We start from the raw sequence: 57,671 nt of genomic DNA on the forward strand, positions 1-57,671 counted from the left end.
ACCAGACTCCACCTTAGCCCCGTGGGCCCGGAGCTGGTTATAAGAGACCGCCCCCCCCCCCACCGCCAGGACCCCGCCATGAGCCGACTGTCGCGGATCGTGCCGTCGCGTACCACGCTTGCCTTCGCCGTCTCCGCCGCCCTGCTGGCGCCGCCCCTTCTCGCGCAGGAGACCGCCACCACCCTGGACGCGGTGCAGGTCACCGCGCAGCGCAAGGTCGAGAACATCCAGGACGTGCCGGTGTCCATCACCAGCATCAGCGCCGAGAAACTCGACGTGCTGGGCTCGGGCGGCACCGACATCCGCTTCCTGTCCGCGCGCGTACCCAGTCTCAACATCGAGTCCTCGTACGGCCGCGCGTTCCCGCGCTTCTACATCCGCGGCCTGGGCAACACCGACTTCGACCTCAACGCGTCCCAGCCGGTTTCGCTGGTCTACGACGACGTGGTCCAGGAGAACCCGCTGCTTAAGGGCTTCCCGCTGTTCGACATCGAGCAGGTGGAAGTGCTGCGCGGACCGCAGGGCACCCTGTTCGGCCGCAACACGCCGGCCGGCGTGGTCAAGTTCGATTCGGTGCGGCCGTCGCAGGAACTGGACGGCTACGCGCAGCTGGCCTACGGCAGCGATGCGATGGTCAATTTCGAGGGTGCGGTCGGCGGCGCGCTCGGTGGCAACTGGTCGGCGCGCGCCTCGGCGCTGTACCAGCGCCGCGACGACTGGGTGACCAACACCTATCCCGGCCCCAACGACGGTTTCGAGGGTTACGACGAGTCCGCCGCGCGCGTGCAGTTCCTGTACGAGAGCGATGCGTTCGAAGCACTGTTCAACCTTCACCGGCGCGACCTCAACGGCACCGCGCGCCTGTTCCGCGCCAACATCATCGAGCCGGGCAGCAACCGCTTCGTGCCCGGTTTCGACAAGGACGAGGTGTCGCTGGACGGCGTCAACTTCTCCGACCTGGAAACCTGGGGCGGCAGCGCGCGGCTGCGCTGGGACTTCGGCCAGTTGAGCCTGCATTCGATCACTGGTTACGAGACGCTGGAATCGCTCAACCGCGGCGACATCGACGGCGGCTACGGCGCGGCATTCCTGCCGCCGGGCATGTCCGGCCCGGGCTTCATTCCGTTCGCCTCCGAATCGGCCGACGGCATTCCCGACCACTCGCAGGTCACCCAGGAATTCCGCCTGGAGTCGGACTACGGTGGACGCTTCGACTGGCAGGCTGGCTTCTTCTGGTACCGCGAAGACCTGACCATCGACAGCTTCAACTACGACTCGCTGTCTCCGGGCAACCCGCGGGCCGGCCACGCGGTGCAGGAGCAGGAGAACACGGCCTGGGCGGTGTTCGGCTCGGCCGAGTACGCGGCCACCGACAAGCTGAAGCTGCGCGCCGGCGTGCGCTACACCAAGGACGAGAAGGATTTCTCGGCCACCGTGCTGGAAGGCGCGCCGTTCGGCGCGCCGGTGGGCGGTCCGTACACGGTCGACACCGACGTGGATGACGTCAGCTGGGACGCCAGCGCGGTCTACGAGGTCAACGAGGCGGTGAACCTGTACGGTCGCGTGGCCAAGGGGTTCCGTGCGCCTTCGATCCAGGGCCGCCTGCTGTTCGCGTCGGCGGCCGCGCCCAACGGTGGCGTGTCCACGGCCGACTCGGAGTCGGTGATCTCCTACGAGGCGGGGATCAAGGCCGACCTGTTCGACCGCCGCGCGCGCGTGGGCTTCAACCTGTTCCGCTACGATGTCAGCGACCAGCAGCTGATCGCCGTCGGTGGTGGCGCCAACGTCGCCACGCTGCTCAATGCCGACAAGACCATCGGCCAGGGCATCGAGCTGGACCTGGAGGCGTGGCTGGCCGAGGGGCTCTTGCTGACCTGGGGCAGCAGCTACAACGACACGCGGATCCAGGACGACGACCTCGCCGTGGCCGTCTGCGGCGGCGGCTGCACGGTGACCGATCCGACCACCACGATCGGCGGCGGCACCTACGCGCTGATCGACGGCAACTCCTTGCCGCAGGCACCGGAGTGGATCCACAACCTGACCCTGCGCTGGGGCATCCCGCTGAGCGAAGGCGAGCTGTACTTCTTCACCGACTGGGCCTATCGCAGCGAGGTCAATTTCTTCCTGTACGAATCGCCCGAGTTCCGCGGCCGGTCCTCGCTGGAAGGCGGCCTGCGCGTGGGTTACGGCTGGGGCGACGGCGCCTACGATTTCGCATTGTTCGGACGCAACATCACCGACCAGACCCGGATCGTCGGCGGCATCGACTTCAACAACCTGACCGGCTTCATCAACGAGCCGCGGACCTTCGGCGCGGAGTTCAGGCTCAACTTCTGAGCCACGCCACCGGCCGGCAGGTCACCCTGCCGGCCGGTGGCCACGCTGACGTCGCCCTCTACCGCAGGATCCGCATTCGATGACCCCCACCTTCCGGCCGCGCTGGTTCGTCGCCGGCGACCTCAACGGTTTCTTCGGCCTGGTGGTCGACAACCTGTCGATCCTGGGCTTCATCGCCCTGGCCCTGGTCGGGATCTTCGGATTCCCGGCCGAGGTCGTGTACACGAAGATGTTTCCCGGTACCGCGCTGGGCGTGCTGGTCGGCAACCTGGCCTATACCGCGATGGCGCGCCGGCTGGCGATGCGCACCGGCCGCGACGACGTCACCGCGATGCCGCTGGGCCTGGATGCGCCGACCAGCATCGGCATGGCCTTGCTGGTGCTCGGTCCGGGCTTCCTCGCGTTCCGCCAGCAGGGCATGGACGCGCAGGCCGCGGCGATCGCCACCTGGCAGCTGGGCATGGCCTCGCTGGTGGTGATGGGCCTGCTCAAGCTGGCGCTGTCGTTCTGCGGCGATGCGATCACCCGCTGGGTGCCGCGCGCGGCGCTGCTGGGCTCGATCGGTGGCGCGGCGCTGACCCTGCTCGGCTTCCTGCCGCTGGTCGAGACCTTGCGCTCGCCGGTGGCGGGGCTGGTGACGTTCGGCCTGCTGCTGTACGTGCTGGTGGCGCGCGGCCGCCTGCCGGTGCGCCTGCCCGGCGTGCTGGTGGCGCTGCTGGTCGGCACGACGCTCTACTACGCGCTCGGCCTTGCCGGGCTGGGCATGCCGGGGTTCGCGCTGCCGCAGGGCGTGACCCTGACCTTCGCCCTGCCGGTGCCGACGCTGCATTTCATTGATGGCCTGCCGGCGACCGTACCTTACCTGCCGCTGCTGCTGCCGTTCGGCCTGCTGATGGTGGTGGGCGGGATCAACGTGGCCGAGAGCGCGCGCGCGGCCGGCGACGATTACCGTACCCGCGACGTGCTGCTGGTCGAGGCGCTGTCGACCCTGGTCGCCGGCGTCTGCGGCGGCGTCGCGCAGACCACGCCCTACATCGGGCAACCTGCCTACAAGCACATGGGCGCGCGGCACGGCTATACCTTGCTGGCGGGCGTGTTCGTCGGCCTCGGCGGCGTGTTCGGCTACCTGGCCGGGCTGGTGCAGTGGCTGCCGATCGCGGTGCTGGCGCCGATCATCGTGTACGTGGGCCTGGACATCACCGTGCAGGCCTTCCAGGCCACCGAGCGCCGGCACGCGCCGGCGGTGGCGCTGGCGTTCCTGCCCTCGATCGCCTACCTGCTGGTGATCAAGCTGGGCAACCCGGCATGGATTGCGCCGGAACACCACGCCGCGCTGTACAACGCCGGCGACGGCCATGGCCTGCCGGAACTCGCGGCGATCGTCACCCTGGGCAACGGGTTCATCATCACCGCGATGCTGTGGAGCACCGCGCTGGTGGCCATGATCGACGGCCGCACCCGCCGCGCCGCGGGCGTGCTGCTGCTGGGCGCGGCGTTGACCCTGTTCGGCCTGGTCCATTCGGTGGATCCGCGCGGCGGCATCTACTGGCCGTGGACCCTGGAAGGCCTGCCGAAGCTGATCGCCTGGCAGTTCGCGGGGGCGTACGTGGTGCTGGCCGCACTGCTGGCGCTGCTTTCGCTGCAGAAGGAGCGTCCGGGCTCGGCCTGAGACGGATGCCCGCGTGGCGCAGCACCGGCGCGCATGGCTGGCAGCGGTCCGGCGGTATGCTGTCGTTCCGGACCGACGTGGCGCCTGCATGACCCCGACACCTGCCGCCTCGCCCGTCCTTGAGCCGACCGTGTTCCAGCAGGTGTTGCGGGCACCGTTCTTCAACCTGCCCGATTCGTTGCGCGCGCTGCATTCGATCCGCGGGCGCGGCCAGTACGCCGGCCGGGTCGGCGTCGAGCGCGGCACCCATCCGCTGGCGCGGCTGTGCGCGGCCATCGCCGGGCTGCCGCCGTCGATGGACGATGCGCCGCTGCAGGTGGAGTTCACCGCCGCCGCCAAGGGCGAAACCTGGCGTCGCGATTTCGGCGGTCATCCGATGACGTCGCGGCTGCGCTGCCGCAAGGGCCTGCTCTGCGAACGACTCGGCCCGATCCAGTTCCGCTTCCTGCTGCACACCGCCGATGGCGCGATCTACTGGAACGTGGATGGCGTGCGCCTGCTGGGCCTGCTGCCGCTGCCGGTGGCGCTGTTCGGCCGGGTCCAGTGCCGCGAGCGCGAGCACGAGGGACGCTACGAGTTCCGGGTCGAGGCGACGCTGCCGCTGGTGGGTCCGCTGATCCGCTACGAGGGCTGGCTGGAGCCGGCCTGATCCGGATCCGTGTGTGCAGCGGGTTCCCCGTTCGCTTCACCGTCCAGCAGGAAGGCCAGCTTGCGCTCCCTCGGCAACTGCTTGATCGCCCATTCCGCCCGTGACGCCGCGGCGCGATCCGGATACGGGCGGCTGCCGAGCAGGCGCACCGGCGGATTGGCCCGGGTGTAGCGCGCGCCGGTGCCCGCGGCGTGCGCGCGGTAGCGTGCGTCCACGTCGGGGCTGATCCCGGCATAACAGGCGCCATTGCGGCACAGGAGGAGGTACAGGTACCAGGGGCGGCTTTCGCGCATGGCCGGCATTATCGGCAAGGCCGGCGCTGAATGCCGATCTCACGCGCTCTTGAAACACCCGGGTGCAACCTCATCTGGGTAGCATTGCCGGCCCCGCCGGCCACTCTTTCGAGGGACCTCCGATGCGGATGGACAAGCTCACCTCGCGTTTCCAGCAGGCGCTGGCCGACGCGCAGTCGCTGGCCGTGGGCCGCGACCACAACCTGCTCGAACCGGCGCACGTGCTCACCGCGCTGCTCGACCAGTCCGGTGGCAGCACGCGCCCGCTGCTGGCCCAGGCCGGCGTCAACGTGCCGCTGCTGCGCGAGCGCCTGGGCGAGGCGCTGGAAAAGCTGCCCAAGGTCAGCGGCCAGGCCGGCAACCTGTCGGTCGGCAACGACCTGACCCGCCTGCTCAACCTGACCGACAAGCTGGCCCAGCAGCAGGGCGACCAGTTCATCGCCAGCGAGTGGTTCGTCTTGGCTGCGCTCGAGGATGGCGGCGCGGTCGGGCAGGCGTTGAAGGCCGCCGGTGCCAACAAGGCGAAGCTGGAGGCGGCGATCGCGAAAATCCGTGGAGGCGAGACCGTGCAGTCCGAGAATGCCGAAGACCAGCGCCAGGCGCTGGAGAAGTACACCATCGACCTGACCGCGCGCGCGGAGTCGGGCAAGCTCGACCCGGTGATCGGTCGCGACGAGGAGATCCGCCGCACGATCCAGGTGCTGCAGCGCCGGACCAAGAACAATCCGGTGCTGATCGGCGAGCCGGGCGTGGGCAAGACCGCCATTGTCGAAGGCCTGGCCCAGCGCATCGTCAATGGCGAGGTGCCCGAGGGGCTGCGCGGCAAGCGCGTGCTTTCGCTGGACATGGGCGCGCTGATCGCCGGCGCCAAGTTCCGCGGCGAGTTCGAGGAGCGCCTGAAAGGCGTGCTCAACGACCTGGCCAAGAGCGAAGGCCAGATCATCCTGTTCATCGACGAATTGCACACCATGGTCGGGGCCGGCAAGGCCGATGGCGCGATGGACGCGGGCAACATGCTCAAGCCCGCGCTGGCCCGGGGCGAACTGCACTGCGTCGGCGCCACCACCCTGGACGAGTACCGCCAGTACATCGAGAAGGATGCCGCGCTCGAGCGCCGCTTCCAGAAGGTGTTCGTCGGCGAGCCGAGCGTCGAGGACACCATCGCGATCCTGCGCGGCCTGAAGGAGCGTTACGCGGTGCACCACGGCGTGGAGATCACCGATCCGGCGATCGTCGCGGCCGCGACCCTGTCCAACCGCTACATCGCCGACCGCCAGCTGCCGGACAAGGCCATCGACCTGATGGACGAGGCCGCCTCGCGCATCCGCATGGAGATCGATTCCAAGCCCGAGGAACTGGACCGCCTGGAGCGCCGCCTGATCCAGCTCAAGATCCAGCGCGAGATGCTGAAGAAGGAGAAGGACGAGGCCTCGAAGCAGCGCCTGGCCGACCTGGAAAGCGACATCGACAAGCTCGGCCGCGAGTTCTCAGACCTGGACGAGGTCTGGAAGTCCGAGAAGGCTGCGCTGCAGGGTGCGACCCGGATCAAGGAGCAGATCGAAGCCGCGCGCCTCGAGCTGGAAAGCGCCCAGCGTCGCCAGGACTACGCGAAGATGAGCGAGATCCAGTACGGCACGCTGCCGACGCTGGAAAAGCAGCTGGCCGCCGCCCAGGAAGCCGAGCAGAAGGAATTCAGGCTCGTGCAGGACCGGGTGACCGAGGAGGAGATCGCCGAGGTGGTCTCGCGCTGGACCGGCATCCCGGTCAACCGGATGCTGGAAGGCGAGCGCGAGAAGCTGCTGCGCATGGAGTCCGACCTGGGCCGGCGCGTGGTCGGCCAGGAAGAAGCGATCCGGGTGGTCTCCGACGCGGTGCGGCGTTCGCGCGCCGGACTGTCCGATCCGGACCGGCCGATCGGCTCCTTCCTGTTCCTGGGCCCGACCGGCGTGGGCAAGACCGAACTGTGCAAGGCGCTGGCCGAGTTCCTGTTCGATTCGTCCGAAGCGATGGTCCGCATCGACATGAGCGAGTTCATGGAGAAGCATTCGGTGGCGCGCCTGATCGGAGCGCCCCCGGGTTATGTCGGCTACGAGGAGGGTGGTTACCTGACCGAGGCGGTGCGCCGCCGGCCGTATTCGCTGATCCTGCTCGACGAGGTCGAGAAGGCGCATCCGGACGTGTTCAACATCCTGCTGCAGGTGCTCGACGACGGCCGCCTGACCGATGGCCAGGGCCGCACCGTCGACTTCCGCAACACCGTGATCGTGATGACCTCCAACCTGGGCTCGCACCAGATCCAGGAGCTGTCCGGCGACGGCAGCGCGGAGGCCTACACGCAGATGAAGGCGGCGGTGATGGGCGTGGTCCAGGCGCATTTCCGCCCGGAGTTCATCAACCGGCTCGACGACATCGTCGTATTCCATCCGCTGGACAGGGAGCAGATCACGTCGATCGCGCGGATCCAGCTGCGCGGGCTGGAGAAGCGCCTGGCCGAGCGCGGCCTCAAGCTGGACCTGTCGGAAAAGGCGTTCGAGCTGCTCGGTAATGTCGGTTTCGACCCGGTCTACGGCGCCCGCCCGCTCAAGCGTGCGATCCAGGCCCAGATCGAGAACCCGCTGGCGCAGAAGATCCTGGCCGGCGAGTTCGGTACGGGCGACATGGTGAGGGTCGACGCCGAAGGCGGCCGCCTGGTGTTCGCCAAGGGCTGAGCGCAAACGCGCGCATGGAGCCGGGCTTGCCCGGCTGCCCCCGTCGGTCGGAGCCTCATGGCGGGAAGAAGGGCAGCGGGGCAAGCCCCGCTCTATGGAGTTGCCGGTCCACAACGGTGACGGCCGCCCTGGGGGCGGCCGTCCGGGGAACGCGGCGGCGCATGTACGCCGCGTTGCCAGCTCACTCCAGCAGCGAGCGCAGCATCCACGCGTACTTCTCGTGGATCTGCAGGCGCTGGGTCAGCAGGTCCACGGTGGGGTCGTCGCCGGCGTCGTCGGCGGTCTTGAGCACACCGCGCGCGGTGCGGCACACCGCCTCGTTTCCGGACACCAGTTGCCGGACCATGCCCTTCCAGTCCGGCACGCCGGTGGCGCCTTCCTCCTCGCGGATCGAGGTCAGGCGGATGAACTCGGCGTAGGAGCCGGGCGCGTTGAAGCCCAGCGCGCGGATGCGCTCGGCGACCTCGTCCAGCGCGTTCCACTGTTCGGTGTACTGGACCATGAACATCGCGTGCAGCGAATTGAACATCGAACCGGTGACGTTCCAGTGGAAGTTGTGCGTCTTCAGGTACAGGGTGAAGGCGTCGGACAGGTAGCGCGACAGGCCTTCGGCGATCTCCTTGCGATCGGCGGCGCCAATGCCGATGTCGATCCGCGAGGTCGAGGCCACCGGGTTCAATGCCTTGGCCTTGGCCTTGGCCTTGGCGGTGGGGGTGCTGCTCTTGGCGGACTTGGTCTTGGCCATGGTTCGCTCTCTCCTTGGGGGTGGGTCCACAGGTCAAAGGCGGGACTGTCACAATAGACAGTAGTCCCCATTACGTTATGCAAATTTTCACACGGCACCATAGATGGAATCGATCCCTCCCGAACTGAGCAGGATCCTCGAAGCCGGACGGCACGCGCTCGACCAGGGCATGGGTCGGGATCGCGGGCGCCTGCACGGCCTGTGGTCGCGCTGGCGCGGGAAACCGGCCGACGCTGCGCTGCGCGAACGGTTCGAACAGGCGCTGGCCGCCTCGGCATCCGTGCGCCGGGCGCGTGCAGCCAACGTGCCGCAGGTGACGGTCGACGCAGCGCTGCCGATCGCCGCCGAGGCCGAACGCATCGTCGCGCTGATCCGCGAGCACCCGGTGGTGGTGGTGGCCGGCGAGACCGGTTCGGGCAAGACCACCCAGCTGCCCAAGCTGTGCCTGGCCGCTGGTCGTGGCGTGGCCGGCATGATCGGCTGCACGCAGCCACGCCGGATCGCCGCGCGCGCGGTGGCCACGCGCGTGGCCGAGGAACTGAAGACGCCGCTGGGCGGGCAGGTCGGCTACCAGGTGCGCTTCACCGACAACGTCGGCGAGGACACCCGCATCAAGTTCATGACCGACGGCATCCTGCTGGCCGAGATCGCCTCGGACCGCTGGCTGTCGAACTACGACACGATCATCGTCGACGAGGCGCACGAACGCAGCCTCAACATCGATTTCCTGCTCGGCTATCTCAAGCAGCTGCTGCGCAAGCGTCGCGACCTCAAGATCATCGTCACCTCGGCAACGATCGACACCGCGCGCTTCTCCAGGCACTTCGACGATGCGCCGGTGGTCGAGGTCGCCGGGCGCACCTATCCGGTGGAGGTGCGCTACCGGCCACCGGGCGGCACGGGGGCCGAGCCCATCGTCGCCAGCGCCCGCCAGGAGGCGCCGTCGCCGAAGGGAAGGAAGGATGCCGACGCCGCACGCCGTGGCCGCGAGGATCGCGAGCTCGATCCGCTTTCGTCGATCACCGCCGCGATCGACGAGATCACCGCTGCCGATCCGCGCGGCGACGTGCTGGTGTTCCTGCCCGGCGAGCGCGAGATCCGCGACCTGCACCGCATGCTGGAGAAGCGCCAGTACCGGTCCACCGAAGTGCTGCCGCTGTACGCGCGGCTGTCGGTGCGCGACCAGGACCGGGTGTTCAATCCCGGCCCGCCAAGGCGCATCGTGCTCGCGACCAATGTCGCGGAGACTTCGCTGACCGTGCCGCGGATCCGCTACGTGGTCGACCCGGGCGATGCGCGGATCAAGCGCTACAGCCCGCGTTCCAAGATCGACCGCCTGCACGTGGAGCCGGTCAGCCAGGCCAGCGCGAACCAGCGCAAGGGTCGCTGCGGCCGCGTCTCCGAAGGCGTGTGCTATCGCCTGTACGCGGAAGCGGATTTCCTCGCGCGCCCGGAGTTCACCGATCCGGAGATCCGCCGTTCCAGCCTGGGCGGGGTGATCCTGCGCATGCTCAGCCTGGGCCTGGGCAGGATCGAGGACTTCCCGTTCCTTGAGCCACCGGACGAGCGCGCCATCGCCGACGGCTGGCAGCAGCTGGTCGAGCTGGGCGCGATCGAGGAGGCGGCCGACGGCCAGCGTCGGCTGACGGCGAGCGGCCGGCAGATGGCGCGGTTGCCGGTGGACGTGAAGCTGGCGCGGATGCTGGTCGCCGCGCAGGCGCACGGCTGCCTGCGCGCGATGCTGCCGATCGCCGCCTTCCTGGGCGTGCAGGATCCGCGTGAGCGTCCGCCGGAGGCGCGCGAGGCGGCCGACAACGCGCATGCGCAGTTCGCCGACCCGCGTTCGGAATTCGTCGGCATCCTGCGCCTGTGGCAGGGCTACGACAGCGCGCACGAAGAGCTGACGCAATCGAAATTGCGCGACTGGTGCGGCAAGCGCTTCCTCGGGTTCCTGCGCATGCGCGAATGGCGCGAGCTGCATCGGCAGCTCAAGCTGCTGTGCGTCGAGCTGGGCTGGCGCGAGGAAGCGGCGGAGGCGGCGGTGCTGCCGCTGCTGGCAGGCGCGCCGGCGACGGACGAGCGCGGCGGTGCGTCCGCCCGTCCGACCCGTGGCGAGCTGCATCGCGCGGCGCGGCTGGCGCGCGAAGGCAAGTCCGTCACGCCGGTCGCGGCGCAGGCGCCTGCATCGGTGCCCAAGCACGCTGCTGCCGAGCCGGCTTCGCGCTTCAGCGCCCGCGAGCGCGCTGCCGCCTACCAGTCCCTGCATCGGGCGCTGCTCGCCGGCATGCCGACCCAGGTCGGCCATCGAACTGAGAAAGGCGACTACGAGGCGCCGCGCCAGCGGCGGTTCCAGCTGTTCCCGGCCTCGCCGCTGGCGAAGAAACCCCCGCCGTGGGTGCTGGTGGCCACGCTGCTGGACACGCAGAAGGTGTGGGGCTTGACTGCAGCCGCGATCGAGCCGGACTGGGCCATCGCAGAACTCCCGCACCTGCTGGCGCGCAAGCATTTCGATCCGCGCTGGTCGCGCGCGCAGGGCAATGTCCTGGCCTCCGAGCAGATCAGCCTGTTCGGGCTGGTGCTGGCGCCCAAGCGCCCGGTCCACTACGGCCGCATCGATCCACCCGGCGCGCATGAGCTGTTCGTGCGCCAGGGCCTGGTCACCGGCGAGATCGACACGAAGGCCTCGTTCCTGGCGGCCAACCTCAAGGCCCTGGAACAGGCGCGCGAGGAGGAAGCCAAGCTGCGCCGCGCCGGCCTGGTCGCCGACGAAGGCTGGCAGGCACGCTGGTACCTGGACCGGATTCCGGGCGAGATCCATTCCGCCGCCGGACTCGATGCCTGGTACCGGGCACTGGTGCAGGAACGCAAGTCCTCGCTGCGCTGGACGACGGACGACCTGCTGCCGGGCGAGGGCGGGCAGGAGGACCTGTACCCGAAGTATTTCGCGCTCGGCGATGCGCGGCTGCCGCTGCACTACCGCTTCGAACCGGGCGCGGCCGACGACGGCGTCACCCTGGAGGTGCCGCTGCCCTTGCTCAATGCGCTCGATCCGGCGCGGTTGTCATGGCTGGCGCCGGGCTTCGTCGCCGATCGCGCCGCTGGCCTGATCCGCAGCCTGCCCAAGGCGGCGCGGCGCAACTACGTCCCGGCACCGGATTTCGGGCGCGCGTTCTTCGAAGCCTTCGTCCGGCCTTCCGCCGATGCGATGCCCGGCGAGCTGGCGCGGTTCCTCTCGCGTGCCACGGGCGTGGCGGTGTCGGCGCTGGACTTCGACGAAGCGGCGCTGGAGCCGCACCTGCGCATGAACCTGCGCCTGCGCGAGGCGCCGGACCGTGGCGGTCAGGTGCTGGCCGAATCACGCGACCTCGATGCGCTGCGGGCGACGTTCGGCGAGCGCGCCGGTCGTGCGTTCGCGGCGCGCGCCGGTCGGGCGCTGGCCACTGGCCCGGCCGAGCTGCGCGATTTCCCGGCCGAGCCGATCCCTGACCAGGTGGCGGGCGAGGCGGGCGTGCCGGGTTACCCCGCGCTGGTCGACGAGGGCGAGCATGCGGTGCTGCGCGTGTTCGCCGATCGCGCCCAGGCCCTCGCGGCGCATCCGCGCGGGGTCGAGCGCCTGCTGCGTATTGCCCTGGCCGACAAGGTGCGGCAGGCGCGCAAGCAGCTGCCGGTGTCGCCCAAGCTGGGCCTGCTCTACGCGGCGATCGAGCAGTTCGGCACCGGTCCCGAAGCGAAGGCGCGGGAGAAGGAGCAGCTGCGCGCCGACCTGGTCGAGGCCGCGCTCAATGCGGTGCTGGCCGAGGGGCTGGACGGCATCCGCGATACGAAGGCATTCCAGCGTCGCGCAGAGGCCGCGTCGCGGCAGCTGTTCGGCGAGGCGATTTCGCGCCTGCAACTGGCCGAGCAGGTCCTGGCCACGGTGGCCGAGCTGAAGCCCAAGCTCGAGGCGCCCTTGATGGGCTGGGCGCGCGGCAACCTGGACGATTTGCGTGCGCAGCTCGATGGCCTGGTCCACCCCGGCTTCCTGCGCCGGACGCCGGCCGAGGCGCTGGCCCAATACCCGCGCTGGCTCAAGGCGATGGTGTTGCGCGCCGAACGCGCGCTGCGCGATCCGGCCCGCGACCAGGCACGGATGCTGGAACTCAAGCCGTTCGCCGATGCGCTGGCAGGCGCACGGTCGCGCGGCGAGGGCGACGCGCCCGGCTGGCAGGCGCTGCGCTGGGAACTGGAAGAGCTGCGCGTGTCGCTGTTCGCGCAGGAGCTCGGTTCACGCGGCGGCATCTCGCCGAAGAAGCTCGCGCAGCGGCTGGCGTCGCTGCAGTAGCGGCGGCGGGCACCGGCATGATGCCGGCGCCCGCGTCGGCTTACTTGATCCGTCGCACCTTGGCCGGCGTGTTGTAGCCGTCGATGCGCAGGAACCAGACATTGAGCAGGCCGGGCTTGATCGTCACCGCCGGATCGGTCCGCTTCACGCCTTCAAGGCGTGCCGGTTCCATCTGTTCCCATACCTGGCCGTTGGCCAGCGTGTACTTGTTGCCCTTGGCGAAGCCGCGGAACTCGCCGACGAGGGTGCTCTTGATCGGTTCCTCGGAGCCGAAGTCGAAGAAGCCGCGGTTGGTTTCCTTGACCTCCTTGCGACCTTCCTCGCGCGCTTCCTCGCGGATGCGTTCGATCTCGCTTGCGCTCAGCGCGGCCGCACCGGCGGCGACGGCGGCACCCGCAGGCAACGGTGCGGATGCGGGCGCGGACACAGGCGCCGAAGCGGTGGCCGCGGCGGTCGTGCCGCCTTGCTGGCGCTGGATCCAGTCGTGCAAAGCGGCCAGTTCGGCGGGGCTGAGCTTGTGCAGGCCGGCGGCCTTGAATTCATCCGGCGTCATCTGCTGCTCCATCACCGTCTGGCCCGATGACTGCGCGATGGCGGCGGAGGTGAAGGCGGCAAGGCAAAGCGCGACGAGCAGGACGGACCATATCGGCGAAGAGCGACGTTCCATGCTTGTTCCTCCGAGGTGTTGGCCGCTAGTGTAGACGGCATCCCCACACGCCGGAACGGCCTTGTCCCGCACCGCCATCGACGACCTGCAAGCCCTGTTGCAGGGCCCGCCTGCGGACCTGCTGCCGGCCGCGTTGCGGACGAAGTTTCTGCAGGGTTGGGACGCCAGCGGCACCAGCCACGAACACCGGCTGCCGTGGCCGGTCATCGCCGATACCCTGCACACGCTCGGACAGCTGGGCGCCGACGAATCGGCGCTGTCCGCGGCGCTGCTGTTCGACCTGCCCGGGCTGCGCGGTGTCGTCGCCAAGGCCGTGGCCACCGAGCTTCCGGCGGTCGCGGGCCTGCTCGAAGGCCAGGACGCCGCCGACCAGGTCTGGGCGCTGCATGCCGGGCGCGAGGCCGGCCGCAATGGCGAGGGCCTGCGCAGGCTGCTGCTGGCGATCATCCAGGACCTGCGCGTGGTGCCGATCCTGCTGTCACGGCAGCTGGCGCGGATGCGCGCCGCCGACCGCCTGCCGGAACCGGAGCGGCGCGCGCTGGCCCAGCTCACCCGCGACATCCACGCACCGCTCGCCAACCGGCTGGGTATCTGGCAGCTCAAGTGGGAGCTGGAGGACCTGGCGTTCCGCTTCCTCGAGCCCGACACCTATCGCCACCTCGCGCGCGAACTGGACGAGACCCGCGCCGACCGCGAGCGCTACATCGAGGCGGTGAAGGGGCAGTTGGGCAAGGCGTTGAAGGCGCAGGGCCTGGCTGCCGACATCAGCGGACGCTCCAAGCACATCTACAGCATCTGGCGGAAGATGCAGAAGAAGCACCTGCCGCTGGACAAGCTCTACGACCTGCGCGCGGTGCGGGTGATGGTCGACGACGTCGCCGCCTGTTACGCGGCGCTGGGCGTGGTCCATGCGTTGTGGGCGCCCGTGCCGGGCGAGTTCGACGACTACATCGCCCGGCCCAAGCCCAACGGTTACAGCTCGCTGCACACCGCGGTGGTCGGGCCGGAAGGCCGCACCCTGGAAGTGCAGATCCGCACCCGCGACATGCACGAGCAGGCCGAGCTGGGCGTGGCCGCGCACTGGCGCTACAAGGAAACCGGCGGCAGCGCGGCGGGGAAGGGGGCGGGGCGTGCGTTCGAACGCAAGATCGCCTGGATGCGGCAACTGCTGGAGCAGTCCGGCGAGGGCCGCGACGAAGGCCTGGCCGGTGCGCTGGATGCGGAGCTGGTCGAGGAGCGTGTGTATGCGCTGACCCCGAAGGGCGAAGTAATCGACCTGCCGCAGGGCGCCACGCCGCTGGATTTCGCCTACCACGTGCACACGATGGTCGGGCACCGCTATCGCGGCGCCAAGGTCAATGGCCGGATCGTGCCGCTGGGCCACCACCTTCGCAGCGGCGACCGGGTGGAAATCATGACCGGCAAGGAGCCGGATCCGCGCCGCGACTGGCTGCTGCCGGCCAATGGCTATCTCGCCAGCGGCCGCTCGCGCGACAAGGTGCGCGCCTGGTTCCACAAGCTGGACCGCTCGCGCAACGTGCAGGCCGGGCGCGAGATGCTCGAACGCGAGCTCAAGCGCCTGGGACTCCACCATGCAGACCTAGCACCGGTCGCGAAGAAATTCCATGCCGAATCCGTCGACGACCTGTACATCCAGGTCGCGCTCGGCGATGTCGGTCCGCACCAGGTCGGTCGCGCGCTGCACGAGCTGGAGCGTACGGCGGCGCAGGCCGCTCCGGTGCTGCACACGCGCCCGGCGCCGCGCCAGGCGCGCAACCGGAAGGCCGATGCCGGCTTCACCGTGCAGGGCGTGGGCAACCTGCTGGTGCAGCTGGCGCGCTGCTGCCAGCCGGTGCCCGGCGAGCCGATCGCCGGTTACCTGACCCGCATCCGCGGCGTCACCGTGCACCGCGCCGACTGCGCCTCGTTCACGCGCCTGGCCGCGGCCCAGCCGCAGCGCGTGTTGCCGGTGGAGTGGGGCGCCGCCGGGGGCGGTTACGAGGTCGACGTGGCGGTCAGCGGCGTGGACCGCAAGTGGCTGCTCAAGGACGTCACCACGCTGATCGCGCAGGAGGACGCGCACGTGGCCGACATCCGCAGCGACGTGCGCCCCGACGGTCGCGTGCAGCTGCGGATGCGCCTGCGGGTGTCCGATTACGGCCAGCTTTCGACCCTGCTTGGCAAGCTGGACGGGCTGCCGGGCGTGGAACGCGCCCAGCGCCTGGGTTGAGCCTGCATGAATGGCGGTGATGGGCGCGACGAATCGCGATGCGCGGTGTTTGCCGCCGGCAGGCCGCTGGCATAGTCTTTCCGCATGAACCTAGGCCATTCCGCGCAGGTTGTCGCCCCTGCTTCGCCGTCCACCAGCGAGCCGGTGCCCGACTACGTCCTCGAGCTGGAGCGCGCCGCCGCCTACCTGCCGCGTGAACAGCTGCCGATGCTGAGGGAGGCCTGGCGCGTCGGCGCCGCCGCCCATGCCGGCCAGACCCGCAAGTCGGGCGAGCCCTACATCACCCATCCGGTGGCCGTGGCCGGCGTGCTGGCCGAGCTGGGCCTGGACGTGGAAACCCTGATCGCGGCCATCCTGCACGACACGATCGAAGACACGCCGCTGCGCCGCGAGGAGATCGCCGCGCAGTTCGGCGCCGACGTGGCCGACCTGGTGGATGGCGTCACCAAGCTGGACAAGCTCAAGTTCCGCGACCGCCAGGAGGCCGCGGCGGAGAGCTTCCGGAAGATGCTGCTGGCGATGTCGCGCGACCTGCGCGTGATCATGATCAAACTGGCCGACCGCCTCCACAACATGCGGACGCTCGGTGCGCAGGGCGCCGAAGCACGCACGCGCATCGCGCGGGAGACGCTGGAGATCTACGCGCCGATCGCGCAGCGGCTGGGCATGAGCCTGGTCAAGTCGGAGCTGCAGAACCTCGGTTTCCGCGCGCTGCACCCGTGGCGCCACGCGATCATCGAAAAGCACATCCGCAGCCAGCCCGTGGTACGTCGCGAATCGCTGACCCAGGTCGAGGTGCAGCTGTCGCAGGGCCTGGCCCGCGAGGGCATCGAGCACCGCCTGGTCGGCCGGATCAAGACCCCGTGGAGCATCTACAACAAGATGCAGGGCGAGGGCAAAAGCTTCGACCAGGTGATGGACGTGTTCGGTTTCCGCGTGGTGGTACGCGGCGTGCCGGACTGTTACCACTCGCTGGGCGCGGTGCATGCGCAGTTCAAACCGCTGGACGGGCGTTTCCGCGACTTCATCGCGATTCCCAAGGCCAACGGCTACCAGTCGCTGCACACCGTGCTGTTCGGCCCGTACGGCTCGCCGATCGAAGTGCAGATTCGCACCGAGGAGATGGACCTGATCGCCGAACGCGGGATCGCGGCGCACTGGACCTACAAGCATGGTGGCGACGGTCCCAACAGCGCGCAGAGCCGCGCGCATGCCTGGATCGTGGAGCTGATCGATTCGCAAAGGGCGGCGGGCTCATCGCTGGAATTCCTGGAGAACGTCAAGGTCGACCTGTTCCCGGACGAGGTCTACCTGTTCACGCCCAAGGGGCGGATCCTGTCGCTGCCGCGCAACTCCACGGCGCTGGACTTCGCCTACGCGGTGCATACCGACATCGGCAACCGCGCGGTGGCCGCGCGCGTGGATCGCAAGCTGGTGCCGTTGCGGACCAAGCTGGCCAGCGGGCAGACGGTGGAGGTCATCACCGCCAAATCCGCATTGCCCAAGCCGCAGTGGCTGGAGTTCGTCGTCACCAGCAAGGCGCGTACCGCGATCCGCCACCAGCTCAAGCAGCTCGAGCACGAGGACGCGGTGCAGCTGGGCCATCGCATGCTGGACCGCGCGCTGGAAGCGATGGGCAGCTCGCTGGAGAAATTGCCGCCGCGGCGGCTTGAGTCTTTCCTGCTCGAGCACCGCTTCCCCCGGCTGGAGGCGTTCCTGGCGGACGTGGCACTGGGCAACTGGATGCCCAGCCAGGCCGCGCAGGCGCTGATGGCGTATGCCGAACTGCGGGGCGGCGGCCATTCCAAGCACTCGCAGGAGAAGATCCTGATCAACGGCACCGAGGGTGGCGTGGTCAGCTTCGCCAACTGCTGCCAGCCGATCCCCGGCGACGAGATCATGGGTTACCACACGGCCGGCAAGGGCGTGGTCGTGCACCGGCTCGACTGCCCGAACCTGGCCGAGTTCCGCAAGTCGCCCGAGCGCTGGGTGCCGATCGACTGGGATCCCAATGTGTCCGGCGACTACGACACCTCGCTCATCGTCGATGTGGAAAACCACACGGGCGTGCTGGCGCAGCTGGCCGCCGCGGTGGCGCAGAGCCAGTCCAACATCGAGCGCGTGGATTACCTGGATCGGGACATGAACGCCGCGCAGCTGCGTTTCGCCATCCAGGTCCGCGACCGCAACCACCTGGCGGAAGTGATCCGGCGCCTGCGCCGGCTCAACGTGGTGCAGGGCGTCCGCCGGCAGTAGGCCGGGGTAGCCCGACGCGTTTGCGGCGGTGTGGCTCCCGTTCCCATGCAAAGCCGGGCGAGCCCGCCACTCCGGTGTGCCGCGACGGGGCCGACCTTGCTCCGCCGCTCTTCACGCGAGCCGGTAGAATCGCCGCATCTTCCTTTCCAGGGCATCCGCATGTCGCAGATCATCCAGACCGACAAGGCGCCGGCCGCCATCGGCCCCTATTCGCAGGCCGTGCGCAGCGGCAATACCGTGTACTTCTCCGGCCAGATCCCGCTGGTCCCGGCCACCGGCGAGGTGGTCGCCGGCGACATCACCGCGCAGGCGCGGCAGGTGTTCGACAACCTCAAGGCCGTGGCCGAGGCTGGCGGCGGTTCACTGGACCGGATCGTGCGCCTGGGCCTGTACCTGACCGACCTGACGCAGTTCGCCGCGGTCAACGCGGTCATGCAGGAGTATTTCTCCGCGCCGTTCCCCGCGCGTTCGACGATCGGCGTCTCCGCGCTGCCCAAGGGCGTGGCGTTCGAAGCCGACGCGGTCATGGTGCTCGACTGAGCGTGCGCCGGGCCGGGTTCGCCGCCATTGCGCGGCGAAGGACGCGCGCGTGAGGACGAAGCGCCACGGCGCGCCCTCGCTCGCCGGCGGAGCCACTCCGCTGGCGGCGCTGCGTGGCGTCGGTGCCGGTACCGCGGAAAAACTGGCCGCACGTGGCCTGGTCACGGTGCAGGACCTGTGGCTGCACCTGCCACTGCGCTACGAGGACCGTACCCGGCTGACGCCGATCCGCGACCTGCAGGCGGGAGTGCCGGCGCAGGTCGAAGGCACGGTCGAAGCGGTCGAGCGTGGATTCCGCTACCGGCCGCTGTTGCGGGTGGCGCTGGATGACGGATCCCACGCCACCCTCGTCCTGCGCTTCTTCCACTTCCGCGCGGCCCAGGTGGCGCAGTTCCGCCCTGGCGTGCGGTTGCGCTGCTTCGGCACGCCGCGCCCCGGCCAGCACGGGCTGGAAATCGTCCATCCGAGCTACCGGGTGCTGGGTGACGCCGATGAAGTGGCGCTTGGCGACTCGCTCGATCCGGTGTACCCGGCGGTCGAAGGCGTCGGCCCGTCCACGCTGAAGAAGCTGATCGGCCAGGCGCTCGACCTGCTGCCCGACACTGCCGTGCTCGACCTGTTGCCGGTTTCGCTGCCGGGGGTTTCGGAGACGGTGCTGGCCACCTTGCCGGACATGCGTGAATCGCTGCTGGCGCTGCACCGCCCGCCGGTGGACGCCGACCTCGCCGCGCTCGCCGCAGGCACCCACCCGGCGCAGCGTCGGCTGGCAATCGAGGAACTGCTGGCCCACCACTTGAGCCTGCGCCGCCAGCGGCTGGCGCAGCAGCAGCTCAGCGCCCGTTCGCTTGCCGGCACCGGCACGCTTGCGAGTCGCTTGCGACAAGGCCTGCCGTTCGCGCTCACCGGCGCGCAGCAGCGCGTGTTCGAACAGATCAGCCAGGACCTCGCCACGCCGTCGCCGATGCAGCGCCTGGTCCAGGGCGACGTGGGGTCCGGCAAGACCGTGGTCGCCGCGCTGGCCGCGACGCTGGCGGTGGAGCGCGGCTGCCAGGTCGCGCTGGCCGCCCCGACCGAACTGCTGGCCGAGCAACACCTAGCCAACCTGCGCGCGTGGCTGGAGCCGCTCGGCATCCGCGTGGCCTGGCTGGCGGGCAAGGTCACCGGCAAGGCCCGCGCCGCGGCGCTGGCGGACGTCGCTTCCGGGCAGGCCCAGGTGGTGGTGGGCACGCACGCGCTGATGCAGGAAGGCGTGGCTTTCCACGACCTGGCCCTGGTCATCGTCGACGAGCAGCACCGCTTCGGCGTGCAGCAGCGCTTGGCGCTGCGCGACAAGGGACCGGCCAGCGGACATGTGCCGCACCAGCTGGTGATGACCGCAACCCCTATCCCGCGCACGCTGGCGATGACCGCCTACGCCGACCTCGATGTTTCCGCGATCGACGAGTTGCCCCCGGGCCGGACCCCGGTGCAGACGGTGGCGGTGAGTGCCGAGCGCCGGCCCGAACTGGTCGAGCGCATCCGCGGCGCCTGCGCCGAGGGGCGCCAGGCCTACTGGGTCTGCACGCTGATCGAAGAGCCCGATGACGACGGCAAGCCGGGACAGGACCTGCGCCAGCAGGCGCAGGCCGCCGAGCGCACGTTTGCGCAGCTGTCGCAACAGTTGCCCGGGGTGCGCGTGGGCCTGGTCCATGGGCGGATGAAGGCATCGGAAAAACAGGCGGTGATGCGTGCGTTCAAGGAAGGCGCGCTCGACCTGCTGGTCGCCACCACCGTGATCGAGGTCGGCGTGGATGTCCCCAACGCCTCGCTGATGATCGTGGAGAACGCCGAGCGCCTGGGCCTGGCCCAGCTGCACCAGCTGCGCGGACGGGTCGGTCGAGGCGCGGCCGCATCCAGCTGCGTCCTGCTCTACCAGCCACCGCTTTCACAGATGGCGCGGCAGCGACTGGACGTGCTGCGCCAGACCGGGGACGGGTTCGTTATCGCCGAAAAGGACCTTGAACTGCGCGGCCCGGGTGAACTGCTGGGCACCCGGCAGACCGGCCTGGCGGCCTTCCGCATCGCCGACCTGGCCCGCGACGCGGGCCTGCTCCCGCAGGTGCACGCCCTGGCGGACCGGTTGCTGGCCCATGCGCCCGATGCGGCCGACCGGGTGGTGGCGCGCTGGATCGGTGGCGCGACGCGTTACGCGGCGGCCTGAGCGACCCTGTGGCCGGGGTTTGCCCGGACCGGCGGGAATGGCGACACTGGCCGGCCGTTTACCGATGAGTCCCGCATGAGCGAGAAGATCCCGCTGCTGATCGACACCGATCCTGGCGTCGACGATGCGCTGGCGCTGCTGATGGCGTTCCATTCCGAGGTGCACGAAGTGGTCGGCCTGACCATCGCCGCGGGCAATGTCGGCCTCGGCCACACCGTCCGCAACGCGCTGAAGCTGCGCGAGGTGGCTGGCAGGCAGGACATACCGGTGTTCGCGGGCTGCGATGGGCCGCTGGTCCATGCGCCGCGCGAGGATGCCGCTCACGTCCATGGGCGCGACGGCTTCGGCGACATCGGCTATCCGGATCCGGTCGGTACGGCCGCCAGCGAGCACGCGGCGCTGGCGATCCTGCGCCTGTCGCACGAGCACGCCGGGCGCCTTTTGCTGGTCGCGCTCGGGCCGCTGACCAACCTGGCCCTGGCCCTGCGCCTGGATCCGACCCTGCCGCAGCGCGTAGCCCGGCTGGTGGTGATGGGCGGGGCGGTCACCGCCCACGGCAACATCACCCCGGTGGCCGAGTTCAACGTGGGCTTCGATCCCGAGTCCGCGCACGTGGTCCTGTCCGGCTTCCCGAAGTACGACCTGGCCGACTGGGAGGCGACCATCGCCCATGGCCTCCACCATCGCCGGACCGAGGAGTGGCTGGCGGCGGACTCGCCGCGGGCCCGCTTCTACGACGCGATCTCGCGCCAGACCCGGCTGTGGTCGGAAGACCGGCGCGGGGAGTTCTGGTTCTCGGCCGATGCCCTGGCCATGGCCTGGGCGCTGGAGCCGGACGGGGCGCTGGAGCAGGTCGAGCGGCCCGTGGCCGTGGAGACCGAGGGCCGCCTGGCGCGGGGCATGACCGCCGTGGACTGGAACCGCCAGACCGGCGCCGCCGACAATGCGCGGATCCTGCTGCGGTACGACCAGGCCCGTTTCGAGGCTCGCGTCCAGGCCGCGCTCGCCGCGGCCTGATCCGGAATATTCCCGGCCTTGCGCCAAGGGTGGCCCGGCGACTACAATGCCGGGCTCTGTTCCGTTACCAGACTACGGTGTACGCCATGAAGGCCGGCATCCATCCCGATTACCGCGACGTTGTGTTCTTCGACGTCACGTCCGATTTCAAGATCCTCACCCGCTCGACCCTGGCCGCAGGCGCCAAGGAGACCGTGAAGTGGGAAGACGGCAACGAATACCCGTTGGTGAAGATCGAAATCTCCTCGGCCTCGCACCCGTTCTACACGGGCAAGCACAAGGTCATGGACACCAGCGGTCGCATCGACAAGTTCCAGCGCCGTTACGCGCGCTGAGTTCCGTCTGATCGCGTTGCCCATGCGGGCAGCGCGATGAAGCGATTGCAGTGAGGCAGAAACGGCCGCGCCCGCGCGGCCGTTTTGTCGTGCGTGGCATCCTGCGGCGCATATACGACTTCCGTCCGAGGGATTCTGGACGGTGGGGTATGCGATAATTCCGGGGATTCGCGGCTGCGGCCGCGGACTCCCTCGCAACCGTACCGGGCGCCTCCACGCAAGGTGCGATGCCTACCCCACAGAGGAGCGCACACCGTGTCCAATCTCGACCAGGTCACGTTGAATGCCGGCGACAAGTCGGTAGCCCTGCCGGTGCTCAAGCCGACGCTGGGCAACGACTGCATCGACATTTCCAAGTTGACCAAGGAAACCGGCCTTTTCACCTACGATTCCGGTTTCACCGCTACGGCGAGCTGCAAGTCGGCCATCACCTACATCGACGGCGACAACGGCGTCCTGCTGTATCGCGGTTACCCGATCGAGCAGTTGGCCAAGCATTCCAGCTTCCTGGAAGTGGCCTACCTGCTGATGAACGGCGAACTGCCGACCCCGGTCGAGTTCCAGAAGTTCGAGCACGAGATCACGCATCACACGATGATGCACGAGTCCCTGAAGAACTTCCTGCAGGGCTTCAACTACGACGCGCATCCGATGGCCATGCTGGCCGGCACGGTGGCTTCGCTGTCGGCGTTCTACCACGACACCCTGGACCTCAACGATCCGGAGCAGCGCCGGCTGGCCGCGATCCGCCTGATCGCCAAGGTGCCGACCCTGGCTGCCGCCGCCTATCGCTATTCGATCGGCTGGCCGTCGCGCTATCCGCGCAACAACCTCGACTACGTCAACCGCTTCCTGCACATGATGTTCGAGGTGCCCAGCGAACCGCTGGAGATGAACCCGGTCGTGGCCAAGGCGCTGGACCTGCTGTTCATCCTGCACGCCGACCACGAGCAGAACGCCTCGACCTCCACGGTACGCCTGGTCGGTTCGACCGGAGCCAATCCGTATGCCTGCATCGCCGCGGGCATCACCGCGTTGTGGGGTCCCGCACATGGCGGCGCCAACGAGGCGGTGCTGAAGATGCTGGAAGAGATCGGCACCCCGGACAAGGTCGAATCGGCGATCGCCAAGGCCAAGGACAAGGAGTCGGGCTTCCGCCTGATGGGCTTCGGCCACCGCGTCTACAAGAACTTCGATCCGCGCGCCAAGATCATCCGCGAGATGACCCACAAGGTGCTGGGCGAGCTCGGCGTGGACGATCCGCTCCTGGAAGTGGCGATGAAGCTGGAAGAGGCGGCGCTGAAGGACGAGTACTTCATCCAGCGCAAGCTGTACCCGAACGTCGATTTCTACAGCGGCATCATCTACAAGGCGCTGAAGATCCCGACCGAGATGTTCACGGTCATGTTCGCCATCGGCCGCACTGCCGGCTGGGTGGCGCACTGGCTGGAGCAGCAGGTCGACCCGGAAGCCAAGATCGGCCGTCCGCGCCAGATCTACACCGGCTACGACGTGCGCGACTACAAGGGCATGGACCAGCGCTGATCGCAGCGGTCGGTTGTCGAGGAACGCCCCGCCCGCGCGGGGCGTTTTCTTTTGAGGGATCCGGTGCATCTGCGGTTGCGTGGCCGCAGGCAAGGTCAAGGGGCGCGACCGGGGCGCGCTGCAAGGCGGCGAGGCTAGGGAAGCGAGTCCTCGTATCCGGCAATCTCGTCGTCGGCCAGCAACTGCCGCAGCTGCGCCAGCGAGGCCCGCCGCATCGGGCGCTCGTCCACCGCCGACAGCGGTGCCTGTCGCAGGGCGTGCAAGGGCAGGACGGTGATATCGAAGGCGAGGTCTTCGGCGCTGAACAGCCACACCGGCAGGTCGGCACGGCGTTCCCGGTCCAGGCGCAGCTGGCGCTCGCGTGCTTGCGCCGGTATCCCGTGCTCGTCGAGGAAGCGGGCCACAGCCTCGGCATCGTCGGTGTAGGCGTGCAGCAGCACCGGCGAGGTCGCGTCAGCGGTACCGTCGAGTACCGGGCCGACCAGCCGTGGCTCGAATGGCGCCAGGAATTCCAGCGCCCGCACCGCGGCCTCCCGTCGCTGGCGCAAGGCAGTGGCCTGCGTATCGCCGAGGAAAATCCGCTGGTACTCGCGCAGCGCATCCTCGATCTCGCGATTGCGTGGCAGCGACGCGTCGTCATGGATGCCCAGTCGGGCCGCCGCTTTGAGCTTGGCCTGGTGGAAATCGCGGATGCCGCCTTCGGCCATCAGCCGGGCTGCTTCGTGGGCCAGGCGATGGCGGCGCTCGCGGGTGCGGGTCTGCGCATGCTGGGGCGCACGGTGCATGGCGGTGTCCCTGGCCGTTTGAGGCGACTGTAGCGCACGCCGGCACCGGCGGGTGACGGATCGCTCGCGCCGCCCCGCCACTCCTCCCGGGATCGGTCAGAAGATGTCGAACGCTTCCTCGTCGCTCTGTTCGGGCCCGAGGAAGTCGAGGCTGTTGCGCATGCGTTCCAGGTCCTCGACCTTGACGAACTCGACCAGGCCGCCGCCCTCGGTGGACATGTGCCCGGCGCCATCCACGTAGACCTTGACCATGCCGGCCGGTGGCTCGTTGGCGGCGATCGGCTGGTCCTTGAGCGCCACGCGCATGTAGTCGATCCAGATCGGCAGTGCGGCCTTGCCGCCGTATTCGCGATAGCCCAGCGAGCGGAAGTCGTCACGGCCGACCCAGACCGTGGTCGCAAGCGGGCCGCCGAAACCGGAGAACCAGGCGTCGCGATGGTCGTTGGTCGATCCGGTCTTGCCGCCCACGTCCTCGCGCTCCAGCACCTTGGCGGCCGTGCCCGTGCCCCGCTGGACCACGTCGCGCATCATCGACACCAGCTGGTAGGCGGTGCGTTCGTCGATCGCGCGCGGCGCGACCTTGCCGTCCGGCGCCGGTATCGCGGGCGTCGCAGGAGCCTCCTTCGCTTCCGCGACCGGTGCGGGCGCCTGGCCGGGTGCGGTGGCGGGCGCGACGGCACCGAAATTGAAGCCGTCGACGACCTGCGGCACGGTCGCGGCGCCGTTCGTGCCCATCCCGCCACCACAACCGCGGCAGGCCTGCGCGGGCGATTGCTTGAACAGCACCTGCCCGTTGCGGTCACGCACCTCGTCGATGAACCAGGGGTCGACCCGCGAGCCGCCGTTGGCGAACACGGCGTAACCGCGTGCGACCGACAGCGGAGTCAGCGAGGCGGTGCCGAGCGACATCGAAAGGTTCGGCGGGAGCTCCGCTTCGTCGAAGCCGAACTGGGCGATGTAAGTCCGGGCGAAGTTCACCCCGATCGCATCCAGCAGGCGCACCGAGACCAGGTTGCGCGACTGCACCAGCGCTTCGCGCAGCCGCATCGGGCCCCTGAAGCCGCCGCCGTCGTTCTGGGGCGACCAGGTGTTGCCGCGGCGGTCGCGGAACACCACGGGCGCGTCGAGCACGATCGATGCGGGATTGAAGCCCTTCTCGAACGATGCCGCGTAAAGGAACGGCTTGAAGCTGGAGCCGGGCTGGCGGCGGGCCTGGGTGGCGCGGTTGAACTTGTTGCCGGCGAAGCTGTAACCACCGACCAGCGCGCGCAGCGCACCGTTGTTGGCATCCAGCGAGACCAGCGCGGACTGGCCGCGGGGGACCTGGTCGAGCAGGTATTCGCCTTCCTTCTCGCCGCGGCGGACCCGGGTCACGTCGCCGCGCTTGAGCAGGGCTGCGGGACTCTTGCCGGTCCAGCGGGCCGCGGAGGCGGGGAGGGTGATGCTGCTGCCGTCGGCGAGGACGACCCGCGCGCTGCCGTCGGCGGCGGTCCCGGCGACCACGACGGGCAACAGGGCGCCCTGCGAGGTCGTACCGGCCAGGGCCTTGGCAAGCGCGGCATCATCGGCGTCGGCGGCGACTTCGGCCTGGCGCTCGACCCCGTGCCAGCCGTGGCGGTGGTCGTACAGGTGCAGGCCGTCGCGTACCGCCTTGTCGGCCGCCGCCTGCAGGTCCGGCAGGATGGTCGTGGTGACGTGGTAACCGCGGGTGACCGCTTCGGGTCCGTAGCGGGCGATCATCTCCTGGCGGACCATCTCGGCGACGTAGGGCGCGGCCACTTCCACCGGTGGCTCGTGGGGGCTGGCATGCATCGGCACGGCCTTGGCCGCGGCGGCCTCGGCGGCGCTGACGAAGCCGAGTTCGGCCATGCGGTCCAGGATGTAGTCCCGGCGGATCTGCGCCCGCTCCGGGTTGCTTATGGGGTTGCCGCTGGACGGAAACTTGGGGATGCCGGCCAGCGAGGCCATCTCGTCCAGCGACAGGTCGACCAGTTTCTTGCCGTAGTAGTACTCGGCCGCCGCGGACACGCCGTACGCGCGATTGCCGAAAAAGCTCTTGTTGAGGTACAGCGCAAGGATTTCGTCCTTGCTCAGCGCGCGCTCCATCTTCATCGCCAGCAGCATCTCGGCGAGCTTGCGCTGGTAGCTGTATTCGGAGCTCAGGAAGAACTGTCGTGCCACCTGCTGGGTGATGGTGGAACCGCCAGGCACGCGCTTGCCGTCGGTGGTGGCCAGCAACCAGACCGCGCGCGCCACGCCCTTGTAGTCGACGCCACCGTGCTCGTAGAAGCGGGCGTCCTCGATCGCGATGAAGGCCTGGCGCAGGCGCTCGGGCACTTCCTCGATGCCGACCGGGTAACGCCGGTTTTCGCCGAAAACGGCCATCAACTGCCCGTCGGCGGCATAGACATAGAGGGGTTCCTGCATCTCCACTTCGCGCAGGGACTCGACTTCCGGCAGGCGCGAGGACAGGATGAAGTAGAGCGTTCCCAGGCCGATGGCGGCGAGCAGGGCCAGGCCCGCGGAGGCGATCAGCACCCAGCGCAGCAGGCGGCGAAGACGGGGCATCGAGGGGTTCCGATTGCAGATTTTGCGGCCGCAGAGTATAGATGTTCCAAGGACATCCACAGGGGGAATGTCCGGGGGACAGCAAGGGGGCGAAGGCCAAGGCCACCCGTGACAGGCATCCCAGCCTGCACATGGGGGTGTTGCCAAGCCTGAAAAAACCGTTATCTAATGCGCAGGCACAGGTAGTTCAGCCAAGTGCCCGTCGGCAGGGGAGAAACCGTGGGGCTCATCCCGAAAAGTCAGTCGCCGCTTATAGGCGTCGACATCAGTTCGACTGCGGTAAAGCTCTTGCAGCTTTCACGCAGCGGCAACCGCTATCGCGTGGAACATTACGCGGTCGAACCCTTGCCACCGAATGCGGTGGTCGAGAAGAACATCGTCGAAGTGGAGGCGGTGGGCGAAGCGATTCGCCGCGCCGTCAACCGCTCCGGCACCAAGGTCAAGAACGCAGCCGCGGCGGTGGCCGGATCGGCGGTGATCACCAAGATCATCCCCATGCCGGCCGAGCTGGACGAGAACGACATGGAAGCCCAGGTCGAGCTCGAAGCGGTCAACTACATCCCGTACCCGATCGAGGAAGTAAACCTCGACTTCGAAGTGCTCGGCGCCATGCCCAGCAATCCGGAGATGGTGCAGGTGCTGCTGGCAGCCTCGCGTTCCGAGAACGTCGAGTTGCGCGAATCGGCGCTGGAGCTGGGCGGACTGACGGCCAAGGTGATGGACGTGGAGGCCTTCGCGATCGAAAACGCCTTCGCCCTGATCGCCGACGAGCTGCCGGTGGGGCGTGACGGCGTGGTCGCCCTGGTCGACATCGGTGCGACCATGACTACGCTCAACGTCCTGCGCGGTGGACGCAGCCTGTACAGCCGCGAACAGGTGTTCGGCGGCAAGCAGCTGACCGACGAAGTCATGCGCCGCTATGGCCTGACCTACGAGGAGGCTGGCCAGGCCAAGCGCCAGGGCGGCCTGCCCGAGACCTACGAGGTCGAGGTGCTGGAGCCGTTCAAGGAAGCCACCGTCCAGCAGATCAGCCGCCTCCTGCAGTTCTTCTATGCCGGCAGTGAGTTCAATCGCGTCGACCAGGTGGTCCTGGCCGGCGGCTGCGCCTCCATCGCCGGCCTGCCCGAGATGGTCGAAGAGCAGTTGGGCGTGCCGACACAGGTCGCCAATCCGCTGGCGCAGATGACCCTCGGTCCGCGCGTGCAGGCGCAGGCACTGGCCCAGGACGCTCCGGCACTGATGATCGCCACCGGCCTGGCCCTGAGGAGCTTCGACTGATGGCACGGATCAATCTTCTGCCGTGGCGTGCCGAACGCCGCAAGCAGCGCCAGCGCGAGTTCCAGGGAATGCTCGGACTGGCCGCATTGGCCGGCGTGCTGCTCTCGTTCCTGGTCTGGTTCTATTACGACCGCCAGATCAGTGGCCAGCAGGATCGCAACCAGTTCCTCCAGGCCGAGATCGCCAAGGTCCAGAAGCAGAACGAAGAGATCAAGGAGCTCGATGCCAAGAAGGATCGGCTGCTGGCGCGCAAGAAGGTCATCGAGGAGCTGCAGGCCAACCGCTCGCAGATGGTGCACCTGTTCGACTCGCTGGTGCGCACGATCCCCGACGGCGTGGCCCTGGGTTCGATCAAGCAGGAAGGGGACATCCTCACCCTGCAGGGCAGCGCCCAGTCCAACGCCCGGGTGAGTGCCTACATGCGCAACCTCGAGGTCTCGGGCTGGATGACCAAGCCGGACCTGTCGATCATCGAGGTCAAGAAGGACGAGAAGTCGGCGTCGACGCCGGTGCCGACCAGTGCCAGCCGGACGCTGCCTTACACCTTCAGCCTGAAGGTGCAACTGGCCAACCCGAATGCGGCCATTGCCGAGGGCATGGAGCCGGCGGTGATCGATCCAGCCGCTGCCGAGGCGGCCCCGGGTGCAGCGGAGGCCGCGAACACCACCCCGTCGCCTGCCGTCGCACCGCCCGCCGCGGCACCACCGGCCGCTACGCCGCAGCCCGAGGCCACCGTGCCGTCCAAGACTGAACAAACGCAACCGGCCGCGCAGACCGAGGGGAGGCCGGCGTCATGAGCACGAAGAAGAAGTTCAACGTCAGCGACCTGGATTTCAACAACATCGGTGGCTGGCCGCAGCAGGCTAAAGTCGTCTTCTGCGTGCTGCTGGCGCTGTTCATCCTGATCATGGCCTACCTTGTGCTGATCCGCGGCAAGGTCGAGGAGCTCACTGGGCTCGAGGGCAAGGAGTCCAGCCTGCGCGCGGAATTCGAACGCGAACAGGGCAAGGCCGCCAACCTGGAGCCGCTGCGCCAGCAGCTGGCACAGATGGAGCAGGTCCTGCAGCAGATGCTGCGGCAGCTGCCGAGCAAGACCGAGATGCCTGACCTGATCATCGACATCTCGCAGACCGCGCTGTCCAGCGGCCTGGCCAACGAGCTGTTCCAGCCGGGACCGGAAACGCCGAAGGAGTTCTACGCCGAGAAGCCGATCGCCCTGCGCATGGTAGGCAACTACCATCAGTTCGGTGCCTTCGTCAGTGGCGTGGCTTCCCTGCCGCGCGTGGTGATCCTGACCATGCACGATATCCAGCTGCAGCCCAAGGATGGCAAGGCCATCACCCGCGGCGGCGCACTGGAACTGTCCGGCACGGTGAAGACCTATCGTTATCTGGATGAACTGGAAATCGCCGAGCAGGAGAAGACCACTCAGGCCGGCTCCGGCGACAACAACGCAGCGACGGGAGGCGGCGCATGAGCATGGACCGTAACCGCGCGCTGGGATTGCGCTGGCTGGCTGCCGCACTGTTGGTCCTTGCGCTCGGAGCGTGTGGTCGCAGCGTGACCAGCACGCCGGGCGAGGCGCCGAATCTGGAAAAATGGGTGGCTGACGTGCGTGCGCGCCCGGCTCCGCCGCTCGATCCGCTGCCGGTGATGCAGCAGTTCGAAACCTTCGAGTACGCGGCGCAGGATCTGCGCGATCCGTTCAGCGATGCCTGGAGCAACCCGGACGGGGGCTCGGGTCTGCGCCCCGATCCGAACCGGCGCAAGGAACCGCTCGAACAGTATCCGCTGGACAGTCTGGACATGGTGGGCACCATCGGTGCCGGTGGTGGCCTGATTGCACTGGTGATGGCACCGGACCGGGTGACCCATCGCATTCGCCCGGGGGCTTACCTGGGGCAGAGCGATGGTCGGGTGACCTCGGTGCGGGAAGACAAGATCGAACTGGTTGAACTGGTGCCCGATGGTGCGGGCGGCTGGCTGGAACGTCCGGCCTCCATCGCGCTCGAAGATCAATGATTAGGGGATAGCACGATGACCTTTTCCAATGCCCAGAGCCTGCGCACCCAGCGGCGCCCGGCGATTATCCGGGCCTGCGGCCTGGGGCTCGCGCTTGCCCTGTCCGCACCCTGCCTCACGGCAACTGCGGCCACGCCGCAGGCCGGCGCGGCGGCGGCCGCCAAATCCAAGGTGTCGCAGATCGACTTCAAGCGCGGGGATGGTGGCGCTGGCCGCCTGATCCTGCGCTTCGACGGCGACGGAGCGGCACCGGACCTGCGCAACCAGGACGGCAGCGTGGTCGTGGACGTCGCCAACGCGAGCCTGCCCGCCGAACTGCAGCGGCCGCTCAACGTGACCGACTTCGCCACCCCGGTGCAGCGCATCGACGCCAAGTCCTATGCCGGTGGCACGCAGCTTGTGCTCAGCACGCGCGGCGACTACGAGTCGCTGGCCTACCAGACCGGCAACGAGTACGTCGTGGAGATATCCCCGCGTGCGAGCGTCGCGGCAGTCGGTGCGGTGAGCGGGTCTGCGGTGGCAGGCGTCAACGCCCGGATCGCCAAGCAGGGTTACTCGGGTCGCCCGGTGACCTTCAACTTCCAGGACGTGCCGGTACGCACCGTCCTGCAGCTGATCGCCGAGGAGTCCAACCTCAACATCGTGGCGTCCGACACGGTGACGGGCAATGTGACCCTGCGCCTGGTCAACGTGCCGTGGGACCAGGCCATGGACATCGTCCTGCGCGCCAAGGGCCTGGACAAGCGCCGTGATGGCAGCGTGATCTGGGTCGCGCCGCAACCGGAACTGGCCGCGTTCGAGAAGGCCAAGGAAGACGCGCGCATCGACCTGGAGAACCGCGTCGACCTGGTGACCGATTACATCCAGATCAACTACCACAACGCAGCGGCGATCTTCAAAGCGCTGACCGAGGCCAAGGGTATCGGCAACCAGAGCGGTGGCGGAGGTGGCGGTGGTGGCAACGACCAGGAGAACGGTTTCCTTTCGCCGCGCGGTCGTATCGTCGCCGACGAACGCACCAACACGCTGATGATCAGCGACATCCCGAAGAAGGTCGCGCAGATGCGCGAGCTGATCAGCGTGATCGACCGTCCGGTCGACCAGGTGCTGATCGAAAGCCGTATCGTCATTGCGACGGACACCTTCGCCCGCGACCTGGGCGCCCGATTTGGCGTGCAGGGCCGCGAGATCGGCAACAACACGCGGGTGATAAGCGGCTCGCTCGAGAACAACGTCGACATCATCCAGGATGGCACCTACAACATCCCGGGCGGCCTGAACTTCGACCTGCCGGCGACCACCGCCAGCGGCATGAACGTCGGTGCCTTGGCCTACACCCTGCTCGGCGCCAACTTCGCCATCGACATCGAACTGTCGGCGCTGCAGCAGGAAGGTCGCGGCGAAGTGCTGTCGAATCCGCGCGTCGTCACTTCCAACCAGCGCGAGGCGATCATCCGCCAGGGCCGTGAAGTGGGCTATGTGACGTTGACCGGCGGCGGCAATCAGGCGTTCCCGACGCCGACCGTGGAGTTCAAGGACGTCGTTCTTGAGCTGAAGGTCACTCCGACCATCACCAGCGATGACCGCGTGTTCATGGTCGTGCACGTGACCAAGGACGAGGTGCTGCGCTACATCGATACCAGCATCGGCCAGGTGCCCGAGATCGCCACGCGCGAGATCAACACCGCGGTGCTGGTCGACGATGGCCAGACCGTGGTGATCGGTGGCGTGTACGAGTTCACCGATGCCAACAGCGTCGCCAAGGTGCCGTTCCTGGGCAACGTGCCGTTCCTCGGCGCCTTCTTCAAGAAGACCAGCCGGACCAAGGACAAGGCCGAGCTGCTGATCTTCCTGACCCCCAAGGTCATGCGGGTCGAGAAGCGCGCCTGAACCTGGCGGCAGGAATGGAATGAAGCGACGGGGCCTGCGGGCCCCGTCCGCTTTTGGGGCGTTCATGCCCGGCGGGAACTTGGCGCCGGCACATCGGTCAGAATGCGGCCATGGATACCCAGCCCCCCACGCCTGACGCCGGCGACCTGCATGCCGCCTTCCTTTCCCTGCGCGAGAAGCTCGCCGCGACCATCGTCGGGCAGTCCGCGCTGGTAGAGCGCCTGCTGATCGCGCTGCTCGCCGACGGCCACCTGCTGGTGGAAGGCGCACCGGGCCTGGCCAAGACCACGGCCATTCGCACCCTGGCCGCCCATCTGGAGGCTGACTTCGCGCGCGTCCAGTTCACGCCGGACCTGTTGCCGGCCGACCTGACCGGCACCGAAGTCTGGCGCCCGCAGGAAGGACGCTTCGAGTTCCAGCCCGGCCCGGTGTTCCATCCCCTGCTGCTGGCGGACGAGATCAACCGCGCGCCCGCCAAGGTCCAGTCGGCACTGCTGGAGGCGATGGGCGAGCGCCAGGTGACGGTCGGCCGCCATACCTACGCGTTGCCACCGCTGTTCCTGGTCATGGCCACGCAGAATCCGATCGAGCAGGAGGGCACGTTCCCGTTGCCAGAGGCCCAGCTCGACCGCTTCCTCATGCATGTGCGGATCGGGTATCCGGATGCCGGCATGGAGGCGGAAATCCTGCGGCTGGCCCGCGAACGCGCACGCGAGTCGATGCACGTACCCGCCGCGCCCATCGAGCGCATGCCGCAGGCCCAGGTATTCGCTGCCCGCGAGCAGGTCCTCGACCAGCACCTTGCGCCGGCACTGGAGCGCTACCTGATCGAACTGGTGCTCGCATCCCGTGAAGCCGGACGCTACGACGCCGCGCTTGGCCGACGCATCGCCTGGGGTGCGAGTCCGCGCGGTTCGATCGCGCTCGAGCGCTGCGCCCGCGCCCGCGCCTGGCTTGCCGGCCGCGACTACGTGACCCCGGAGGATGTGCGCGCGGTGGCGCCCGACGTGTTGCGCCACCGGGTCCTGCCCAGTTACGAGGCCTTGGCCGAGGGCTGGGACGGCGATCGCCTGGTCGCAGCGCTGATGGAACGGGTTCCGCCGCCGTGAGCGCGGCGGGCCCGGTACCGGCCGTGGTCGATGCCGCGGGTCAGGGCATCGTGCCGACCGTTGCCGAACTGGTCGCGCTGCGTGCCGAGGCGCAGCGCACGCCACAGCCGCGACGCGGGCGTCATGGCGTGCATGGACCGGCGCCGTCGGCGCTGCGTGGCCGTGGCATGGAATACGCGGAATCGCGGGAGTATGTCGCCGGTGACGACGTGCGGCGCATGGACTGGCGCCTGACCGCCCGCAGCGGGCGCGCCCATACCAAGCTGTTCCAGGCCGAGCGCGAGCGCCTGACCCTGCTGGTGGCCGATACCGCGCCGGCCCTCTACTTCGGCACCCGCGTTCGCTTCAAGTCGGTCCAGGCCGCGCGTGCCGGTGCGGTGGCGGTGTGGACCGCGCTGCAGGCGGGCGACCGCATCGCCGCGCTGCGCGGGGGCGAGCCGGCGATTCCGCCAGCCACCGGCCTGCGCGGCGCGATGCGCGTGCTCGATGCGCTTGCGCGCTGGTATGCGCGGCCGCCGCAGGACGACGCTGGCCTGGAGGTGGCACTGGAGCACGCCCAGCGCCTGCTGCGTCCCGGTGCACAACTGCTGGTGCTGGCCGACGCGGCCAGCGCGTCACGCGTGCCGGCGCTGCGCTGGACCGCGCTGGCGCGGCACCACCAGGCCACCTTGGTGCTGCTGCAGGATCCACTGGAGACTTCGCCGCCGCGCGGCGAGTTCGCATTCCGCGCTGGATTGCGCCGCTTGCAGGTGGCACTGGATCGGGCCGCCGTTCGCGGGCGCTGGCACCAGGCCTTCGTCGAACCCGCGCAGGAATTGTCCCGTACCCTGCCGGGGCTGGGCTGGCAGGTGCGCTGCCTGTCGAGCGATGCCGCATCGGGGGACTGGCTGCGGCCTCGTGATGCAGGGATGGCCGGGTCCGGCCAGGAAGCCACTCCATTGTCCGCGGACGGGTGAGGGAGGGCGCGCATGGATCCCACCCGCCTGCCGCTGCGTGACGTGCACCTGCCGCCGTCGCCCTCCTGGTGGCCGTTGGCCCCGGGCTGGTGGCTGCTTGCGGCTGCGATCGCGCTTCCCTTCATCGCTTGGCTGGGTTGGCGAACCTGGAGGATGCTGCGACGCCGGCGCTGGGAGCGCTGGTTCGATGCCGCTACAGCGAAGGAAAGTCATCCCGAGCGCGTGGCCGCGATTTCGGAACTGCTGCGCCGCGCGGCGCGGCGCCGCCAGGCAGGGGCCGAGCTGCTGGAAGGCGAAGCCTGGCTGCACTTCCTCGACGGCGCGCGCGGCCATGCGTTCAGCGATGGCGCGGGGCGCCTGCTGCTCGATGGGGCGTTCCGGGCGCAGCTGGAACCGGGCGCTGTCGCCGCTGCCAATGCGCTCGCGCGCACGCGCTTCCTGGAACTGATGGAAGGGCGTCGATGAGCGCATGGTGGACGGCATGGCAGGAGGGCTTCGCCGGTTTCGCCTGGCCATGGGCATGGGCTGCGTTGCCGTTGCCGCTGCTTGCACACCTGCTGCTGCCGCCGCGGCGCAGCAGCGTGCAGGCGTTGCGTGTGCCCTGGGGTGCGCGCCTGGACGGTGTCGCCAGCGTCGATGGCGTCCGGCTGCATAGCGCCTGGCTGTTGCCCGCGCTGGCGTGGATCCTGCTGTGCGCGTCCGCCGCGCGGCCGCAGCAGCTCGGCCAGGCGCAGACGCCACCGCGCGAGGCGCGGCAGATGCTGCTGGCGGTGGACCTGTCCGGCAGCATGAGCGAGACCGACATGGAGCTCGGCGGGCAGGTCGTCGATCGCCTGACCGCGGCCAAGTCGGTGATCGCCGATTTCCTGCAGCGCCGTGCCGGCGACCGCGTCGGCCTGCTTGTGTTCGGGCAACGTGCGTACATGCTCACCCCGCTGACCCTGGATCGCGATTCGGTACGCCTGCAATTGCGCGACAGCGTCGCGGGCCTGGCCGGGCGCGAAACCGCGCTGGGGGACGCGATCGGTTTGGCGGTCAAGCGCCTGCGCGAGCAGCCCGAAGGCCAGCGCGTGCTCATCCTGCTTACCGACGGCGTCAACACCGCCGGCGTGCTTGATCCGCTCAAGGCGGCCGAACTTGCCAAGGCCGAAGGCGTGCGCGTGCATACCATCGCCTTCGGTGGCAGCGGCGCAGGCTTTTCCCTGTTCGGCGTCCCGGTGCCGATCCAGGGTGGCGAGGAAGTGGACGAGGCCACGTTGCGCCAGGTTGCGGAGGCGACGGGTGGCCGCTTTTTCCGCGCGCGTGACACCGGCCAGCTTGCAGGCATCTATTCCGAACTCGACCGGCTGGAACCCGTGGAAGTGGCGGCCGCGCCGGTAAGGCCACGGATCGAACGCTATCCCTGGCCGTTGGGCATGGCGCTGGTGCTGGTGATCGTCGCCTGGCCGCTGTCGCGGATCGCGCCACGCTGGAGTCGCACATGAGTGCCTGGCTGAGCGCCTCGTTGCCGGAGTGGCTTGCGCTGCCTGCCGTGCACTTCCAGCGACCGCTGTGGCTGTGGGCGCTGTTGGCACTGCCGTTGTTGTGGTGGTTGTGGCGCGCACGGCGGCGACAAGGCTGGCGGGATGCGGTGGACCCGCACCTGCTCGTGCACCTGCTCGAACCCGGACAGGGGCGCGCCGGATGGCGCCTCGCTGGACTGTCGCTGGCGTTCGCGCTGGCGGGCGTGGCCCTGGCCGGGCCGGGATGGCGCCAGGAGGAGAGGCCGCAATGGGAGACCCGCGCGCCGCTGGTGATCGCACTGGACCTGTCCTCTTCGAGCCTTACCCCCGACCTTGCGCCGACACGACTGGCGCAGGCGCGGGCCAAGATCGCTACGCTGCTGGGCGAACGTGAAGGGGGCGAAGTGGGCCTGGTCGCCTGGGCGGAAGATGCCTATACGGTCGCACCGCTCACCACCGACGCCGGCAACATCGCCCTGTTCCTGGACACGTTGGCGCCGGACGTGATGCCGGTCGACGGCCGCCGGCCCGAGCGCGCGATCACCCATGCGGCGAGCCTGCTGCACCAGGCCGGTTTCGAGCGCGGCGACATCCTGCTGGTGACCGGCGAAGTCGACGCGGCCGCGCAGAACATCGCCGCGGCGGTGGCCGCGCAGGGATACCGAATTTCGGCGCTCGGACTGGGCTCCGCCGCTGGTGCGATGTACCGGGACCGCGGCGGTGCGATGCAGCCTGCGCGCCTGGACGAAGCCGGCTTGCGTGCGCTGGCCGGCGCCGGCGGGGGGCGCTACGCGAAGTTGAGCGTGGATGACGCGGACCTGCGCGCGCTGGGCGTGCTGGAACCTGCTGCGGCCGCGGCGCTGGAGCGTGCGGGCGGTGGCCAGCGCGTGTGGCTCGACCAGGGCTACTGGCTGCTGCTGCCGCTGTTGCTGTTGGGTGCGCTGGCATTCCGTCGCGGTGCCGGCGTCCTGGCCGCGTTGCCGCTGGCGCTGCTGCTGTCGCTGCCCGCGCCTGCGCACGCCGCGGACGGTGGCGCGGGCGGCTGGTGGCGTCGCGACGACCAGCAGGCGCAGAAGCGCATCGAACAGGGCGTCGATGCCTACCGGCAGGGTGATTTCGCCGCCGCCGGCGACGCCTTTTCCGAGGCGGACGCGCGCGGTGCCGATGCGCACTACAACCTCGGCAATGCCCTGGCGCGACAGGGGCGCTACGACGACGCGATCGCCGCCTACGACCGCGCGCTCAAGCAGTCGCCCGGCATGGAGGACGCGGTCGCCAACCGGCGCGTGGTCGAGTCCGCGCGTCGACAGCAGCCGCCACAGGGCAATCAAGGGCAGCAGGGGCAGCAAGGCCAGAACAGCCAGAAGGATTCGAAGCAGAACCAGCAGGGCGACGGGCAACCGGGGCAGGACGCTTCGCCTTCGCAGCAGAAAGCCGACCCGTCGCAGCAATCCCCCCAGGGCGACGGGCAATCGTCGCCGGCCGATGAGCCGCCTCCACCGAAGGCAGGGGACGCGAAGGCGGACCAGCGCCAGGAGCAGGCCGACCGCGAGCAGCGCGAGCGCATGCAGCAGGCGTTGCAGCAGGGCCAGGGCAAGGAGCCGACGCAGGCACCGCCATCACGCCCGGCCCAGGAGGATGCACAGGCACGCGAACAGCGACAGGCGCGGGAGGCGTGGCTGCGGCGTGTTCCGGACGATCCGGGCGGGCTGCTGCGCGCCAAGTTCCGGCTCGAGTACGAGCGACGCCAGCAGGAGGGCAGATGAGCGGCCGCACGCAATCAGCGCAACGCGCCGCCCCGACGGGATCGAACGCCGCGTTGTCGAACCGCTGGTCGCGTATGGTCCGTGTCGCGCAGGCCCTGGTGGCGGCCTGCGCTTTCGCCGTGCCCGGAGCGCATGCGGAAACCCGTGCCTGGCTCGATCGTGGCAGCGTGACGCAGGGTGAGGCGGTCACCCTCAACATCGAAACCGACCAGCGTGGAGTGGCGCCCGATTACACCCCGCTGCAGGACGACTTCTCGCTCGGCCCGCCGTACCGCAGCGCGGCCTGGGGGCAGGACCGCACGCTCTTCGGAGTGGCGCTGACGCCGCGCCGTGCGGGCAGGTTGCAGGTGCCGGCGCTGCAGGTCGGCGCCGAGCGCACTGCGCCGCTCGCGCTGGATGCCTCGATGGCCCAAGCCCCGGTGGCGCGCGGCGACGTGTTCCTCGAATCGCGGGTGGACGATCCATCCCCCTACGTGCAGCAGAGCGTGGGCCTGACCCTGCGCCTGTATTACGCGACCCCGCTGCTTTCGGGCGAACTCACCCAGGATCCACCCGCGGGCACCGCGCTGCAGCGCGTCGGCGATGACGTGCAGAGCAGTCGCCAGATCGGCGGGCGTCGCTACCAGGTGGTCGAGCGGCGCTACCTGCTCGTGCCCGAACGCAGCGGCCCGCTGGCGTTGCCACCGGCGCGCTTTCGTGGACAGGGTGCCGGCGGTTTCTTCGACGACCTGTTCGGCAACGGCCGCAACCTGTCGGCGGAAAGCCCCGCGCAGACCCTGCAGGTGCGCGCGCAACCCGATGCGGCACCGCAGCCCTGGCTGCCTTTGCGCGAACTGCGCCTGCGCTACCTGGCCGCGCCTGACGGTGCGCGCACTGGCGAAGCGGTGGAGATCGCGGTGGAAGCCGTCGCGCAGGGTGCCACGTCGGCGCAGTTCCCCGAGATCCCGGTCCCGCAGGTGGAGGGTGCGCAGGTGTTTGCCGAACGCGCCGAGACTACCGAACGCTTCGTCGATGGCGGTCCGCAGTTGACCGCGGTACGCCGCTTCTCGGTGGTGCCGCTGCGCCCGGGTCCGCTGCGCGTGGCCGGGCCACGGATGGACTGGTGGGACACCACGGCTGGCCAGGCCAGGGTGGCGACCTTGCCGGACCTGCAACTGGATGTGGCCGTGGGCGCGGATGCCGGCGCTGCGGCACCGGCGGCGGGCCAGGCGGCGGCACCTGCCGGCGTGGCTGTACCGGTCGATGCCGCAGGCGCGGACGCCGTGCCGATGGCACGGCCCGCGTGGCTCTGGCTGGCACTGGTCTTCGCAGCGCTATGGCTCGCCACGCTGGCCTGGATGTTGTGGTCGCGGCGACGCGCCACGCATCAGGGTGCGGCGCGCCACCACGCGCCCGCTTCGTCCTCGACGATCACCACGCGACCGACCCTGCCGGACCTGCGCCGTGCGCTGGACACCGGCGGCTTCGACGAAGCGGTGCGCATGCTGCAGCACATGGCATCGCCGCCGGCATCCGGCCTGGATGAAGTGATCGGGCGCCTGGACGATCCGGCGCAGCGTGAGTCGCTGGACGCGATGCGGCGCGCATTGTGGGCCGGCGAGGGCGAGCCGGCACGGGCGCGAGCCGCTTTGCGCTCCGCTTTCCGGGAAGGTCCGCGCTGGAAGATGTCCGCGCCGGACGCAATCGCACCGCTGCCGCCGCTGTATCCCCCGCGCTGAGTGCCTTGGCCGGTTTGCTAAGCTGCAAACTGCATCTTTCCGGAAGACACCCGCATGACCGCGACCGCACGCCGCCCCTGGCCGATGCCGTGGAAGATGGGCCTGGGCTTCGGCCTGGGCCTGGTGCTCGGCCTGGTCGTGCACCTGAGCGCCGGCGCGGACGCGGGCTGGGTCCAGGCGTTCACCCACTACGTGACCACGCCAGCGTCGCGCCTGTTCCTCAACCTGATCTTCATGCTGATCGTGCCGCTGCTGTTCTCGGCGCTGGTGATGGGCATCGCCGAGATGGGCGACATCCGCGCCCTCGGCCGGATCGGCTGGAAGACGCTCGCCTACACCGTGGTGCTGTCCGGCGTGGCGGTGCTCATCGGGCTGGTGCTGGTCAATGCCTTCAAGCCGGGCGCGGGCGTGGATCCGGCGCTCGCGCAGCAGTTGCTGGTGCAGAACGCCGAACGCAGCCGCGAGATCGTGGCCAGCGTCGACACCCAGCCGCGCGGCATGGACATGGTCCTGTCGATCGTGCCGAGCAACGTGATCAAGGCCGCGTCGGAGAATGGTTCGATCCTGGCGCTGATGTTCTTCGCGGTGATGTTCGGCGTGGGCATGGTGCTGACGCGCGACGAGAAGGTGGCCACGCTCAAGCGCGGGATCGAGGGCGTGTTCGAGATATCGATGACCCTGATCGGCCTGGTGATCCGCCTGGCGCCGTACGCGGTGTTCTGTTTCATGTTCAACCTGGCTGCGATCTTCGGCTTCGACCTGCTGGTCCGGCTGGGCGCCTACGTGGGCGTGGTCGTGCTGGCGCTGGCGCTGCACATGTTCGGCACCTACTCGCTGGCGGTGCGGATGGTCGGGCGCTCGCCGCTGAAGTTCTTCCGTGACATCCAGGAAGCGGCGGTCATGGCGTTCTCCACCGCGTCGAGCAATGCGACCCTGCCGACTGCGTTGCGCGTGGCCGACCAGATGGGCCTGCCGCCGAAGGTGTCGCGCTTCGTGCTGACGGTGGGCGCCACCGCCAACCAGAACGGGACCGCGCTGTTCGAAGGCGTCACCGTGATCTTCCTGGCCCAGTTCTTCGGCGTGGACCTGAGCCTGGGCCAGCAGTTCATGGTGATGCTGGTGTGCATCCTCGGTGGCATCGGTACCGCGGGCGTGCCATCGGGCTCGTTGCCGGTGGTCGCGCTGATCTGCGCGATGGTCGGCGTCGACCCGATCGGCATCGGCCTGATCCTGGGCGTGAACCACTTCCTCGACATGTGCAGGACCACGCTCAACGTCAGCGGCGACCTGACCCTGGCCACGCTGGTGGCGCACGGCGAAACGGAGGCATCGCTGCCGCCGGCACCCGCCGCGCGCGAAGCCGCGTAGGAGCAGTCCCGGCCAAGCCCACGGCGTGGCAGCGCGCGAGCCTGGTGGTAGCGCCGGGCCGCGCAGGAGGAAGTGGCGGCCCGGCGGCGAGGCGGGCCCGTCCGGGCTGGTTCCTGCCTGCTTCCAGGCTCGAGCGGCTCGATCTCGAACAGGAATCCGGCTGCGTCGCGCGGCCCACCGGTTTCAGCGAAAACCTTGCCCGTACCGGTGCGCACGCGTTTTTTTGCGTCCAGCCGCGGGACAGGAGTGGACAAGGAATGGGACAATGGGCGGCCCGCAGCGCCGCGGGTGCCTTGTGACCCCACCCGACGACATGACGACGCCCACCCGCCGCCAGCTGGCCAATGCCATCCGTTTCCTCGCCGCCGATGCGGTCGAAGCCGCCAAGTCCGGCCATCCCGGCATGCCGATGGGCATGGCCGACATCGCCGAAGTGCTCTGGAACGACTACCTGCGCCACAACCCGTCCGATCCGCACTGGATCAACCGCGACCGCTTCGTGCTGTCCAACGGGCACGGCTCGATGCTGCATTACGCGCTGCTGCACCTGAGCGGCTACGACCTGCCGATCGACGAGCTCAAGCGCTTCCGCCAGCTGCACAGCAAGACCGCCGGCCATCCGGAACGCCACGAGACGCCTGGCGTGGAGACCACCACCGGTCCGCTGGGACAGGGCCTGGCCAACGCGGTCGGTTTCGCGCTCGCCGAGAAGCTGCTGGCGCAGCGCTACAACCGTCCGCAGCTGGACGTCGTCGACCATCGCACCTGGGTGTTCATGGGCGACGGCTGCCTGATGGAAGGCGTCTCGCACGAAGCTGCGTCGCTGGCCGGCACCTGGGGCCTGGGTAAGCTGACCGCGTTCTGGGACGACAACGGCATTTCGATCGACGGCGAAGTCCACGACTGGTTCACCGATGACACGCCGGCGCGCTTCGAGGCCTATGGCTGGCACGTGGTGCGCGGCGTCGACGGCCACGACCCGGCCGCGATCAAGGCGGCGATCGATGCCGCACTGGCCGTGGGCGACAAGCCGAGCCTGATCTGCTGCAAGACGATTATTGGTTTTGGTGCCCCGCATAAGGCCGGCAAGGAGGAGTCGCACGGCTCGCCGCTGGGCAAGGACGAGCTCGAAGGCGCGCGCAAGGCGCTGGAATGGCCGTACGCCGCATTCGAAATCCCGCAGGACATCTACGCCGGCTGGCGCAACGATGCCGGCACCCGGCGCCAGGCCGAGTGGCAGCAGTTGTTCGACCGCTACGCCGCGCAGCACGCCGACGCAGCGGCAGAACTTTCGCGCCGCTCGAAGGGCGAACTGCCGCAGGGCTTCCTCGCGGCGGCCGATGAGTACATCGCCAAGGTCCAGGCCGAAGGCGCGACCATCGCCTCGCGCAAGGCCTCGCAGAACGCGATCGGCGCCTTCGCACCGCTGCTGCCGGAACTGATCGGCGGCTCGGCCGACCTGGCGCCGTCCAACCTCACCCAGTGGAAGGCCAGCAAGTCGGTCACCGAGGTCGATCCGGATGCCAACTACGTGCACTACGGCGTGCGCGAATTCGGCATGAGCGCCATTGCCAACGGCATCGCCCTGCACGGCGGCTTCCTGCCGTTCGACGCCACCTTCCTGGTGTTCAGCGACTACGCGCGCAATGCGCTGCGCATGAGCGCGCTGATCCCGGCGCACGTGATCCACGTCTACACCCATGACTCGATCGGCCTGGGCGAAGATGGCCCGACCCACCAGCCGGTCGAGCACCTGGCCACGCTGCGCTACATCCCCAACAACGACGTCTGGCGTCCCTGCGACGCGGTCGAGTCGTCGGTGGCGTGGAAGGCTGCCGTACTGCGCAAGGACGGCCCGACCTGCCTGGTGTTCAGCCGCCAGAACCTGCCGCACCAGCCGCGCAGCGATGCGCAGCTCAAGGCGGTCGAGCGCGGCGGCTACGTGCTCGCCGACGCGGAAGGCGGAAATCCGGACGTGATCCTGCTGGGCACCGGTTCGGAGGTGTCGCTGGCGGTGGAAGCCAAGAAGGTGCTCGATGCCGCCGGCCTGAAGACCCGCGTGGTGTCGCTGCCGTCGACCGACGTGTTCGATCGCCAGGATGCGGCCTACCGCGAGTCGGTGCTGCCCAAGGCCGTGCGCAAGCGCGTGGCGGTGGAAGCGGGCGTCACCGACTTCTGGCGCAAGTACGTCGGCCTGGATGGCGCGGTGGTCGGCCTGGACCGCTTCGGTGCCTCCGCGCCCGCCGGCGAGCTGTACACCTACTTCGGCATCACCACGGACAAGGTGGTCGAAGCGGCGAAGGCGCTGTAATACGCGAATCAGCCTGGTGCGGCGGTACTGCCGTCGCAGCGTGGGCAGTGGACCAGGAGGGGCGCGCAAGCGCCCCTTCTTCGTTGGCGCCTGTCTGCACTCGACAGTCTCGCCTCGCGATGCGGGTTGCGACCGCGAGGTGTGTTCAGGGCAGCGGTGCCGTTCCGCTCAGTACCGGATACGGATTGACCGCGGTGCCCTCCCACCAGCGCCGTTCCGGTCCCAGCACGAAGATCGCGAAATGCAGGTGCGGCGCCGCCGGGTCTGCGTTCCCGGTGGCACCCACGTAGCCGATCACCTGGCCACGCCTGATGACCTGTCCCTCGGCCAGGCCATCGGCGTAGCGCTGCAGGTGCGCGTAGTAATACGCAAGCCGGCCATCGGGCTCGAACTGGTAGATCGTCAGGCCGCCGCGCTGGCTGTCGAACAGTTTCTCGACGCTTCCGTCGGCGACCGCGAGCACCGGCGTTCCGGCGGGCGCCATGATGTCGATGGCGTCGTGCAGGCGCCCCTCGCTGCGCGCATCGGTGAACGTGTCCTGCAGTTGCGCCGGCCCGATGCCCTGGACGGGCAGCAGGAGCGCGGAGGCAGCGCCGGCCTCGGGGTGCCGGGCGGGAAGCGGCCCAGCAGCAGCGGCTGCCGCTGCCTCGGGTGTCGCGGGCATCGGGGGAGCGGATCGGGTTGCCCCGGTCGCGGCCAGCGTGGGCGCAGCATCGGTGGGTACGGGGCTCGGCTGGACTTCGATCAGCGAGGTCAGTCCACCCGCACCTTCCAAGTGGGCCAATGCGAACAGGGCCAGGACGACGCACAGCAGGAGGGCCAGCAGGGTCTTCATGGCAGTGCGTCCGTGGATGCAGCGGTCGTGGCAATCATTCCTGCAGCGTGACCGGCGTGCGCGTATCGATCGCCGCGGCGACGGCCGCCACATCCCAGTTGGTCAGGCGGATGCAGCCGTGCGACTGCCGCTTGCCAACGCCACTGGGCTCGGGAGTGCCGTGGATGCCGTAATGCGGCTTGGAGAGGTCGATCCAGACCGTGCCGACCGGATTGTTCGGACCGGGCGCCAGCTTGGCCTTGCCGTGCGACGGATCGGCATCCCAGAACAGGTCCGGGTTGTAGTGGAAAGTCGGATCCGGCGCGACGGCCACGATGTTCCATTCGCCGAGCGGCAGCGGATCGTGTTCGCTGCCGCTGGAGGCGGGGTACTGTGCGAGCACGCGGCCCTCTCCGTCGAGCAGGCGCAATACCGAATCGCTGCGATCGACGACCAGGCGTGCGGCCTTGGGCAAGGGATCGGTCGCCACCGCGGGGACCTTCAGCACGGTGCCGGGACGTGCCTGCGCGATTTGGGGATTGAGCTGCCCGAGCAGGGCCGGGCTGGCATGGAACCGTTCGCCGAGCGCCTCCGGCAACGAGGCATAACCGAGCTTGTCGAGCTTCGACTGCTCCATGATGTCGTCGGGCAGGCGCGCATAAGGCCCTTCGATGTCGGCGGCGGTCAGCGTGTAATCGACCAGCACCGGAGCGGTGTCCTGTTCGAGCGCCTGCCATGTCGCCGCATCCGCATGTCCCGTCACGGGCAGGCCGCGCGCCTGCTGGAAGCCACGCAAGGCGCGTTGCTGGTTGGAGCCGGCGAGCGCATCGATTTCACCCGGCGAGAAGCGTGCCCGATCCAGCAGGACCTGCAGGCGCAGCAGCGCGCCTGCCCCTTCGTGCTGGCTGCGATCATCCGCGGAAGTCGCGAGTGCCGCGCCATCGGCCGGCCGGGCGGCCGCCGGGGGCGGCAGTGCGGCGCACAGCGCAATGGCGAGCGCGAGGAAGGCAGGACGGGAATACGGGACCATGGCGCGCTCCGGCAGGATGTGCCGATACGCTGCGCAGGCGCATGCAGTGCCCGCGTGAAGGCCGGTGTGCGATGTTCAGCGTCGTCGACGCCGTGCGAGGATCGCCCGCTCAGGCGGGGTCGTGCTTGCCGCCGCCGCGGCAGCGTGGCGAATCGGGAACATCCGCGTCGGCTTCCCATTCGGCCGGCGTGTAGGTGTGCAGGCCGAGCGCGTGGACCTGCTGCATCAGCGGCCCCATCGCCGCATAGACGGACTGGTGGCGCCTGATCGCACGCTGGCCCTCGAACAGGGGGCTGACGATCACCGCCTTGTAGTGCGTCTCCAGGCCACGGCTGTGCATGTGGCTTTCGTCGGTCACGTCCAGGTGGAGCGGCTCCAGGACGGACAGGGCATCACGGATCTGTTCGGCGCGAGTGGTCATGGGTGTGTGGGTGCGGTCGTGCAGTCCGGAAGAGATGGCGTTGGCGATGCTGGAAATCAAGCGGGACGTGCGGTCTGGGCCAGTGCCAGGCGCAGCAGGCGCGCCTCCAGCCAGGCGCCCGCGCCGCGCGGCGCGTCCAGGCCCATGCGCGCCAGCGCTTCGGCATCATCCTGCCCGCTACCCCGAAGTGCCCGCACGATTACCTGCAGCTTGCCGGCCGGTCGCGCGGTGCCCGCCTGCAACCACGCCAGTGCGCGTACCAGGCGCTGTTCGACCGCGGTGAAATCGCTGCCCAGCGGGTAGTCGGGCAGGGTGCCGTCGGTGCGGAACGGGGCCAGCGCCGCGCCCAGTCGTTGCGGCGTGTTGCGCTCCCAGCGGGCGGGTACCTGGAAGCCGGCCCGCAGCTTGCGTGCGGCGCGGGCGTGTTCGAGCAGGCCGTCGCGGTAACGCGCATCGGTGATGCCCGCCATCGCGATCACGCAATCCTCGTCGCTGGCGTAGCGCATGTCGGCGATGCCGTACTCGTCCACGTAGACGTCGCGCAGGTGGCGCGGGATGGTGGCGTGGCCGTAGTTCCAGCGCACGTTCGAATCGGTGCGGCCATGCGCTTCACGCACCGCACGCAGCAGCAGCACCGAACGCGCTCCGGGCAGGGCATGGGCCATCGCCACGAAGTTGTATTGGCCACCAACGCCGGAGACCACGCGGCCGTCTTCCAGCGCGTCCGAGACCGCGGCACCCAGCGCGGTGGCCATCATGCAGCTGTTGAAGAAGCGCGCGTCGTGGCGCTGCAGGCGTTGCAATGCCTCGTCGTTGCCGTGGATCTGGTTGACCGTGCCGATGCGGCGCATGCCGATCGCGTGGCGCTGCTCGTCCGGCAGGTCGCGAAGCCAGGCGTAGAAATCCGGCGAGCCCAGGTAGAACGCGCCATGCAGGTATTCGCCGTCGCGCTCCAGCCGCGCATGGTCGCCGAGGTTGGCAGTGCCGTCGGCCAGGCGCTGCATGAGCGCCGGATCGTCCACTACCTTGCGCCGGATCACGCCGGTTTCCACCAGGCGCTTGAAGCCCTCGTTGATCATCTCGCTGCAGCCGTACAACCCGATCTCGAACGGGCCCAGCCCACCGCTCTCGCGCACCGCCGGGTGGTCCTCCAGGTCCGGGTCCAGCGCGGCCAGCACCTGCCGGTAACGGGCATTGTCGGTATGCCGCAGCACCAGCGCATGGCACAGCGCGTCGGCCAGTGCGCCGATTCCGATCTGCAGGGTGCCGCCATCACGCACCAGCGTGCTGGCGTACAGGCCGATCGCGTAATCGGCGTCGTCGACCGGCTGCCGCGGCAGACCGAACGGACGCGGATGCGGCGCCGGCGGATCGATCACGACATCGAAGAAGCCTGCCGGTGCCACCGCGCTTCCACCCAGCCAGGGCAGGTGCGGATCGACCTCGGCCACCATCAGCGGACGCGGCAGGCCGCGTGCCAGGTGCGCATCGACGGTGTCCTGGGTGAGGTCGGTGTTGCACGAGAACGACAGCCGGTCGCCGCCGGGCGCGCGCGCCACCTTCTGCACGATCATGTCGGTCCTGCGGTGCGCCAGTGCAGCGGCGACATGGGTGTAGTTGAGGCTGGCGTAGCGCCGCTGGGTCTGGCTCGAGTCCAGCAGCGCGCCGGACTGCAGGTAGAACTCCTCGACCTCGACGTGCGCCGGCAACGCATCGCGCTTCATCGCCTGCACATAGGCCAGGCGCGGGAAGTCATCGCCGAAATGCCGGGCCAGGAACGGCCGCACGAACCGGGCCTTCAGGCCCTGGCCCGGAGAGGGCGGGTCCAGCGACAGCGCGGTGTACAGGTGCAGCGGCCGCGCCGGGTCGCCTTCGACGCGGGCGTACAGCGCATTGAGCAGGCGGTGCGGTTTGCCCAGGCCCAGGGGCGCTGCCACATGCATGGCGGTCGGCAGCTGCGCGAGCAGATGATCCACCGCCGCGTCCAGGTCGTTGAAATGATGGGTCATGCGGCCAGCTTAGGGCATGGGCGAGGTGCCTCGCCGGGGGTGTTGACACGCGCTTCTGTTTACGCGTGTAATCGACAAAGGATTACGCCTGTAAACGGGGCCCGCGATGGACACGACACCGGTCAGCGATGCCGAGGCGATGGTGATGGAGGTGCTCTGGGAATCCAGTCCACGCAGCGCCGAGGACGTGATCGCCGCCCTCGCCGAAAGCACGGGCTGGGCCGAGCCGACCATCAAGACCCTCTTGAACCGCCTGCTCAACAAGGGTGCGATCAGTGCCCTCAAGGATGGACGCCGCTACCTGTACTCGCCGGTCCTGCGCCGCGAAGCCTGGGTCCAGCAGCAGAGCGAAGGCCTGCTGGCGCGGCTGTTCGGCGGGCGCGTCGCACCGCTGGTCGCGCATTTCAGCGAACGAGGGCAGCTTTCGCCGGCCGACATCGCCGAACTCAAGCGCCTGGTCTCGGAACTGGACGATGGCAAGGAGGCCGACGATGGACGCTGACCTGATCGCATTCCTTGCCGAGGCCACCGTGGCCGGCAGCGTCGCCATGCTGCTCGTGCTGGCGTTGCGCCTGCCGGTGCGCGCGCTCCTGGGTGCCACCGCCGCCTACTCGCTGTGGCTGTGCGTGCCGATCGCACTGCTGGCGGTGCTGCTGCCGCGCGGTGTCGACGTGCCACTGGCCTTGCCCGTGGCCTGGCAGGTCGCGCCCGCGATCGTCGTGGCTGCCGCGCCCGAACGCCAGGCGGGGATGGGCTGGAGCGAACTGGCGATGCTGGCCTGGCTCGCGGGCGCGCTTGCCCTGGCCACGGTCCTGTTCCTGCAGCAGCGGCGTTTCCATCGCGGACTGGGCGTGCTGCGGCGCCGCGCCGACGGCCTCTACGAATCGACGGCCGCAACCGCCGGACTGCCCGCGGTCGCCGGCGTTTTGCGCCCGCGCATCCTGCTCCCCGCCGACTTCGGGCAGCGCTACTCGGCGCAGGAGCAGGCGCTCGTCCTCCAGCACGAGCGCGTCCACGTGCGCCGCGGCGACCTGCTGGCCAACGCGCTGGTGGCGCTGCTGCGCTGCGTGTTCTGGTTCAACCCGCTGCTGTCCTTCGCGCTGCGCCGCTTTCGCCTGGACCAGGAACTGGCCTGCGACGAGTGGGTGATCGCCCGCAACCCGCGCGCGCGCCGCCAGTACGGCGAAGCGATGCTCAAGACCCAGTTCGACGAACTTCCCCTGCCGCTCGGCTGCCACTGGCAGGCACGGCATCCGATCAAGGAGCGCATCGACATGCTCAAGCGACCCACGCCTTCTCCCATGCACTGGATGGCCGCTGCGCTCCTCGCGCTGGGACTCAGCGCGGCCGCGGGTTACACGGCCTGGGCGGCACAGCCCGCGCAGGCGCCTGGCGCGATGGTAGGAACAACCTTCGCGATCGACGTTCGCCTGGACGTCGATGGCCGCTCGCAGTCGTTCCAGCTGCGCGAACAGGCCGGCCGCACGTTCGGCATTCGCAGCGAGGAAGGTGGATCCCCGGTCTGGGAAGCGGAACTGGCCATCAAGCCGCTCGATGATCCGGGGCTGTTCTGGATCGGGGGCAGCGTGCGTGCCGATGGCGGCCTGGTGTCCGAGCCGGCACTGGTCGCGACACTGGGCAAGCCTGCGACGATCCAGCTCAGCACGCTCGATGGACGTTCGGTCTTCACCCTGGAGGTCAACGCGAAACGTCTTGCCGATGCACCGCCGCAGGCGTCCGCCAATGGGGCCAGGGCGATGGATGTCGAGCAGGCGTCGGCACGTGCCGCGGGTCACACCGCCATCGCGGACGATGCGAGCGCCGGCTCAGGGGATGAGCTCCGCGCTGACCCCCTGGCGCCCCTCGCCCGAGAGCGGCTCCCGGCGCCGCGCTATCCGGAAGATGCGGCCCGTGCTTACATCAACGGCAAGGTTCTTTTACGGGTGGCCGTCGATGCCGAGGGCCGCGTCACCGACGTGCAGGTCGAGGAGTCGACGCCTGCCGGCGTATTCGACGCCGCCGCGATCGAGGCGGCACGGCAGTGGACGTTCGAACCGGCGCTGCAGGGAGGCAAACCGGTCGCCGGGCAGGTCCGCGTGCCCATCACCTTCGAGGCCAGGCCTGCCGAGCAGGAGGGCGGGAACGGATGATGGAGCGCGAGCTCACGCATGCGCGGCGGCTCGCAATCGTCGTGCTGGTCCTGTCGGTCGCCGCCTGCGCTACCCGCACCGCCGGTGTGGAGCAGCGGCTGATCCTGCCTGAGGGTGCTGCGCGATACGAGATGGCGGCCAACCAGGCTTTCGTGTTCCCGGCGCCGCGGGACAATGCGCCGCCGGGCTTCCCGCAAGGATACGAATTGCGCGACCTGCCGCCGACTACGCTGTGCGCGGGGTTCGTGGTGGATACCGATGGCGGCGTGCGCGAAATCGCCCTGCTGGAAGATCCCGGATGCATGGGCCCGAAGATGCAGCCGCAACTGGGCGACGCGGTGCTGCGCGCGATCTCCGGCTGGCGTTTCGAGCCAGCGGTGTTCTGCGACTACCCGGATGCGGCCACACGCGATCGCGACTGGAACGGCACCGGTTGCGCGGGCGCGGTGACCGAAGCCAGGCGGGTGGCGGTGACGCTGGCCTACGCGTTCACGTTCGAGGTTCGCAATGGCCGCCAGCAGGTGGGCGCGGCGCAGCGGAAGCACTGAACGCGGCGGTGCGACGGGCGTGATCGGCGATGCTCCATGCGGTAGGCGTGGCGCTGGGCTTCACGCGCTCCATTCAAGGGCGCGAGCCTGTCGCACGTGCGTGCATGCAACGATGCATGCTAGTCGAACACGTGCACCGCATCGGCCAGCCGCCGTACCTCGTCCGGATGGTGGCTGACGTACAGCATCGGCAGGCGCACTTCGTCGCGCACGCGCTGCAGGTAGGGGATGAGTTCCTCGCGCCGCGCCGGGTCCAGCGCGGTCAGCGGCTCGTCGAACAGCAGGATCGCCGGTTGCGACAGCAGGGCGCGACCGATCGCCACGCGCTGCGCTTCGCCACCGGAGAGGTTCGCGGTGCGCCGCGCCAGCAGGTGCCCGATGCCGAGCAGTTCGACCACGGCGTCGAAGCCGAAGCGCGATTGCGCATCGCCATGGCGCCCGTAGCGCAGGTTGCGCGCCACGTCCAGGTGCGGGAACAGGCGCGCATCCTGGAATACGTAACCGATGCGACGGCGGTGGGTAGGCACGTCGATCCCGCGCGCGCTGTCGTAGAGCACGCGGTCGTCGATGCGGATGTGGCCGGAGACCGGTCGCACCAGCCCGGCGATGGCATTGAGCACGGTGGTCTTGCCCGCGCCCGAGGGCCCGGCCAGCGCGACCACGCGTGCCTGTTCCTCGATGCTGACGTGGCGCCGGAAGCCGCCGCGCTGCAGCTGCAGGTCAAGGCTCAGCATGGGCGGACCCCGCGGCGTGCGGGTGCGTCCGCGCGGCGGAGCGGGGTGCAATGCGACAGGCTCATGCTTCGTCCTCCGCGCTGCGCTTGCGCCGCACCAGCCATTCCGACAGCAGCAAGGCGCCGAGCGAGATCAGCAGCGATACCGCCGCCAGGCGCCAGATCCCCGCTTCGCCGCCGGGCACCTGCATCAGGCCGTAGATCGCCGAAGACAACGTCTGCGTCTCGCCGGGGATGGCCGAGACGAAAGTGATCGTCGCGCCGAATTCGCCCAGCGCCTTGGCGAAGGCCAGCGCCGCGCCGGCCACCAGGCCGGGCCAGGCCAGCGGCAGGGTGACGGTGAGGAAGACGCGCCACGGCGCCGCGCCGAGCGTGGCGGCGGCCTGTTCGAGCTTGCGGTCCACGTTCTCGATCGACAGCCGGATCGCGCGCACCATCAGCGGGAAGCCCATCACCGCGCAGGCCAGCGCCGCGCCGGTCCAGCGGAAGGCCAGGGTGATGCCGAACGTGTCGTGCAGCCAGGCGCCGATCGGTCCCTGGCTGCCGAACATCACCAGCAGCGCGTAGCCCATCACCACCGGTGGCAGCACCAGCGGCAGGTGCACCAGCGCATCGAGCAGGGCCTTGCCCGGGAATCGCCGGCGCGCCAGCAGCCATGCGACGGCCACGCCCAGCGGCAGGCTGGCGAGCGCGGCCACGCTGGCCACCTTCAGGCTCAGGCCTATGGCGGTCATTTCCTCGGGCGAGAACCAGGAGGTCAACGTGAGGCCTCAGTCGAGCACGTCGAAGCCGCGACGCTCGAAGATCGCGCGTGCCTCGGGCGAGGAAAGCCAGCGCACGAAATCGCGAGCCGGAGCGGGGGCGTCGCGCAGCGCCGCGACCGGATACACGATCGGCGGATGGCTGCCGGCGGGGAAGGTCGCCACCACGCGCACGCGCGGCTCGGCCTTCGCGTCGGAGGCATAGACGACACCCAGCGGCGTTTCGCCGCGCGCCACCAGCATCAGCGCCGCGCGCACGCTTTCCGATTCGGCGAGCCTGGCTTTCACCGGTTCCCATTGCGCCAGCGATTCCAGCGCGGTGCGTGCGTATTTCCCCGCCGGTACGGTCGCGGTCTGGCCCAGCGCCAGCCGACCTTCGCCCAAGGCGCCGGCGATCGAGCCGGGCTTGGCCAGGTCGACCTTCACCGCGCTGCCCTGCGGTGCGACCAGGACCAGGCGGTTGCCGAGCAGGTCGTGGCGAGTGGCGGCGTCGATGCGGTTGCGCTGCTGCAGGTAGTCCATCCATTCCAGGTCGGCGGAGGCGAAGGCCTGCGCGGGCGCGCTCTGTTCGATCTGCCGCGCCAGCGTCGAGCTGGCCGCGTACGAAACGCGCACCGGCGTGCCGGTGGCTTTCCCGTAGGCGAGGGCGGCCTCGTCCATCGACTCCTTGAGGCTGGCCGCGGCGAACACGGTCACCGGTGCGTCGGCGGCGCGGACCACGAACGGGGACGCGGCCAAGGTGGCCGCCAGCAACACGGTCGCCAGGGAACGGAACATCGGAATTTCCGGTGCGGACATGCCGTCGTTCTCCGGTTTGGGCGGGCTACGGCGAAGGGAGGCTGTGGATGATGAGGGCGTCCGGGCAGGTCAGTAAGTGGCGCCGAAAGCGGTATTGAGGGTGGCGGCCAGCCGCGCGCCCGCCAGGCGCAACTGCGTTTCGGCAGCGGGCAGGTGCGCGGCGACGTACGCGTCGTCGATCACATGGCCTGGCGGATAGAACCCTGGCGCGATGACCAGCCGGCAGGACTGCTCGGCCCATGCCTGCGGCGCACGCGCCGGCAGCGGCGACACCGGGGCCGGCGCGGGCAATGCGCGCAGCCGCGCCAGCCAGGCGTCCTCATCCAGGTTCTGGGAGTTGAGCATGCCGCTGTCCCACAGCGAATGCAGGTTGCTGCCCTTGCCGCGCCAGTTGACCTGGTAGTCGTTGCCGCCGCGGTCGCCGGCGTGACCGGCATGCAGTGGCTGGTGGGCGTCGCCGACGAAATGGACGACGAACTTCAGCGCCTGGCGGCGCTCGGCGTCGGTGCGTGCCGGGTCGGCCAAGATCCGGGCCTGCGTTTCCAGCGCCGCGACCACGCAGTCGCCGCCGGGGCAGTCGCGCGCGGCCTGGTAGGCGCAGTGGTCGCCGCCGATGTTGACGTAGTGCCAGCGCGCGGAGCGCCTGCCCAGTTCCGGATCGTTGCCGCGCAGTTCGTCGGCCCAGGTCGCGATGCCGGCCAGGGTGGGTTCGGTTTCGCCCTGCAGCAGGCGGGCCACGCCCGCGCGGGCCTGTGGTGTCAGTCCGTCCTCGGCGAGGCGGGCCACCAGGCGATGGCCGAGCGCGCCCCAGGCGTGGACGGGCAGGGCGATCGCCAGCGCGACCGGAAGGAACAGCAACGCGCCCAGTCGCCGCGTTCGCTGGGTGAAAAGACGCGACGCACGCGTGGGCGAGCGTCGCGCAGGGGATTGCCGGGTGGAAGCGGGGATCGAAGGAGCGGGAGTCGCGTCGGTCATGCCGGCACTCTAACCGACCGGCCGCCGCCACTCCCGCGCCGTCATCAGAACTTCATGACATAAGCGGCGCCGTACACCAGTGGATCGATGTTGGCGGAGCCCACGCGCACGCCGTCGACGCGGACGCTGGTGTCGATGTCGATCCAGCGCACGTCCACGCGGATGGCGGCCTTCTCGCTGACCCGGAAGTCCAGGCCCGCATGCGCGGCCAGGCCCCAGGAATCGCCCAGCTTCAGGTTGGCGCCCTCAAGCGCGCCGCGGGTGTCCTCGCTGAAGAACGTGGTGTAGTTCAGGCCCACGCCCAGCAGCGGCGAGACCACGCCCTTGTCGTTGAAGTGGTACTGCAGGCTGAACGTCGGCGGCAGGTGCTTGGTGCTGCCGACCCGGCCGACGCCCTTGACCGAGATGTCGTGCTGGAACGGCCACGCCGCCAGCACTTCCAGGCCCAGGTTGTCGCGCAGGAAGTATTCGAAGGTCAGGCTCGGCTTGGCGTCGCTGTCGATCGACAGCGGCAGGGTGCCGCCGGCCAGGGTGCCGTTGTCCGACTTCGGGTCGACCTGGTGCACGCCCAAGCCCAGGGTCCAGTCGCCGGCGGACTGGGCGAAGGCCGGGGCGGCCGCGACGGCCAGGCCGGCGGCGAACAGGGCGGGGAGGAGCTTCTGTTTCATGGGTAAGCGCTCATGGCTCGTGGGGGGGGAGCCAGTGTCCGGCCCTGGCGCGTGGCGCGCCTTGATCGCAGTCAAGGCGGCCCCGGCCGATCGAGGGGCCGGTGCTAGAATGGCCGCCTCGTTTCAACCCGCTTCAGTCCTATCCATCACGGCCGCGCGCGCCGCGGCGTCAGGAGTCCTCAGCAATGGCGATCAAGGTTGGCATCAACGGCTTCGGCCGCATCGGCCGCAACGTGCTGCGTTCGGCGGTGCAGAATTTCGGCAAGGACATCGAGATCGTCGCGATCAACGACCTGCTCGAGCCGGAATACCTGGCCTACATGCTGCAGTACGACTCCGTGCACGGCCGCTTCAAGGGCGACGTCAAGGTCGAGGGCAACACCCTGGTCGTCGACGGCAAGAAGATCCGCCTGACCCAGGAGCGCGACCCGTCCAACCTGAAGTGGGACGAGGTCGGCGCCGAGGTCGTGATCGAATCGACCGGCCTGTTCCTGGACAAGGCCACCGCGCAGAAGCACCTGGATGCGGGTGCCAAGAAGGTGCTTTTGTCGGCGCCGTCCAAGGACGACACGCCGATGTTCGTCTACGGCGTCAACCACGACACCTATGCCGGTCAGGCGATCATCTCCAACGCATCCTGCACCACCAACTGCCTGGCGCCGCTGGCCAAGGTGCTCAACGACAAGTGGGGCATCAAGCGCGGCCTGATGACCACCGTGCACGCGGCCACCGCGACGCAGAAGACCGTCGATGGCCCGAGCAACAAGGACTGGCGCGGCGGCCGCGGCATCCTCGAGAACATCATCCCGTCCTCGACCGGCGCGGCCAAGGCCGTCGGCGTGGTGATCCCGGCGCTGAACAAGAAGCTGACCGGCATGAGCTTCCGCGTGCCGACCTCGGACGTGTCGGTCGTCGACCTGACCGCCGAGCTCGAGAACCCGGCCAGCTACGAAGAGATCAAGGCCGAGATCAAGGCGCAGAGCGAAGGCGCGTTGAAGGGCATCCTCGGCTACACCGAGGACAAGGTCGTGGCCACCGATTTCCGCGGCGATACCCGCACCTCGATCTTCGACGCCGATGCCGGCATCGCGCTGGACCCGACCTTCGTCAAGCTGGTCGCCTGGTACGACAACGAATGGGGCTACTCCAACAAGTGCCTGGAAATGGTCCGGGTCATCGCCGCCAAGTAAGCAGCCGGCAGGCCTTCGACACGTTGCAAGGGGAAGGGCGCCATACGGCGCCCTTTCTCGTTTTAACGCTCCCCTTACGGGGCGTGCCGGTCTTGCATTACCGTCGCGCATCGCCGACGCTGCCGACGCCATGACCGGCAGGGATCGCCGGCTACCGCTGCGCGATGCGTACCGATTCGGACGGGGGAGGGATGGACGGCATGGTGGGGATACTCGTGATCGTGGGCCTGGCGTTGCTGGCCATGCCCGTACTGCTGATCGTCGCGCTGGTGTCGCTGTCCTCGCTCAAGGGACGGGTGGCCGGACTGGAGCGCAACCTGGCGGAACTGCAGCTCGCGACCAGTCGCGAGCGCGCGCGCGACAGCGTTGCGGTGCCCGCGCCCGTGCCGTCGCGGACTGCGCCCACGGACGCGGCCGCAGATGCCCCGACGCTGTCGGAGCTGATGCGGCAGGCCCGGGATTCAGGCGCGGCTGCCTCGCCCGGGGTGCTGGCGCAGGCATCGGTGCCACAGCCACCGGAACCGGTGAACGACGCGCCGATCACGCCACCCTCCGCGCCCAGTGCGGTTTCTTCCGCGCCGCCACCGCTGCCGCCGTCGGGCCAGCGCGCCGATGCCGCCGGCGCGACGGTCGACGCCGCGACGCGCGCGCGTGTTGCCGCGGCCTCGACCCGCGTCTCGCATGCGCCCATGGCACCGCCGGAGAACGCGCTGCTGCGCACGATCAAGCGCTGGTTCACCGTGGGCAACGTGCCGGTGAAGATCGGCATGCTGGTGCTGCTGGCCGGCGTGGCCGCGCTGCTCAAGTACGCCAGCGACCAGGGCCTGTTCGTGTTGCCGCTGGAGCTGCGCCTGGCTGGCGTGGCGGCCGTGGCGCTGGCTGCCCTGGGCTTCGCCTGGCGGCGGCGCGAGAGCAACCGCGTCTTCGCGCTGAGCCTGCAGGGCGGGGCGATCGGCGTGCTGCTGCTGACGGTCTTCGCGGCGTTCAAACTCTATGGCGTGATCGACGCCGGACCGGCGTTCGCGATCAGCGTGCTGCTGGTGGCCGGCATGGGCCTGCTGGCGGTGCTGCAGGACGCCAAGGCCCTGGCCGTGTTCGCGCTGCTGGCCGGATTCCTGGCCCCGTTGTGGCTGTCGACCGGCAGTGGCAACCACGTGGCGCTGTTCTCGTACTACGCGCTGCTCAACGCGGCGATCGTGGCCATCGCCTGGTTCCGCTCCTGGCGAATCCTCAACCTGCTCGGCTTCGCCTTCACCTTCGGCATCGGGAGCCTGTGGGGCGCGAGCGGTTACCAGCCGGAGAAATACGGCACCACCCAGCCGTTCCTGGTGTTGTTCTTCGTCTTCTACCTCGTCGTGCCGATCCTGTTCGCGCGGCGCCAACCGGAAGGACGCCGCGACCTGGTCGACGGCTGCCTGGTGTTCGGCACGCCGCTGGTGGCCTTCGCCCTGCAGGCGGGGCTGATGGAAGGACGCTTCGTCGATGGCGCGCGCATGCCGCTGGCGCTGTGTGCCCTCGGCCTGGGCGTGCTGTACGCGGGGCTGGCATGGAGCCTGCTGCGGCGCGCCGGCTACGCGGTGCTCGGCCAGTCGTACGCGATCCTCGCGGTGGGCTTCGCCACGCTCGCGGTGCCGCTGGCGTTGTCGGCGCGTGCCACCGCCAGCGTGTTCGCGCTGGAGGGCGCCGGCCTGGTCTGGCTGGGGCTGCGCCAGCAGAGGTGGCTGCCGCGGTTCACCGGTTCGGCGCTGCAGCTGCTGGCCGCGTGCGCGGTGGTGGTGGGCGTCGACAGCATCGCCGGCGACACCCGCGCGCTGCTCAACCCGACCGCGATGAGCCTGCTGCTGATCGCGCTGGCGGGACTGGCCAGCGCCTGGGCGTCGCGCCTGCACGGGTCGACGCTGGGTGCACTGGTGTTCTACCTGTGGGGCCTGGCCTGGTGGACGGGCAATGGCGTGCACGAGATCCATCGGTTCGTCGATGCGGACGTGCGTCCCGATGCGCTGCTCGTGTTCGTGGTTGGCAGCGCCTGGCTCGCCGCCGAAGTGCACCGCCTGCGCCCGGCGCGCGCCCTGGCGCTGACCGTGTTCGCCGCGTTCGCGCTGTCGATGCCGCTGGCGTTGTGGCAGGACGCGGTGCATGCGCATCCGCTGGGTGGTGGCTGGGGCGGGCTGGCGTGGGGTGTGTTCGCAGTGCTCGGGCTGCGCAGCCTGTGGTGCCTGCGCGATGACGCATCGGGCAGCGCGGGTGCGGTCCAGTTCGCCTGGTGGCTGGCATGGCCGGTGCTGCTCACGCTGGAAGCGGTGTGGTGGACCGGGCAGGCCGGGCTCGCGCAGGGCTGGCTGCTGGCGCTGATGGCGTTGCCCTGGCTGGCGCTGGCCGCGGCCGCGCTGTGGCACTGGGCATGGCTGGCGTTCCCGCGCGGCGACGAAGCGGATGCATTGCGCAACCCGCTGCTGGCCCTGGTCTTCGCGGTGATCGCGATGGGCTGGCTGCTGGCGCTGGCGCAGCCGGCGCCCTCCGCGCCGTTGCCCTGGCTGCCGCTGCTCAACCCGGCCGAACTGGCGCAGTTGCTCGCGCTCGCGCTGGCCGGCGCGTGGCTGTGGTCGGCAAGAGCGTCTTCGGACCTGGGCCGGTTGCGGACCGGCGTGGTCGCGCTGGGCGGTTTCCTGCTGCTGACGGCGACCACGTTGCGTGGCGTGCACCACTGGGGTGGCATTGCGTGGAATGCGGACCTCGTTTCCACCAGCCTTGCCCAGACCAGCCTGACCGTGGTCTGGAGCGTGCTC

At 69.4% G+C, this 57,671-nt stretch carries 44 protein-coding genes (1 of these 44 running past the window's edge); 30 read left to right on the forward strand and 14 right to left on the reverse strand.

Annotated features, from left to right (window positions below; all coding sequences use genetic code 11):
* Window positions 1–78 precede the first annotated feature (78 nt).
* The 3 genes from CSC65_RS13845 (at window position 79) to CSC65_RS13855 (ending at window position 4,658) form a co-directional block, all read left to right on the forward strand.
* Window positions 79–2,340 carry a TonB-dependent receptor gene (locus CSC65_RS13845; protein WP_162411172.1) on the forward strand — a complete coding sequence of 754 codons (2,262 nt, stop codon included), beginning with the start codon at window positions 79–81 and terminating at the stop codon, window positions 2,338–2,340.
* A 79-nt stretch (window positions 2,341–2,419) separates the two neighbouring features.
* On the forward strand, window positions 2,420–4,009 hold the full coding sequence (locus CSC65_RS13850; RefSeq protein WP_162411173.1) for a SulP family inorganic anion transporter: 1,590 nt from the start codon (window positions 2,420–2,422) through the stop codon (window positions 4,007–4,009).
* Between the two features lie 88 nt (window positions 4,010–4,097).
* Entirely contained in the window at window positions 4,098–4,658 is a 561-nt protein-coding gene (locus CSC65_RS13855; protein WP_162411174.1) for a DUF4166 domain-containing protein, read from the forward strand.
* Here CSC65_RS13855 and CSC65_RS13860 read toward each other — a convergent pair.
* Window positions 4,631–4,951 carry a GIY-YIG nuclease family protein gene (locus CSC65_RS13860; RefSeq protein ID WP_162411175.1) on the reverse strand — a complete coding sequence of 107 codons (321 nt, stop codon included), beginning with the start codon at window positions 4,949–4,951 and terminating at the stop codon, window positions 4,631–4,633. The two genes, CSC65_RS13855 and CSC65_RS13860, sit on opposite strands and share 28 nt — an antisense overlap.
* Window positions 4,952–5,073: 122 nt before the next feature.
* Between CSC65_RS13860 and clpB the strand changes: the two genes are divergently transcribed.
* On the forward strand, window positions 5,074–7,659 hold the full coding sequence (clpB, locus tag CSC65_RS13865) for an ATP-dependent chaperone ClpB (protein WP_162411176.1): 2,586 nt from the start codon (window positions 5,074–5,076) through the stop codon (window positions 7,657–7,659).
* 181 nt (window positions 7,660–7,840) lie between these two features.
* Here the strand turns inward: clpB and CSC65_RS13870 are convergent, their stop codons facing one another.
* The gene (locus CSC65_RS13870) at window positions 7,841–8,404 is read right to left on the reverse strand and encodes a Dps family protein (RefSeq protein ID WP_162411177.1); all 564 of its coding nucleotides are present in this window, start codon (window positions 8,402–8,404) and stop codon (window positions 7,841–7,843) included.
* A gap of 103 nt (window positions 8,405–8,507) precedes the next feature.
* Here CSC65_RS13870 and hrpA point away from each other — a divergent pair, with 103 nt between their 5' ends.
* Window positions 8,508–12,725, forward strand: coding sequence for an ATP-dependent RNA helicase HrpA (gene hrpA, locus CSC65_RS13875; RefSeq protein WP_162411178.1), 4,218 nt, complete (start codon window positions 8,508–8,510; stop codon window positions 12,723–12,725).
* A 40-nt stretch (window positions 12,726–12,765) separates the two neighbouring features.
* On the opposite strand, the gene CSC65_RS13880 is transcribed toward hrpA, so the two are convergent.
* Window positions 12,766–13,392, reverse strand: coding sequence for a hypothetical protein (locus CSC65_RS13880; RefSeq protein WP_162411179.1), 627 nt, complete (start codon window positions 13,390–13,392; stop codon window positions 12,766–12,768).
* 61 nt (window positions 13,393–13,453) lie between these two features.
* On the opposite strand from CSC65_RS13880, the gene CSC65_RS13885 reads away from it, so the two are divergent.
* The 7 genes from CSC65_RS13885 (at window position 13,454) to CSC65_RS13915 (ending at window position 23,515) form a co-directional block, all read left to right on the forward strand.
* Window positions 13,454–15,622: a RelA/SpoT family protein gene (locus CSC65_RS13885; protein WP_162411180.1), complete on the forward strand. Its 2,169-nt coding sequence runs from the start codon at window positions 13,454–13,456 to the stop codon at window positions 15,620–15,622.
* A gap of 84 nt (window positions 15,623–15,706) precedes the next feature.
* Window positions 15,707–17,878, forward strand: coding sequence for a RelA/SpoT family protein (locus CSC65_RS13890; RefSeq protein ID WP_162411181.1), 2,172 nt, complete (start codon window positions 15,707–15,709; stop codon window positions 17,876–17,878).
* Window positions 17,879–18,037: 159 nt separating this feature from the next.
* Entirely contained in the window at window positions 18,038–18,418 is a 381-nt protein-coding gene (locus CSC65_RS13895) for a RidA family protein (RefSeq protein WP_162411182.1), read from the forward strand.
* A 49-nt stretch (window positions 18,419–18,467) separates the two neighbouring features.
* Complete coding sequence (recG, locus tag CSC65_RS13900) at window positions 18,468–20,618, forward strand: ATP-dependent DNA helicase RecG (protein WP_162411183.1); 2,151 nt, start codon at window positions 18,468–18,470, stop codon at window positions 20,616–20,618.
* Window positions 20,619–20,693: 75 nt separating this feature from the next.
* Window positions 20,694–21,635, forward strand: a complete 942-nt coding sequence (locus CSC65_RS13905) for a nucleoside hydrolase (protein WP_162411184.1) — start codon at window positions 20,694–20,696, stop codon at window positions 21,633–21,635.
* 86 nt (window positions 21,636–21,721) lie between these two features.
* Complete coding sequence (locus CSC65_RS13910) at window positions 21,722–21,970, forward strand: type B 50S ribosomal protein L31 (protein ID WP_162411185.1); 249 nt, start codon at window positions 21,722–21,724, stop codon at window positions 21,968–21,970.
* A 255-nt stretch (window positions 21,971–22,225) separates the two neighbouring features.
* Window positions 22,226–23,515 (forward strand): citrate synthase, encoded by a 1,290-nt coding sequence (locus CSC65_RS13915; RefSeq protein WP_162411186.1) that lies wholly within the window; start codon window positions 22,226–22,228, stop codon window positions 23,513–23,515.
* A gap of 134 nt (window positions 23,516–23,649) precedes the next feature.
* On the opposite strand, the gene CSC65_RS13920 is transcribed toward CSC65_RS13915, so the two are convergent.
* On the reverse strand, window positions 23,650–24,300 hold the full coding sequence (locus CSC65_RS13920) for a hypothetical protein (protein ID WP_162411187.1): 651 nt from the start codon (window positions 24,298–24,300) through the stop codon (window positions 23,650–23,652).
* Window positions 24,301–24,396: 96 nt separating this feature from the next.
* Window positions 24,397–26,868, reverse strand: coding sequence for a penicillin-binding protein 1A (locus CSC65_RS13925; RefSeq protein WP_162411188.1), 2,472 nt, complete (start codon window positions 26,866–26,868; stop codon window positions 24,397–24,399).
* 219 nt (window positions 26,869–27,087) lie between these two features.
* On the opposite strand from CSC65_RS13925, the gene CSC65_RS13930 reads away from it, so the two are divergent.
* The 13 genes from CSC65_RS13930 to tkt all read left to right on the forward strand — a co-directional run bounded on the left by CSC65_RS13930 (window position 27,088) and on the right by tkt (window position 42,788).
* Window positions 27,088–28,146 (forward strand): pilus assembly protein PilM, encoded by a 1,059-nt coding sequence (locus tag CSC65_RS13930; protein WP_162411189.1) that lies wholly within the window; start codon window positions 27,088–27,090, stop codon window positions 28,144–28,146.
* A complete protein-coding gene (locus CSC65_RS13935; protein ID WP_162411190.1) occupies window positions 28,146–28,943 on the forward strand; it encodes a PilN domain-containing protein in 798 nt (265 codons plus the stop codon). Before CSC65_RS13930 ends, CSC65_RS13935 begins: the two co-directional genes overlap by 1 nt.
* Window positions 28,940–29,623 carry a type IV pilus inner membrane component PilO gene (locus tag CSC65_RS13940; RefSeq protein WP_162411191.1) on the forward strand — a complete coding sequence of 228 codons (684 nt, stop codon included), beginning with the start codon at window positions 28,940–28,942 and terminating at the stop codon, window positions 29,621–29,623. Before CSC65_RS13935 ends, CSC65_RS13940 begins: the two co-directional genes overlap by 4 nt.
* Before the next feature lie 2 nt (window positions 29,624–29,625).
* Window positions 29,626–30,168 carry a pilus assembly protein PilP gene (locus CSC65_RS13945; protein ID WP_162411251.1) on the forward strand — a complete coding sequence of 181 codons (543 nt, stop codon included), beginning with the start codon at window positions 29,626–29,628 and terminating at the stop codon, window positions 30,166–30,168.
* Between the two features lie 15 nt (window positions 30,169–30,183).
* A complete protein-coding gene (locus CSC65_RS13950) occupies window positions 30,184–32,058 on the forward strand; it encodes a type IV pilus secretin PilQ (RefSeq protein ID WP_162411192.1) in 1,875 nt (624 codons plus the stop codon).
* Between the two features lie 110 nt (window positions 32,059–32,168).
* Complete coding sequence (locus CSC65_RS13955) at window positions 32,169–33,167, forward strand: AAA family ATPase (protein WP_162411193.1); 999 nt, start codon at window positions 32,169–32,171, stop codon at window positions 33,165–33,167.
* Window positions 33,164–34,123: a DUF58 domain-containing protein gene (locus tag CSC65_RS13960; protein ID WP_162411194.1), complete on the forward strand. Its 960-nt coding sequence runs from the start codon at window positions 33,164–33,166 to the stop codon at window positions 34,121–34,123. Before CSC65_RS13955 ends, CSC65_RS13960 begins: the two co-directional genes overlap by 4 nt.
* A 12-nt stretch (window positions 34,124–34,135) precedes the next feature.
* Entirely contained in the window at window positions 34,136–34,588 is a 453-nt protein-coding gene (locus CSC65_RS13965) for a DUF4381 domain-containing protein (RefSeq protein ID WP_162411195.1), read from the forward strand.
* The gene (locus CSC65_RS13970; RefSeq protein ID WP_162411196.1) at window positions 34,585–35,607 is read left to right on the forward strand and encodes a vWA domain-containing protein; all 1,023 of its coding nucleotides are present in this window, start codon (window positions 34,585–34,587) and stop codon (window positions 35,605–35,607) included. The genes CSC65_RS13965 and CSC65_RS13970 overlap by 4 nt, the downstream gene beginning before the upstream one ends.
* Window positions 35,604–37,391 (forward strand): tetratricopeptide repeat protein, encoded by a 1,788-nt coding sequence (locus CSC65_RS13975; protein WP_162411197.1) that lies wholly within the window; start codon window positions 35,604–35,606, stop codon window positions 37,389–37,391. The genes CSC65_RS13970 and CSC65_RS13975 overlap by 4 nt, the downstream gene beginning before the upstream one ends.
* A gap of 74 nt (window positions 37,392–37,465) precedes the next feature.
* Window positions 37,466–39,109, forward strand: coding sequence for a BatD family protein (locus tag CSC65_RS13980; protein WP_162411252.1), 1,644 nt, complete (start codon window positions 37,466–37,468; stop codon window positions 39,107–39,109).
* A gap of 54 nt (window positions 39,110–39,163) precedes the next feature.
* Window positions 39,164–40,477: a dicarboxylate/amino acid:cation symporter gene (locus CSC65_RS13985; RefSeq protein WP_162411198.1), complete on the forward strand. Its 1,314-nt coding sequence runs from the start codon at window positions 39,164–39,166 to the stop codon at window positions 40,475–40,477.
* 313 nt (window positions 40,478–40,790) lie between these two features.
* On the forward strand, window positions 40,791–42,788 hold the full coding sequence (gene tkt, locus CSC65_RS13990; RefSeq protein ID WP_162411199.1) for a transketolase: 1,998 nt from the start codon (window positions 40,791–40,793) through the stop codon (window positions 42,786–42,788).
* Window positions 42,789–42,933: 145 nt separating this feature from the next.
* Here the strand turns inward: tkt and CSC65_RS13995 are convergent, their stop codons facing one another.
* The 4 genes from CSC65_RS13995 to CSC65_RS14010 all read right to left on the reverse strand — a co-directional run bounded on the left by CSC65_RS13995 (window position 42,934) and on the right by CSC65_RS14010 (window position 47,062).
* Window positions 42,934–43,623 (reverse strand): M23 family metallopeptidase, encoded by a 690-nt coding sequence (locus tag CSC65_RS13995; protein WP_162411200.1) that lies wholly within the window; start codon window positions 43,621–43,623, stop codon window positions 42,934–42,936.
* A gap of 34 nt (window positions 43,624–43,657) precedes the next feature.
* Window positions 43,658–44,632, reverse strand: coding sequence for a L,D-transpeptidase family protein (locus tag CSC65_RS14000; protein WP_162411201.1), 975 nt, complete (start codon window positions 44,630–44,632; stop codon window positions 43,658–43,660).
* A gap of 109 nt (window positions 44,633–44,741) precedes the next feature.
* On the reverse strand, window positions 44,742–45,053 hold the full coding sequence (locus tag CSC65_RS14005; protein WP_162411202.1) for a BolA family protein: 312 nt from the start codon (window positions 45,051–45,053) through the stop codon (window positions 44,742–44,744).
* Between the two features lie 56 nt (window positions 45,054–45,109).
* The gene (locus CSC65_RS14010) at window positions 45,110–47,062 is read right to left on the reverse strand and encodes an acetyl-CoA hydrolase/transferase C-terminal domain-containing protein (RefSeq protein ID WP_162411203.1); all 1,953 of its coding nucleotides are present in this window, start codon (window positions 47,060–47,062) and stop codon (window positions 45,110–45,112) included.
* A 106-nt stretch (window positions 47,063–47,168) separates the two neighbouring features.
* Here CSC65_RS14010 and CSC65_RS14015 point away from each other — a divergent pair, with 106 nt between their 5' ends.
* The 3 genes from CSC65_RS14015 to CSC65_RS14025 are packed head-to-tail and all read left to right on the forward strand — an operon-like array spanning window position 47,169 to window position 49,760.
* Window positions 47,169–47,564, forward strand: a complete 396-nt coding sequence (locus CSC65_RS14015; protein WP_162411204.1) for a BlaI/MecI/CopY family transcriptional regulator — start codon at window positions 47,169–47,171, stop codon at window positions 47,562–47,564.
* A complete protein-coding gene (locus tag CSC65_RS16270; protein ID WP_238390411.1) occupies window positions 47,554–49,212 on the forward strand; it encodes a TonB family protein in 1,659 nt (552 codons plus the stop codon). The genes CSC65_RS14015 and CSC65_RS16270 overlap by 11 nt, the downstream gene beginning before the upstream one ends.
* Complete coding sequence (locus tag CSC65_RS14025) at window positions 49,212–49,760, forward strand: energy transducer TonB (protein WP_162411205.1); 549 nt, start codon at window positions 49,212–49,214, stop codon at window positions 49,758–49,760. Before CSC65_RS16270 ends, CSC65_RS14025 begins: the two co-directional genes overlap by 1 nt.
* A 119-nt stretch (window positions 49,761–49,879) precedes the next feature.
* Here CSC65_RS14025 and modC read toward each other — a convergent pair whose 3' ends face one another.
* The 5 genes from modC to CSC65_RS14050 all read right to left on the reverse strand — a co-directional run bounded on the left by modC (window position 49,880) and on the right by CSC65_RS14050 (window position 53,695).
* Window positions 49,880–50,494, reverse strand: a complete 615-nt coding sequence (modC, locus tag CSC65_RS14030) for a molybdenum ABC transporter ATP-binding protein (RefSeq protein WP_162411206.1) — start codon at window positions 50,492–50,494, stop codon at window positions 49,880–49,882.
* 61 nt (window positions 50,495–50,555) lie between these two features.
* A complete protein-coding gene (gene modB, locus CSC65_RS14035; protein ID WP_274379419.1) occupies window positions 50,556–51,254 on the reverse strand; it encodes a molybdate ABC transporter permease subunit in 699 nt (232 codons plus the stop codon).
* A gap of 9 nt (window positions 51,255–51,263) precedes the next feature.
* Window positions 51,264–52,031: a molybdate ABC transporter substrate-binding protein gene (gene modA / locus CSC65_RS14040; RefSeq protein WP_162411207.1), complete on the reverse strand. Its 768-nt coding sequence runs from the start codon at window positions 52,029–52,031 to the stop codon at window positions 51,264–51,266.
* Window positions 52,032–52,121: 90 nt separating this feature from the next.
* Complete coding sequence (locus tag CSC65_RS14045; protein WP_162411208.1) at window positions 52,122–53,027, reverse strand: S1/P1 nuclease; 906 nt, start codon at window positions 53,025–53,027, stop codon at window positions 52,122–52,124.
* A gap of 44 nt (window positions 53,028–53,071) precedes the next feature.
* Window positions 53,072–53,695: an OmpW/AlkL family protein gene (locus tag CSC65_RS14050; RefSeq protein ID WP_162411209.1), complete on the reverse strand. Its 624-nt coding sequence runs from the start codon at window positions 53,693–53,695 to the stop codon at window positions 53,072–53,074.
* 185 nt (window positions 53,696–53,880) lie between these two features.
* On the opposite strand from CSC65_RS14050, the gene gap reads away from it, so the two are divergent.
* Together gap and CSC65_RS14060 are read left to right on the forward strand one after the other, a co-directional pair.
* The gene (gap, locus tag CSC65_RS14055) at window positions 53,881–54,885 is read left to right on the forward strand and encodes a type I glyceraldehyde-3-phosphate dehydrogenase (RefSeq protein ID WP_162411210.1); all 1,005 of its coding nucleotides are present in this window, start codon (window positions 53,881–53,883) and stop codon (window positions 54,883–54,885) included.
* Between the two features lie 200 nt (window positions 54,886–55,085).
* On the forward strand, window positions 55,086–57,671 hold the 5' portion of the coding sequence (locus tag CSC65_RS14060; RefSeq protein WP_162411211.1) for a DUF2339 domain-containing protein. The gene runs 237 nt beyond the window's last position; the window shows 2,586 of its 2,823 coding nt (coding positions 1–2,586); its start codon is at window positions 55,086–55,088; its stop codon lies beyond the right edge, outside the window.

The organism is Pseudoxanthomonas daejeonensis (assembly GCF_010093205.1).
Taxonomy (GTDB): domain Bacteria; phylum Pseudomonadota; class Gammaproteobacteria; order Xanthomonadales; family Xanthomonadaceae; genus Pseudoxanthomonas; species Pseudoxanthomonas daejeonensis.

What these genes read in the sequence shown, in the direction of transcription:
- CSC65_RS14000 (WP_162411201.1), bottom strand. Translation starts at nt 44,632, where the DNA reads ATGGTCCCGTATTCCCGTCCTGCCTTCCTCGCGCTCGCCATTGCGCTG.
- CSC65_RS13955 (WP_162411193.1), top strand. Translation starts at nt 32,169, where the DNA reads ATGGATACCCAGCCCCCCACGCCTGACGCCGGCGACCTGCATGCCGCC.
- CSC65_RS13940 (WP_162411191.1), top strand. Translation starts at nt 28,940, where the DNA reads ATGAGCACGAAGAAGAAGTTCAACGTCAGCGACCTGGATTTCAACAAC.
- CSC65_RS14025 (WP_162411205.1), top strand. Translation starts at nt 49,212, where the DNA reads ATGGAGCGCGAGCTCACGCATGCGCGGCGGCTCGCAATCGTCGTGCTG.
- CSC65_RS13895 (WP_162411182.1), top strand. Translation starts at nt 18,038, where the DNA reads ATGTCGCAGATCATCCAGACCGACAAGGCGCCGGCCGCCATCGGCCCC.
- CSC65_RS13965 (WP_162411195.1), top strand. Translation starts at nt 34,136, where the DNA reads ATGGATCCCACCCGCCTGCCGCTGCGTGACGTGCACCTGCCGCCGTCG.
- CSC65_RS13970 (WP_162411196.1), top strand. Translation starts at nt 34,585, where the DNA reads ATGAGCGCATGGTGGACGGCATGGCAGGAGGGCTTCGCCGGTTTCGCC.
- CSC65_RS13890 (WP_162411181.1), top strand. Translation starts at nt 15,707, where the DNA reads ATGAACCTAGGCCATTCCGCGCAGGTTGTCGCCCCTGCTTCGCCGTCC.
- CSC65_RS13925 (WP_162411188.1), bottom strand. Translation starts at nt 26,868, where the DNA reads ATGCCCCGTCTTCGCCGCCTGCTGCGCTGGGTGCTGATCGCCTCCGCG.
- tkt (WP_162411199.1), top strand. Translation starts at nt 40,791, where the DNA reads ATGACGACGCCCACCCGCCGCCAGCTGGCCAATGCCATCCGTTTCCTC.
- CSC65_RS13995 (WP_162411200.1), bottom strand. Translation starts at nt 43,623, where the DNA reads ATGAAGACCCTGCTGGCCCTCCTGCTGTGCGTCGTCCTGGCCCTGTTC.
- CSC65_RS13980 (WP_162411252.1), top strand. Translation starts at nt 37,466, where the DNA reads ATGGTCCGTGTCGCGCAGGCCCTGGTGGCGGCCTGCGCTTTCGCCGTG.
- CSC65_RS13975 (WP_162411197.1), top strand. Translation starts at nt 35,604, where the DNA reads ATGAGTGCCTGGCTGAGCGCCTCGTTGCCGGAGTGGCTTGCGCTGCCT.
- gap (WP_162411210.1), top strand. Translation starts at nt 53,881, where the DNA reads ATGGCGATCAAGGTTGGCATCAACGGCTTCGGCCGCATCGGCCGCAAC.
- CSC65_RS13945 (WP_162411251.1), top strand. Translation starts at nt 29,626, where the DNA reads ATGGACCGTAACCGCGCGCTGGGATTGCGCTGGCTGGCTGCCGCACTG.
- CSC65_RS13860 (WP_162411175.1), bottom strand. Translation starts at nt 4,951, where the DNA reads ATGCGCGAAAGCCGCCCCTGGTACCTGTACCTCCTCCTGTGCCGCAAT.
- CSC65_RS13910 (WP_162411185.1), top strand. Translation starts at nt 21,722, where the DNA reads ATGAAGGCCGGCATCCATCCCGATTACCGCGACGTTGTGTTCTTCGAC.
- CSC65_RS13850 (WP_162411173.1), top strand. Translation starts at nt 2,420, where the DNA reads ATGACCCCCACCTTCCGGCCGCGCTGGTTCGTCGCCGGCGACCTCAAC.
- CSC65_RS13935 (WP_162411190.1), top strand. Translation starts at nt 28,146, where the DNA reads ATGGCACGGATCAATCTTCTGCCGTGGCGTGCCGAACGCCGCAAGCAG.
- CSC65_RS13905 (WP_162411184.1), top strand. Translation starts at nt 20,694, where the DNA reads ATGAGCGAGAAGATCCCGCTGCTGATCGACACCGATCCTGGCGTCGAC.
- CSC65_RS13855 (WP_162411174.1), top strand. Translation starts at nt 4,098, where the DNA reads ATGACCCCGACACCTGCCGCCTCGCCCGTCCTTGAGCCGACCGTGTTC.
- CSC65_RS14010 (WP_162411203.1), bottom strand. Translation starts at nt 47,062, where the DNA reads ATGACCCATCATTTCAACGACCTGGACGCGGCGGTGGATCATCTGCTC.
- CSC65_RS16270 (WP_238390411.1), top strand. Translation starts at nt 47,554, where the DNA reads ATGGACGCTGACCTGATCGCATTCCTTGCCGAGGCCACCGTGGCCGGC.
- CSC65_RS13985 (WP_162411198.1), top strand. Translation starts at nt 39,164, where the DNA reads ATGACCGCGACCGCACGCCGCCCCTGGCCGATGCCGTGGAAGATGGGC.
- CSC65_RS14045 (WP_162411208.1), bottom strand. Translation starts at nt 53,027, where the DNA reads ATGACCGACGCGACTCCCGCTCCTTCGATCCCCGCTTCCACCCGGCAA.
- clpB (WP_162411176.1), top strand. Translation starts at nt 5,074, where the DNA reads ATGCGGATGGACAAGCTCACCTCGCGTTTCCAGCAGGCGCTGGCCGAC.
- CSC65_RS13880 (WP_162411179.1), bottom strand. Translation starts at nt 13,392, where the DNA reads ATGGAACGTCGCTCTTCGCCGATATGGTCCGTCCTGCTCGTCGCGCTT.
- CSC65_RS14005 (WP_162411202.1), bottom strand. Translation starts at nt 45,053, where the DNA reads ATGACCACTCGCGCCGAACAGATCCGTGATGCCCTGTCCGTCCTGGAG.
- modA (WP_162411207.1), bottom strand. Translation starts at nt 52,031, where the DNA reads ATGTTCCGTTCCCTGGCGACCGTGTTGCTGGCGGCCACCTTGGCCGCG.
- CSC65_RS13870 (WP_162411177.1), bottom strand. Translation starts at nt 8,404, where the DNA reads ATGGCCAAGACCAAGTCCGCCAAGAGCAGCACCCCCACCGCCAAGGCC.
- CSC65_RS13845 (WP_162411172.1), top strand. Translation starts at nt 79, where the DNA reads ATGAGCCGACTGTCGCGGATCGTGCCGTCGCGTACCACGCTTGCCTTC.
- CSC65_RS13950 (WP_162411192.1), top strand. Translation starts at nt 30,184, where the DNA reads ATGACCTTTTCCAATGCCCAGAGCCTGCGCACCCAGCGGCGCCCGGCG.
- CSC65_RS14050 (WP_162411209.1), bottom strand. Translation starts at nt 53,695, where the DNA reads ATGAAACAGAAGCTCCTCCCCGCCCTGTTCGCCGCCGGCCTGGCCGTC.
- CSC65_RS14015 (WP_162411204.1), top strand. Translation starts at nt 47,169, where the DNA reads ATGGACACGACACCGGTCAGCGATGCCGAGGCGATGGTGATGGAGGTG.
- modC (WP_162411206.1), bottom strand. Translation starts at nt 50,494, where the DNA reads ATGCTGAGCCTTGACCTGCAGCTGCAGCGCGGCGGCTTCCGGCGCCAC.
- CSC65_RS13920 (WP_162411187.1), bottom strand. Translation starts at nt 24,300, where the DNA reads ATGCACCGTGCGCCCCAGCATGCGCAGACCCGCACCCGCGAGCGCCGC.
- hrpA (WP_162411178.1), top strand. Translation starts at nt 8,508, where the DNA reads ATGGAATCGATCCCTCCCGAACTGAGCAGGATCCTCGAAGCCGGACGG.